Origin of the sequence: Reichenbachiella faecimaris, from assembly GCF_900176375.1 — a bacterium.
Classification (GTDB): domain Bacteria; phylum Bacteroidota; class Bacteroidia; order Cytophagales; family Cyclobacteriaceae; genus Reichenbachiella; species Reichenbachiella faecimaris.
Window position 1 is genome coordinate 57,672 of the sequence record NZ_FWYF01000005.1, and the last position, 57,000, is coordinate 114,671.

Below are 57,000 nucleotides of genomic sequence, written 5' to 3' on the forward strand. Positions count from 1 at the left end.
CCCAGAGTTCAAACTGGATGATGTGGTTACCCTTGAACAAATCAAAAATGATGGACGCTTATCTGAAATGGTGCTAGTGAATAACTCGAGACTTTCTGTTCAACCAGTAAAAAAGGAAGAATTCGATATTGTCTTAGCTTTAGGACAGAAATGAACCAAATAAAGTAAGGGTATTTTGCTCTTGAATCCTTTTTTAGATAAGATTGAAAAAATGAGAAAAACGACTTACATATTAATTCTATTAGTAATTGGCGTTCATAATTTGTCTCTGGGACAAAAAAAGAAAAAGAATGTCGAAATTGATACTGTTGAACAAGAATCTTTCATTGTTCAACCCAATAGGATTGAATTTGAAGTTGGAAATAGAGACGAGGATTTCGTTATTATTTCGGCAAAAGAACGAGGGCTACTTGTCGTAAAACAGACTAGAAATAGAACGGAATCAGGATTTATCTGGGAGTTGTATTTGGTAGATAGCCTCTTGAATATAGTTTGGAATAAAGCACTATCCATAAACTATGGATCCATTTTTTTAGGTTATGACTACAGTGACGAAGGTTTTTTTCTGCTTTATGGCAAGTCAGAATATAAACTTGACGATATGACCGTCTTCCAAATAGATTTGTCTGGTGAAGAGATTTATTCTCACGCTGTCCAACTTGCCTTGCAGCTTGAGTTGAGTCACTTTGAGGTGGTATCAAATACACTCATATTTGGTGGTTTTTCAAATTTGCGTCCTGTAGTAACCACTATTGACCTTGATGATCCCAAACCTAAAGTCATGCCAGGAATTTATAATAACAATAGCAGTATCATTGATGTACGAACAGATAAGAAAACTAACAATTTCACAATCGTTCTCAGCGAACGTACCCCTCAAAAACAAACAACCATATCGCTAAAGACCTTTACTGAGAAAGGTGAATTGGTGCATACTGAAACAATAGAGGCAGAATATGAAAAGAGTTTGTTGGATGGGGTGTCAACCAGTTTCGACAATGGTACACAATACGTGGCCGGAACTTTTTCAAAAAGAAAGTCAGAATACTCCAGAGGGTTGTACTTGGCTAAATTAAATCTAGGTAAGCAAGAGTTTATCAAATACCATGATTATGCCGACTTGGAAAATTTCTTTTCCTATATGAGGGCCAAGCGTGAAGAAAGAGTCAAGGAAAAAATCGAACGTAAAAAAGTAAAAGGTCAGAAGGCTAAGTTCAACTATCGTTTGCTTATTCATGATATCGTAGAAAGAGAAAATGAATACATTCTGATTGGTGAAGCCTATTATCCCAAGTATTCGAATTATGGAGGTGGTAATTTGTATGGTTCCAGCAACTATGGAGGCAATAGTGGCTTTTCCAACCCCAATTTTATAGGATATAAATACACTCATGCCGTGGTGGTCGGTTACAGCAAAAAGGGAGACTTATTATGGGACAACAGCTTTGAGATCAATGACTTATTGAGCTATTCCCTAAAGGATAACGTTCAGATAAGTGTAGAAGACAATCGTATTGTATTATTGTATGTATATGAAAATGTAATTAGATCCAAGATTATTCAAAACGACGAAATATTAGAAGGGAAGAGTTTTGATCCAGTTGAGCTTCATTTTAAATCTGATGAAGTCAAAGATAATGACAAGGAGATGGAAGGGTTGGAAAAATGGTTTGATGGTAGCTTTTACACCTTTGGTATTCAGCATATCAAGAATCTGAAAGACAAAGACGTGAAGTTGAACCGTCGAGTATTTTATATAAACAAGGTTCAATATCAATAATCTGAAATCTTCTCTTCAAAATTCTTTTATATGTGAATGGCTAGTTTCTATATTTGCATAATCAAAGACACATGCAAAAGAGACTCCTTCTTAATAGCCATCACCTCAGCATCACCATCTCTCGTCTTTGTTATCAATTAATTGAAAATCACAATAAGTTTGAAAACACTGTTTTGCTTGGCTTACAGCCCAAAGGTATTTATGTAGCTGAGCGTATTAAGGCTAAACTGGAGGAAGTTGTGAAAAAGACTATTCCGCTCGGTTATCTAGACATCACCTTTCACAGAGATGATTTTAGAAGGCGCGATGAACTGCTCGCCCCAAGCGAAACTAAGGTTCCTTTTATTATAGAAGACAAAAATGTAGTCTTGATCGACGATGTGTTGTACACAGGTAGATCGGTAAAGTCTGCCATGGATGCCATGGGTGCTTTTGGTCGTCCCGCTAAAGTGGAATTTTTGACTTTGATTGATCGGGCATATAGCAGAGATATACCTGTGGAGGCCAATTACATTGGCAAACAGGTCAATACTGTGCTGTCACAAAAAGTTCTTGTGGAGCTTACCGAGCAAGGCAAGAAAGAAGATAAAATTTGGTTGATAGATAATTCTAAAAAATGAGTCAGTTGAGTAGCAAACATTTATTGGGTATCAAGGATTTAACACCAGATGATATTCAGTTGATTTTTGAAACTGCTGATAATTTTAAAGATGTCATCAATAGGCCAATTAAAAAGGTTCCTTCACTTCGAGATATCACCATTGCCAATGTTTTTTTTGAAAACTCAACCAGAACTAAACTCTCTTTTGAGTTAGCCGAAAAGCGACTTTCTGCTGACGTAATAAATTTCTCTTCATCAGGAAGTTCTGTGAAGAAAGGGGAGACGTTATTGGATACAGTTAATAATATTTTGGCCATGAAAGTGGACATGATTGTTATGAGACATTCATCTCCTGGAGCTCCACATTTTCTTTCCAAACACATAGATGCCAATATTGTGAATGCAGGTGATGGCACACACGAGCATCCCACGCAAGCCCTGTTAGATGCTTTTTCTATGAGGGAGAAACTTGGCGATTTAGTGGGTAAAAAGATTGCCATTATTGGGGATATTATTCATTCGAGAGTGGCATTGTCCAATGTGTTTGCTTTGCAAAAAATGGGAGCAGAGGTAATGATTTGCGGGCCAGCCACCTTGGTACCAAAGTACATTACTTCATTAGGAGTTAAAGTGGTGACAGATGTATTTGAGGCATTGCAATGGTGTGATGTTGCCAATATACTGCGGATTCAGCTAGAAAGGCAGCATATCAAATACTTCCCCTCACTTCGTGAATACGCTTTGTATTTTGGTGTAAATAAAGCGTTGCTTGACCGACTAGATAAGGAAATAGTGATTATGCATCCAGGGCCTATCAACAGGGGAGTGGAAATCACGAGTGATGTAGCAGACTCTCAGCATTCAATCATTTTGAATCAGGTAGAAAATGGCGTGGCGATTCGAATGGCAGTTTTATATCTCCTCGCTGGCGCCAGGTCATAAAAAAAGTTCCGATATAATCAGAACTTTTTAGGTTTTGCAAAGCTCAATTTTTATTATTCTTCTAGTTTACTCAGTCCGTTTCTAATCAGGAATTCTCCGTAAAGCATTTTGAAATCTTCAACATCTGGAGCTTGCTCCATAATAGCCTCATACTGAGTTAGTGCATCCAGTATGAGGTTGTTATCTTCAAAATATGAAGCCAAAACCAATTTTCCTAGTGGGGTCTCTCCTGAAATTTCCGCTTTCAGCTGTGCGAGTGAAGTGTTGATTTCAGTTGCTTTCTCTTCTGATAATCGCTCAATACCATAATCAGGAGAGAAGAGGTCTGGGTTATCCTTAACCTTAATATTGAGTATGATAAGTTCTTCAGAAGCCAAATTTTCATCATCCAGATTGATTTGCATGTAAGGCTTTGTCGTTTCAGCTGAAATTAATTCTTCATCAAATATATTCCTTACAGTAATAACATAGTACGCATTTTCTCCAACAGTATTCCATCTAATGACAGCTGCTGGATTAAGAATATTCACAGATGATGGAAGCATGGCAGATATAGCCGTCCCACTTGCTCTTTCTACGGCTCCAGTTGCTTTCATATTCCTTCTGTAATTCGAATTGTCCCCGTCATCATTAATTTTTGAAAGCACGTAATTCGCATATTTGCTGGCCACAGAAGATTTTGAATTTGCAAGCTGAGTTTCAATGTCACTTATTTTTGTTACTCCAGGAGCCCTCAGTTCTATGGTTTTCCCCGTTCTATGCATCAATCCAATATATGCACCTTTCGAAGCTATGATTTGGTCACCTTGCATTAAAGTGATGCCTGGTCTTAGGTGTACTTTTTTTCCATCAGCTTTTTCTACCTGATTTGCACCTTTGCTGGCTAAAACGCGAAACACGAAATTTCTGCTATTTTGTGCATAGCCAAAAAGGCATGTAGTGAAGAGTAGAACGGTGATAATAAATCTCATATAATTCTTAATTAACTCCATAGTAAGTTAAAGTTAGTGTTATTGCATTTTGCAATGCACTTATTTATAAAGTAATTCTGCGGTTAAATAAAAAAGGTCATGCCTTATTAGCATGACCCTTCTATCTTAAGAACTTTGGACGTTTATTTTAATCCGTTTTTCGCTAAGAAATCGTTATAAATTGTTTTGAAATCTTCTACATCTGGAGAAGCAATCAAAGCTTTTTCGTATTGAGTCATAGCATCCAAGATAAGATCGTTTTCCTCATAAAAAGAGGCGAAAATTAAATTGTTCAATGGGCTATCCTCAGCGATTTCTGATTTCAAAGCCAGAAGATTTTCATTAATAGACGCTGCGTCGTCGGCAGACATTCTTTTGATGCCATAATCGCCTGACTTCAATTCGTCGTTGTCTTTGACCTGCACATTAAGAATGACCAATCTTTCGTTAGCCAGATTATCATCTTCAAAGTTGATGTTTAAGCTAGTGTCAGTAGTTTCCGCACTATATATTTCTTCATCAAAAATATTTTTAATACTGACAACATAAGACGCGTCTTCGACCTCTGAAGCACCTTCCCATCTGATGATGGCCTCAGGATTTAGAATATCAACAGAACTTGGTAGCAAGACCTTTAGCGAAGCGCTAGCTGTTGCTCGTTCTACAGCTCCAGTTGCTTTCATATTGCGTCGGTAGTTTGAACTTTCTCCTTCGCCCTGCATTTTGTTCATTACGAACTGAGCATATTTGTTAGCTACACTTGATTGGCTTTTTGCCAATTTGGTTTCTAAGTCAGTTATTTTTGTAACACCAGGATTTCTTACCTCAATCGTTCTTCCCGATTTGTGCATTAATCCAATGTACGCACCAGATGCAGCGATCAATTCGTCGCCTGACATCAAAGTGGCTCCCGTTTTTAAGGGAATAGTTTCGCCTGATTGCCCTTTTTTTACCTGATTGGCTCCTTTGCTTGCCAATACTCTAAAAACAAAACTTTGTCCGTAGCTGGTATTGACTAGAAAGAATATCAGAAGAGTAGAAGTTATGAATAATTTAGTTCTCATGATATATATAGATTTATAGATTACAAATTTACAATTTCTTTAATTCACGGAGTTCCTTTCTACCCTCTTTTGTAAAGAGATTGACAAAAACTCCAAAGAAGACCTCTAATGCGTCCCCTACAATAAGTACTGCAACAATAGCTAACGTTACATCAACTTTCACATTGAATTTGATAAATACTATGAGGCTTAAAGTAAATAGTGCTGCAGCCTCAATTAGCTGTGTAAGTTTCGTTAGCCCATCGTACCACTTAGGGACTACTTTGTAGACCACCGTAAACAGTACAATGTTGAGATAGAGCAAAATAAGTGCCAAACCGTATGAAAAGGTATCCCCCAGAGAGTTTATATAGTCTTCTGCCATGATCATAGAAAAAGCATTGGCATGAACCACACCTCCAAACATGTCTGCATGGGTCTTGCCTACATAATTTTTATTCAGTGGAGTGAAATACTTATCGTCCAAGGCTTTTCGATCACCTAATTCACTTCCCAGATAACAAAAAATGACCGCTTTGTCCTTTATTAATTCAGGAGCAAATTCCATATTCAATACTTGATACCAGTCCAGTGCAAAATAGCTGATCGGGTATTCAGTATCACCATAGTCAAAAATATTTCCGCGATAGTTGATGTCTTCTACTTCATTGCCTCTGGCTAAGAATTTTTCTACTTTTTCAGGATCCATATATTGAGCCATCTTAACAGAAAAAGCTAACTCTTCTTCTCCGTTGACATATTCTCTGACCGCAAATTGCCTACACATTTTAAGGTCATCCTGATCTGCGGCCCCTGAAATAAAGTTCGTGAATGCAGTTTCTCCATAATTGAAGTACGGGGGATAAGAAACTTCCAAAGTGTCAAACTCACCATCATCATCCCTATCCACGAGTTTGCTATACATCACAAGGTTTTCTACTCTGGAGAATGCCTCTGAGAGCTTTAAGTCTCCGAGTGTATCTTCTTTCGGGTATCTGAATCTCATGTCCATACCAATTACTCTTGGTTCTGAAGAATTGATAATATTGACTAAGTCAGCTATGCCAGCTCGTGGTAAATTTCCGACATTCACAAGAATCAAATTCTCTTCTGCTATTGGGTCAGCTCTCAGCCGTGAAAATACAATGTCAGTACTTTCCATGTCTTCAAAGACTGCACCAACTGGGTCAAAGACATCAAATATATTGAAGGCAGTTACTCGGGTGACAAGGAAGGCTAATACTAGGATAAAAAACAATCCGTAAATGGTCTCTAACCAGAATTTATTAAACATGTCAGTTTGTTAAGATTAGTAAATGTTCACTTTATTAATAACCTGGAACAATTGTTAACCTTTCTCTCAATTCGAAATTAAAGCTAACTCTATCTTGGATTAATTCAATTATTAATCGACCAATCACTCCAAATTATCTATAAACATAGGAAATCCAACCATAAGAAGTATTCCGAATCTTAATTTTTTGATATTTCTAAAACTCATGTCAATTCATTGCTATCTTTAAATTTTTACTCTGTACTATAGAATGAAAAGATTTGACCTTGATTATTATATAACTGGCCTAAAGAGCCAAAATAATGTTGTCTTAGCCCAAGCCATCACACTTGTAGAGAGTAAACGCAAAACAGATCAGGAAATAGCTGATCAATTGCTCAATGAAATAGTTAAGGGAAGTCAACCATCCATTCGAATTGGAATTACTGGAACACCAGGTGTGGGAAAGTCGAGCTTCATTGAAGGTTTTGGTTCCTACTTGATTGATCAGGGAAAAAAAGTAGCAGTGCTCGCTATTGATCCCAGCAGCCAAAAAACTGGAGGGAGTATTTTGGGAGACAAAACCAGAATGGAAACTTTGAGTAGAAACCCTCAAGCTTATATTCGACCATCTGCATCAGGCAACACCCTTGGAGGTGTTAACAATCGGACTAGAGAAGCAGTGCTGCTATGCGAAGCTGCTGGCTATGATGCTATCATCGTGGAAACAGTGGGTGTTGGGCAATCAGAAACGTTGGTAAACAACATGGTGGATTTTTTCCTACTGATGATTCAACCTGGCTCAGGAGACGATTTGCAGGGCATTAAAAAAGGAATCATGGAGATGGCACATGGTATTGTGATCAACAAAGCTGATGGAGATCAAGCCAAATTAGCCAAGCAGTCCAAAAAAGACTTGTTGAGCGCGCTACATTTATTTGCGCCAAGTGAAACAGGATGGTCTACTCAAGTAGAACTTTGTTCAGCCTTGGAAAAGACTGGTTTTGATCTTGTTTGGCAAATGGTACAATCCTTTCAAAGTGCCATGAGATCCAATAGCCTTTTTGAAAAAAATAGGAGTAGCCAAAATGTGTCCTGGTTTGAGGACCGAGCGAATTTTGGAATCTTGCAGGAATTAGTTGATCAACCCAAGTTGAGTGCACTCCAACAAGAACTTGTATTAAAGGTTAGACAAAATGAGATATCAGTTTCAAAAGCCACTGAGGAAATGCTCAGTGCTGTCAAAGAGCTATTGACTTAGTCATCGTCAAATCGGCAAACTCAAAAACTGATTTCACATGCTCTCCAGATTTTAGTTGGTACTCGTAGGTATGAATCATAATTTCATTTACATCAATGGAAAGGGGCTGTTGGAAAATGGGGCCATCAAACGTAAAGGAGTGAAATTCACCATTTTCACCACATGGGTCTACCTCTGAGCTAAAGGTTTCTAACATGGCTTTTGAATATTCTTTCCCACAAATGGATTCAGCAAAGAGTGATTGCTTGGCACAACAGATTAATGTTTTAAACTTTTTATCTAGAAAGAACTGGGCAAGTGTTTTGGTTTTTTGTTTCCAAAGGGGATATACACCCATCAAGCCATTGTTGCTAAGCATCTGATCTCTATACGCTTTGAGGTCTTCCAAAAAGATGTCACCAAACCCGATATGGTTAATCCCTTTTGATTTTAGGTTTGAATAATAGCTATTTAATGCTTTTTCATAATTTGTATTGGTAGCATAAGGTGCAATAGAAATGAAATAGATAGGGAGTCCAATAGATTCTGCCTGTGCTCGAATCAAATCCTGACTAATGCCATGCATAGAAACTCGTTCGGTTTCGCTGGAAATGGCAGTGTGCAGTTCAACTATTTCATATTGATTGTCATTCATTAAATGATGAAGCATCATGCTGGAATCTTTGCCGCCACTCCAGCTGATGGCTAATGGAATTTTTGTCATTTTCTATTGATATAATCTACTGAAAATAGGCCTTCATTTAAACTGATTTTTGTCACGCTGCCGTAATCAATTTTGAGTGTAAAGGTATCTTTTAATGATAGGTTGAGTATATGAGACAGAATAGCTCGAATAGGCCCTGCATGAGTGATAATGCCTGTTGATGGTCTGTTTTGAGAAATGATTCCTTTGAAAATTTCAACCACTCTTGCTTTCAACTGCTCATAAGACTCGCCTTTTGGTGGCGCTTGATTTACATAGTTCTCCATCCATTCATTGAGAGCTGTTTGAGGCAAGTCCTTCCATTTTTTCATTTCCCAATCTCCAAAATTGAGTTCCATGAGTCTGGATTCCGTCTGTACAGTCACTTCGAATAAATCTGCCAAACTCGAGCATCGCTTTAGTGGGCTTGAAAAAATATAGTCCAATGGCTTTTTTATTAGCTGATGTACAGATTGGGCTTCTTGCTCGAAATGAGGAGTTAACTCAATATCACTTTGACCATAACAAATTCCTTGAGCTATTTTGGGAGTGGTGTGTCTGATTAAATAAATTTCCATAATAGTAAAACCATGAGGTATAAGATAATTTCGGAAACTTGTTGAACAGCTCCCAAACAGTCACCTGTGTAGCCACCTATCCATTTTTTGAAATAGCTGGACAAATACAATTTAACCAAAATAAGTACAGGAATGGCTGTCAGGAAATATAGATTTTGGAAATAGACAAGAGGAAGAAATCCAATACTAATGGCCATCATAAAGCTTCCAAAGTTCATTTGTCTGGCTACGGGTTTGGCCTTGGAGTCTTCATTGTCTCTGGCATATTGGTCAGTGAATATCATAAAGACTGAATTGGCTCTACTGATGGAGTGTGCAGCTAACATGATCACAGCCGTGGTAAGCCCATCTTTTGTATTCGAAATTTCCCAAAGCAATATGAATTTGAATAATATCATCATGGTCATGCCCAAAGCGCCATAGGCTCCTATGGCAGAATCTTTCATGATTTTAAGAATTTTTTCTTTGGTCCAGCCACCACCAAACCCGTCACACACATCTGCAAAACCGTCTTCGTGAAATGCGCCTGTCAATAGTATGCTTGCTGTCATAGATAGCACAACAGCAATACTAACAGGTAGCATTTGATAGGCTCCAAAAAACACGGCACCTGCAAATCCACCAACCACCCAGCCGATTAATGGAAAATACTTAGTTGCTTTGTTGAGCATGTCAGCTGAATGATCAACCCATCTGGGGCATGGAATGCGTGTATAAAACATGATGGCAGTGAGAAATATTGACCACTCTTTTCTTATCATCTAATCTTTGTTTGAGACTCCAGCATCATCAAAACTCGCCATTTTATTTATAAAGTCAACACTCGACTGAATCAGGGGATAGGCCAGGGCACATCCTGTCCCTTCACCCAATCTTAAATTCATTTGAACGATGGATTTTACTTGGAGAAATTCGAGCATCTTTTTATGCCCTGATTCGTCAGATTGATGGCAGAACAGGGTATAGTGTTCTATGTTCGAATTTATCGAATGAGCGCACAGATAAGCAGAGGTGCTAATAAAACCATCTACTAAAACAATCATTTGATTGGCTGCTGCCTGAAGCATGGCTCCAGTCATCATGGCTATCTCAAATCCACCAACAGCCAGTAAGAGTTCTGAAATACTCGAAATTGAGGAGTGCTTTTGTTGAACCTTCTCAAGTATCTCGATTTTCTTATACCACCCAGCATCGTCAACCCCTGTGCCACGTCCAACACAATCCTTGATTGGAAGCTTGCAAATATGGCTCATGATCAAACTGGCGGCGGAGGAGTTGCCAATGCCCATTTCACCAAAGCCTATAACGTTTGATCCCTTGGCATGAATGTTATTGACTATTTCACATCCTTTTTGAATTGCTTGTGTTAGCTGATTCTCAGATATGGCCGTCTGTGTGAGTGAATTCTCAGTACCCATTCCAATTTTGGCATTGATTAGATGGGGATGGTTTTCGAAGTCAAAATTCACACCTGCATCTACGATTTTCAGATCAATACCATGTTGCTCACTAAAGATATTGATGGCGGCCTCACCAGACAAAAAGTTGAGTACCATCTGATGGGTGACTTCTTGCGGGAAGGCACTCACACCTTCTTTGGCCAAGCCGTGATCGCCTGCGAATACCACAATAGATGGTTTTTTCAACTCAGGAGCAAGTGTCTGTTGGATTAGACAGATTTGGCGGGCGACGGACTCTAACTGGCCTAGCGCACCAATGGGTTTGGTTTTGAAATCAATCTTATGATTGATTGCTGAGATAAGTTTTGAACTTGGCTTCGGGATATTTATTTCAATCATTATTTAAGTTTTAGGGGTAATCCTGAGACCATAAAGTAAGCTTCATCAGCTGCTTCGGCAATGTGCTGATTGATCCAGCCTTGCAATTCTACAAAGTCTCGTCCTACTTGGGTATCGCCATGCAGACCCATTCCTATTTCATTAGAGATGATAACTAGATGCCCATTATAATTTTTCAACTTGTCAAATTCAGCTTTAGCTAGTTTTAACGACTCATCACGGTTGGCCTTAGTTTTTGAGAAAAAATTGGAAAGCCATAGCGTAATGCAATCAATAACCACTACACGATTTGGTGGTAATACTTTGCTCAATTCAAAGCATTCTTCAATATTCGTCCATCTTTCGTCGCGTTCGGCTTGATGGCGTTTGATACGCTCTTCAAAATGACTGTCATTGGCTTTGGCAGTGGCTAAATAGATGGGCTGATCTGAAAGATTTAATGCCATTTTTTGTGCAAAAGAAGACTTGCCTGACCGTTCGCCGCCTGATATGTAGGTGATCATTTGATTAAACTGGTTTTGATAAAACAATAATTATCTGTTTTCACTTTTTCTCCTTTTTTAATATGAATTGGTTCTTTGAAAAGTGGACAATCAATAACCAACGTGTGATATTCGCCATTTTCCCCACAGACATCCACTCCATGCGCTTCCAATTTCGGAATCAGATCATGAGTGATCTCTACACCTAGAAAATCCAACCCTAGCGTGTGATTACAAGAAACTATAATGGCCCTAATGCCAGCATCAATCATGGATTCAACTAGTTCGCGACGATTGCCTTGCCAAAGTGGGAGGTAGGCTTGAATGTTAGCGATTGCAGATACTTTTTCTTCCCAGTCCCTGTGTTTTTGGATGTCAATGTCTCCATAGACCATACCTTGTATTCTGTGGTCAGCTTTTATTTGTTGGAGATTACTTATGAAATTTTTTTCATAAGTAGACCAAGATGCTGAAGCCAATTGAATAGAAACATCCAAAACCTTGGCTTGTGCTTTTAATACTTCTTGCGTGAGTCCATGGGATTTGGAGTATTCTTGATTTTCATCCATCACATTCATGATGACTTTTAGCTGATCACCCTTAGCCAATTGTTGCATCAAAGCAAAACAGCTGTCTTTACCACCACTCCAAGAACATCCTATATTCATTTGCAATTTTTTGTTTGAAACAACGGCTGTCAGGTTGAGGCAATCAAAACCCAACAGCCATCAGTTTATTTAAAATTTAAAATTCAACCCTATGGTTGCGTTTCTACCTCTGGTAGTGAATCCGTAGATACCAATGAAATCAGTGTCAAAAACATTATTGATTCCGCCATAAACTGATAAGCTATTGTTCATGAACTTATAGCTAGTAAAAAGATCAACAACGCTAAAAGATTTCAGATCAGTTTCTTCTGAGGTGAAGGTTGTAGCATTCCAATAGGCAATAGTTCGATCGCCTGTTAAATTGTATTTCATCGAAATATCAATATTTTCTTTAGGTGATACTACCAAGCCTGCTCCAAACTTGTATGCCGGAACTCTATAAAAATTGGCTTCCTGATCTGTAGTCACATAGGCGTAATTAGTGTTGATACTGATTAGCTCTGAAATTGACCAGTTGGCATCAAATTCAAAACCCTTTACCACCTGTTCATCTGTTCCATTGTCATAAAAGCTTACCCAACCCCCACTATTGTCAGGCGCACCACTGAAAATAATTGGGTCTGTTTCATCACGTCTGAAATATGTGGTATTTAAGGTCAATTTATCACCTAGATAAAAAGAGATACCTCCCTCATAGTTGGTAGATCGTTCTGGCGACAAATCTTCATTTCCATAAAATGAGTACAGTTGATATAGACTAGGCGTCACGTAGGAGGTGGATACAGAGGCCAACAATTTGATGGATAGATCACCTGCTAACGGAAGCAAAAACGATGGATTCAAGTTGTAAATGAACTCAGAGTTGTACACGCTATGCGTATTTAGCCGCACACCCGCATGTACATTCAATCCAGAACTATGATCAAAAAATACAGAAGCGAATGGATCAACAAGTGTAAAGTCATCATATTCAGCCTCAGGATCAGCCAATGTTTCTTTGGCCGACAGTTTTTGTACATTTAGACCAACCAAGGTTTTGAAATTGTCATTCCACTGGTGCTCGTGGGTCAACTCAGTTTGAAGGTTTTTCGATTTGTACTCTGATGGATAGCTGGAGATAAACTCTCTTGTTCCTGTATTTAACAAGACGTTCAATTTTATGTTGCCAGCTCCATAGTTGTAGATTGGAGTGAAACCAATTCTAAATTGTTTGCCATTGTTTTGATTATCAGCATCCAAGTAAGCCCCATCATCATAGTCTGCAGAAAATTCATCATAACCAACATTGAAGTCCAATTTCAACTCATCAGTTGCTTGAAGTCCTAATTTTACATTAGCGTTCTTTTGAGACATGCCGTCCTTATTATAAGCTGTGCTTGAGTTCTCATCTGAAGCTGCTGAGAATCCTTCTGATTCCATTAGACTGCCACTAATCATATAGTTAAGCCTGTCCTGTTTACCATTCAAGTTGGCTGATATTTGATGTGTTTCATAAGACCCGTAGCTATAATCAGCTTGCCCGTGAACACCCTCATCAGTTGCTTCTTTGAGTTTGATGTTGATGACTGCCGCAGCTGCACCAGTACCATATAAAGTACTTAATCCTCCTTTCAGTACTTCGATTGACTCAATTTGACTGACAGGTAAAAAGCGAAGGTCGAACGATGCATCAATTCCAGAGGGGTCATTCAATGGCACACCATCTATAAGGATTAATGTGTTTTTATTTCTACCACCTCTTACAAAATAGCTAATATTCGTTCCGGGTGCACCAAAATTGCCATCCATCTGGATGCCTGGAACTTCGTTGAGTAAGTCTGGAACTGATTTGCCTGCATTTTGCTCTATATCCTTAGCCGTTAGCTTAAAAATACTCTTGCCGGATTTTTCTACAGGTAATTCGAATTTGGTGCCGGTCACCACCACCTCATCCATTGAATAGGTGGTAAGGTCTTCTTGCTTTTGGGCTAGAGCCCAAAAGGCCGATTGCAAGATTAGCCCAAAGGCTAAAGTGTGTTTGAGATTAATTTTTAAGATTCTCATAGTAATTTTTAAAAAGGTTAAAAAACTATGAGCCTTTGTTTGAAAAAGGGAATAGAGGCATTTGCCATGCCGCAGTTCACTTCACTTTTCTCCCGAAAGCTCAGATAAATAATAACTACTGGCAGGTCTCCTGGCTCTTCGAAATCTTTTGATCGGCCTTCCCATCCCGATTCATTAGGACAGTGGCAATGGTAGATCAAAAATGATATCACAAGGATATCTTCGAATTACAGTTGCGGGAACAGCTTCGGAATGAGCGCTAAGCACTTCACCGAATTCCCTTTTAATTTCTCAGGATACGTTTCCTTCGAAAACCAATAATTGCCGCAAATCTAGAGAAATAATTGAGGATGGGAAATAATATCTTTTAAATGAAATTCAATCTGGCATTGGACGCACTAAAGGTTATTTGTTTGCAATAACCTGCTATTGGTAGGTTATTCTGTGTGAGGGATTCACTAATTCCGTACTTTTGTTTGGTGATTCATTGCAACAGAAAGAAACTATTTCGTAATATTTTTGTCTTTTGTGCAACTAAATGAGCGTAACGATCATCTAATAAATGTGAAACCGAAAGAAGCGTTTCACGTCTTAAAAGAGAAATCATCAAAAAACCAAAGATCAAAACTCGACTATCATGGGATTATTAGGGCTGTTTAAAAAAGAAAAAAAAGGGAAGAAAGCTACACAATGTAGTGTGTGCAAGTCGCACATGGAACGAAATGAGGGATATGCTTTAACTACCTCTCAGGTGATATCAAGCAAAACCTATTGGGATCATAAAATGGTAGAGCCAGAAACCATGTCCTATACGACACAGCATTTCAAAGATAAAGATGAAAACGCAACGAAAATGAGAGGAATCATTTTCGAAAAGACAGCCGAAAAAGATCAAACTTGGATGACTTGCGACACATGTATCAAGCATTTTGATGTGGATCATGCAGCAACCAAAGAATTGGCTTCTGAATGGTGGAATGCTGAAAATGGTCACAAAATCCCTAATACAGGTAAAGCTATTGACCATTTGCCAAATGAGGCTTATGAGACTATTAGAGATTATGCAACTATGGAAGCAGGTGCTTCTTTGATCAGATTGTAAGCGAAGAATTTTATTTTTATAAAAGGATAGGTGTTTATTTGTGCGATGAATAAATGCCTATCTTTTTTTTTGTGCCTTATTTTGATTGCAGCTTGTACAAGTGAAAAACGAGACCTGTCTGCTGATGGCCATCTGCCCGAGTCAAATATTAAATATGCCGAAAGGTTTGATATTCAACATCAAAACGGAGTCAGGTTAATAACCATTGATAAACCCTGGCAGGGTAGTAAGGAGCCGATCAGATACCTGCTTTATCAAGATTCTGTTCCAGCATTGTATGCAAATGACGATTCCTATGTCAAAATAAAAACACCAGTACAAACTATAGTTTCTAACCTCACCACACAACTCGCTCTGATGGATGATTTAGGTATCACTGAACGATTGATAGGTTTTGCACAAACTCAGTTTATTTATTCACCAAAGATTTTGTCCAGAGTGAGTGATGGAAAAGTAAAGGAAGTTGGTCCAGATGGAAGTTTAGATGTTGAGAGTATTTTAAATCTCAATCCTGATGTCATTTTAGCATTCAGTTCAGGAACAGAAAATCGCCAACTTGAAAAACTCAAAGAGTTAGGGATGAATGTGGTGATGAACGCTGGCTATATGGAAACTTCCGTTTTAGGTCGTTTTGAGTGGATTAAATTCCTAGGTCACCTTGCAGGAACAGAAGAGCGAGCCCAGGAGGTTTTTGATGAGAAGGTGATCATTTACGATTCTTTGATGCAATTGGTGGAGGGGCTGGAACAGCCCTCGGTCATTACAGGTACGCTATATGGAGGTACGTGGTTTATGCCAGCAGGAGAAAATTATGGTGCTAATATCATCACTGCTGCAGGGGGAAATTATCTTTGGAAGGAAGATCAAAGTACAGGGTGGTTAAGTATGGATTTTGAATCCGTGTTTGAGCATGGGTATGATGCGGACTACTGGATTGGTGTGGCAAGCTATTCGTCGCTTGCTCAGTTGCGGCAAGCAGATGATCGCTACGCGGAATTTGAGGCGTTCAAAAATGGTAATGTCTATTCGTATATGGCTAGAGTAAACGAAGAAGGTGCCAATGACTATTTCGAATCTGGAAATGTAAACCCTGAAAAACTCCTGGCAGATCATATTAAAATATTACACCCTGAGTTGCTTCCAGATTATGAACTCTATTATTATATGAAATTGGAATAGGCTGTGCTTTTCCATTAATTTCGTCACAAACCTTTAGAGCTACTTTGAACAAACCCCTCGCTATACTCATTCTCGTCTTTATTGCAGCATTATTGCTGGATGTAATGTTTGGGTCTGTGTTGATTCCACTCGAAGCGCTTTGGGACATCTTTATTGGGGAACCAGTACCTCATCCTGCATGGGAACGAATCGTGCTCAACTACAGACTGCCAAGAGCAGTCACTGGTGTATTGGCTGGTAGTGGGTTAGGATTGAGTGGTTTGTACATGCAGACCTTTTTTAGAAACCCATTAGCAGGTCCTTATGTGCTGGGGATCAGTGCAGGTGCAAGTTTGGGCGTGGCATTGGTTGTGTTTGGAGAGTCGTTATGGCTCCTGTTTGGGATTCAGTTTATGTCGGGCTTTTCCATGGCCATAGGTGCCATCGTCGGGTCTTTTTTAGTGTTTGCTGTTGTGCTTTTTTTCTCAACTAAAGTGCGAGACAATACATCACTACTTATCATTGGATTAATGTTCAGTAGTGCGACAAGTGCCATTGTGAGTATTCTACAGTTTTTTAGCAACCCAGAGGATGTACAATCCTATTTGATTTGGACTTTTGGCGATTTGGGGAGTGTCACGGTCAGTGAGCTGCAAATTCTATTTCCTCTGATTGCGTTGGGATGGATTGGATCTGTCTTTCTGATTAAGCCACTAAACATTTTCCTGTTGGGCAATCAATACGCCAAAAATGCAGGGTTGAATATGACCTTGGCGAAATATGGGGTTATTAGTATTACAGCTCTTTTGTCAGGTACCATTACTGCCTATTGTGGACCCATCGCTTTTATTGGTTTGGCTACTCCTCACATTGCGCGCATGATTTTGGATACTAGTGATCATAGATTATTGATTCCTTTTGTAGGTTTTTTGGGCGCCATTATTTTGATGCTTTGTGATGTGATTTCGCGGATGCCAGGTTTGTCGCATTCGCTTCCGCTTAATGCAATTACTTCTATCCTTGGGGGACCTTTAGTGATATGGTTGATTGTGAAACGAGGAAATATATCTAATAGCTTCTGATGACATCCTTACACATCAAAGGACTGAGCGTAGGGTACGCGACTAAAGAAATTGCCACGAATATCAATTTGAGTCTTAGTGGTGGTCAGTTGGTTTGTTTGCTAGGGCAAAATGGAGTTGGTAAATCTACTTTATTGCGCACACTATCAAATCTGCAAGAACCACTGGCTGGTCATATTGAAATTGACCATCAGGATATCCGAGCCTTGGATAGGCGAAAGCTGGCAACCAAGCTGGGTATTATCACTACTGAAAAAATTGGTATGTCTAACATGACCGTACGCGAGCTGGTGGCACTTGGACGTTATCCCTATACCAATTGGGTCGGACAAGAATCCAAAGAAGACACCCAAAAAATCGAAGAAGCTATTTCCAGATGTAGGATCAACTACATAGAGAAATCCAAATTATCAGCCATCAGTGACGGGCAGTTTCAGAAAGCCATGGTGGGCAGAGTATTGGCTCAGGATACAGACATTATTCTGATGGACGAACCCACGGCTCATTTAGATGTAGTCAATCGAGTTGAAATGTTTCAATTATTGCAATCTATTGTGCAGGAAACAGATAAATCTATATTGATATCTACGCACGAACTGGATCTCTCCATGCAGTTTGCTGATGAGCTTTGGCTGATGAATTTTAATGCACCCATAGTGATTGGCACACCTGAAGATCTGGGACTGACTGGCGAAATAGAGAAAATCTTCTTTCATGAGGAGTTTCATTTGGATAGCCGTACGGGTCAAGTCAAACTAAGACAAGAAGTAAAGGAATCCTTTAATTTGGTAGGAGAGGACAAAGCCTTTCATTGGGTGCAAAAGGCATTGGAAAGGAAGGGCTATGGCATTAGCCCTGAAGGAGTACGAATTGCTGTTGAGTTTGTAGATAATCAATTGGTCTGGAGTTTTGATAATCATAAAGGTCAAAATATCCGTGAACTACTAGAAATAATAGACAAGAAATGAGTCAGATAAGAAAAATACGAGAAGAGGAAATAACACTTGCTAAACATCTTTTGACATTGGCAAAAAAGAATCCTGAAGCGTATACTTTTCCGTCAGATGTTGATGAATATGAAGGTGGCGTGATGGGGAGTATTAATTTCACCTTAGGTGATTCAGGTGATTATGCTGGCGACATTATTCAAGTGGAGTACACAGATGAAGATGGGGTGAGAGTATTGATCACTCTGACTCAAAATAGTAAAGGAGAGTTGTTGGATATGGATTTCTGGAAAGAGAATTTCACTAAACTCTTGAGATATCCCACGCCAGATAGAGTGACGATCAACACACGAGGAATCTAGATCAGTAGGAGTTTAAAACCAATAGGAGTCCCTTCCGTTTCTGAGTATAATTTCTATATTTGAGAAAGAGTCAAAAACAACTTCAAAATAAAATCTAATGATCAAACTTAAAGACATAGACAAGTACGTCGATTCTAAATTTCAGCGCTTGTTTATCCTCAAAGGGATAGACCTGGAAGTGAAGCAAGGCGAATTTGTGAGTATCATGGGGCCATCAGGTTCTGGAAAATCAACCTTGCTCAATATTATTGGGATGCTGGATAAGCCCTCAGCAGGAGAATATTACTTTCTGGATGAGCCTGTACACAAATTTAGCGAAAGAAAGACCTCCAAACTTCATAAAGAATACATTGGTTTCGTATTTCAGGCTTATCACTTGATTGACGAACTCAATGTATATGAGAACATTGAAACACCACTTTTGTATCGTGGAGTGAAAGGTAAAGAAAGAGCCAGTATGGTAGCTGAGATGCTCGATAGATTTCAGATGGTGGCCAAGAGAGATTTGTTTCCCGAACAGCTGTCTGGTGGCCAGCAGCAGTTGGTAGGTGTGGCGAGAGCACTTATTGGTGGGCCTAATCTATTATTGGCTGATGAACCAACTGGGAACCTGCATTCGGAACAAGGTGAAGAAATCATGAAACTCTTCAAAAAGCTGAATGAAGAGGGGATGACGATTATTCAGGTGACCCACTCAGAGAAATGTGCCGAATATGGTTCTCGCATCATTAGACTGGAAGACGGTGCCATCGTAAGTGACGGCAAATAACAAGTCGTATCCTAAAAAATATTTAAAAACCGAAGTCACTCGCTTCGGTTTTTTTGAGTCCCCTTAGTTCAGGAATCTATCCTTGCCTATATTTGGTTTTTGTATTTTTAATTGAAAAAATTAAAATTATCCCATGGCTATGGATAACCACCTTCAAAGAATTCTAACCTGTCTTATTTTTATTTTTGTTTCATTTTGTCAAGTTGCGAAAGGGCAGATGCCAGTAGAGGATCAGCAGAAATTTGATAAGTCTATAGAATGGCTTCAAACTAATTTGGCCTACTTCTATCAGAATCCATCTACGGGTCAGTGGTGGCATAACAATTTTCTCTATAGTTCAGATAAAAAAGAGATCAATATCAAAAACTCAAGTTCTGATACACCAAATAAGACAGACAAAGATGTTTATTTTGATCGCATAGTGAACCTAAGGGATCTGGATCTAGCTTCAGTCAGAATTGAAGAGATAAGGTCGAACAAGGGGAGAATTGTAAAAGGAAAAGTGGTACATATAGACGCCATTGGCAAAACACAACGTATCCAAAAACTCTATAATGGAGCGCCATCTTTTATGGAATTTTTTCTGCAGTTTCCTTTTCCAAAATCCGACGACAAAATGTACCTAAAAGCAGAAGATTGCAAGAGGCATTTTGAGACTGTGATAGATTTGGCTTCAAAGGTGTACCCAGCCGTAGATTCTTTAGACAATACCAATTACATTTTTGATCTGATCCCTGGCACCTATGATGGTTCTGATCAGAGCAGGTGCGAAATAATAGAGTTATTTCCCCATTCATTAGAATTGAAATTTTATAGAGGAGCGAAGCTTTATAAAAAAAGTGTGATCAGCTATGATGAGTCCAATCATCATTTTATTTATTGGATGGTGAATGCAGCTGGAAGTAGTCATTTTGAGCTTAATCTACATTTTCAGGATGAAATCAATCTAGAGGCTAATGCCAAGGACTACCTGCTTAAATTCCCGAACAGCAATCAATTTTCAATTTTTGACAGGGGATCTACAGTCAATTATAACCGAACTGGATTTAACGAGTAAAAATTGAAAAAATCAGCCATATTCATTGGGTTGAGTGTAGGACTACTACTCACACTGCTGAATGCGCTGGATTATTTCCACCTCATCCGAGTAATGTCTTTTGAGTTGTATGCAGCAGGAGTGGGCCTGCTATTCATGGTATTAGGTATATGGGCAGGTGTCAGACTGAGTGGCTCACGGAAGCAACAACCTTTACCCAAAGTGTCACTTGAAAACGGCAAGAAAATCAATTTAAGTGACCGCGAATTAGACGTACTGATTGAGTTGAATAATGGGCTTTCAAATCAGGAGATTGCTGACAAACTTTTTGTTTCGCTCAACACGGTCAAAACCCATATCAGTAATCTTTATCTGAAACTCCATGCCAAGCGAAGGACGCAAGCTCTGGCCAAGGCCAAAGAACTCAGAATAGTAGAATAGAAGCTATTTCATACTTTCGGGTGACTCCATTATTACCATCTTCCTATACTTTTGGCTGATCATCAATTATGTAAAAAATGAAAAATATAGCAATTAAATATGGGCTGGTTGGGTCTGTAGTTATGATGTTGGGTGTCATGCTTCCATTTTGGATTTATGGTGAAGACATGGAATTAGGGGCAGGAGAGGTATACGGCTATGCGTCCATGATCCTTTCTCTTACAGCCATCTATTTTGGAATCAAACAGTACAAAACAGAGCTCGAAGGGGTGTTGTCTTTCAAGCAGGCATTCATATTTGGCACATTTGTGAATTTCATTGCCGCACTGGCCTTTGGTATATTTTCCTATGTACTGTACGCCTGGCTGATGCCTGATTTTTTACAAACCTACCTGGATCATTCCATTGCCATGGTAAAAACCAACAACTCCTTGTCAGCCGAGGAAATGGAAGCAGAACTGGCTTATATTAATAATGGAAAAGACTTATGGCTGAGTCCTGCTTTTGGAGGCTTACTTATGTTTGGTACAGTATTTCCTATTGGGTTAGTCATGACACTAATCTCCTCATTTGCATTAAAAACTAAATAACCAGAAACTTAAACTTATAGATATGAAACTTGGAGCATTTTCAGTTAGTCTTAGTGTGAAAGATTTGACTAAGTCTAAATTATTTTATGAAAACCTTGGATTCACTGTATTTGCAGGAAGCATGGAACAGAATTATCTGATCATGAAAAATGAACAAACCTTGATTGGCTTATTTCAGGGCATGTTTGAGGGGAATCTGCTTACTTTCAACCCAGGTTGGGATCAGGACGCGAATGCTTTGTCAGCTTATGACGACGTGCGAGATATTCAGAAAAAAATGAAATCGTTAGATGCGAACTTACTTCAGGAGGCGGATGAATCTACTTCTGGCCCAGCAAGTATGACGATAGCTGACCCTGATGGCAATATGATTTTGATTGACCAGCATGTGTGAAAAAATTAGGTCAGAGTTTAAACCCTGACCTAAGCATAAATTTTTGACTAGCTATCCGTCTTTGGTAAAATATTCGTGATGATTTTAACCCGTTCGGGATTATTGGTGGCATTGCTCATGATGGTAATGACTTTATTCTGATGACCAATTTTCCCTGTGCTGTTGAAGCTTACTTCGATTTTGCTTGAGGTACCTGGAAGTACTGGTTCGCGTGGCCAGCTAGAAGCTGTACAGCCACAGGTAGTCATGACGTTGGAAATGACAACTGGGGCATTTCCAGTATTGGTGAATTCAAAGGTGTATTCAACAGATTCACCCTGCTCTATGTCGCCAAAGTCGTGAGACGTTTCAGTGAATTTGATAAATGGCCCTGGAGGGGTAGGTGCTAAAAGTTCAGCATCCTGAGCTGATGCACCAAATGAAAGACAGGCAAGTACAGCTATGGCTAATATATATTTCATTGCTAGTTTTTTAGTTGTTTGCTACTTAACGTAATTCTAAAAGAATTTGGTGTCAAAGTTAACCAGAAAAAGTTCATTTTTTGCTCGGGTGATGGCTGTATAAGTCCAGCGAATAAAGTCATTGTCGATTTCAGCCTCTCCCAAATACCCCTGATCCACAAATACGGCATCCCATTGCCCACCCTGACTTTTGTGGCATGTCAGTGCATAAGCGTACTTCACTTGAAGGGCATTAAGATATTTGTCTTCTTTCATGGCTTCCTTTTGTTGTTTTTTAGGCAAGTCCATGTAGTCAATCAATACACTTTTGTAGAGTGCCTGATTTTGCTCTTGTGTGAGGGCTGGGGTATAGCTATGCAACCCATCCAAAATAATCTTGGCTTCAAATGGTGCTGCATCAGGATAATCCGTCAACCTGATTTCCACATCTGCAAACCTTAATCCGTGCAATTCTTCAGTCTTTTTGATTTTCAATATCTCCATAAAATCCCCATTGGCCAAAAAACCAGAGGGCACCTGATCTGTTGCGAAATTGTAGTTGTTTCGAGAAATCATGAGCAAGTCACCTGCATCCAATTCATCTTCCTTATAGAAGAGAGTATTTCGAATGTAGTGGTTGTACATCACAGCATTCTTGTTGGATCTGCAGATGATTAGCGTGTTTTCCAGACCATATTTGTCATGGGCGTATCTCAGTCCATCCTCCAGTCGCTCACCAGTCATCCTATAGATGTCTTTGTGAGACTTGGTATCAAAATGAACTTGTTTCTCTTTTTGAAAGAGACTGTTTCTTAAACTGGTGGCATTGAGTAAAATTCCACTGTTTTCTGCTTGTCGGGTGATTTCTGTTAGCACACTTTCAATGGTATCCAATTGGTATATGTCAGACAAGTGTTCCCGATCCAGAGCCATGCTCTTTTCCTGATGTACAGGAGGAAGTTGGGCTGTATCTCCTACCAGGAGCAGCTTGTTGCCGTCTTTTTCAAAAACATATTGAATCAAATCGTTCAACAAGCTTTTATTCTTGTAGTCAGCTTCTGAGCTTATCATTGATGCCTCATCTACAATGAAAATCGTATTGGATTGATAATTTTTAGTTTGACTAAATACAGGCCCAGTAGATTCTTGGCTTGATTTGGCTTTATAGATCCGTTTGTGAATGGTAAATGCTGTTCGTTTGGCGTACTGACTAATTACTTTGGCTGCACGTCCTGTAGGGGCCAGTAGCACAAATTTGTAATTGAAAAGTGGAAGCACCTTAACCAAGGTGGCTACTATAGAAGTTTTACCAGTACCCGCGTAGCCTTTGAGGATCATGGTAGGCTTAGCTGTTTTGGCTGCGACAAACTGGTCGATTGCTAAGAAGGCCTTGGCTTGGCTTTCCGTAGGCTGATGCTCAAATTTGTTTCTTAATATTTCGGAAGGTAGTGGCAATTGTATTTGATTAATTTAGCACAAGTATAGCCACCTCATAGAATGGGATCAGAAGAAATCAAAAGTATTTTTGGAAATAAAGTCCGAGTACGCGTGATGGGTGTTTTAGTACAGGATCAGTGTGTCTTGTTATTGAATCATTCGGGGTTAAATGATGAAGACGAACTTTGGCTGCCACCTGGAGGAGGAGTGGAGTTTGGGGAACATTCTAAAGAAGCCTTAATCAGAGAATTTAAGGAAGAGGTAAATATTCCTGTAAAAATTTGTGACTTTTTAGGAGTCAATGAATTTATAAGTGACGAATTGCATGCTGTAGAACTATTCTTTGTGGTGGAGCAAATCGGTGGTAAATTACGACTAGGTGATGATCCTGAAATGAGTGGTAATTCTATTTTGAAAGAGGCTCGTTGGATGAATATTCAAAGCTTGAAACAAATGAACAAAAACTGCCTGCATGGGCTGTTTCACGGCATTGAATCTTTAGACGATCTATTTGATAAACAGGGATTTTTTAATATTGGAAATAATCCTTAAAATAGCATTTGCTTAAAGCAGAATTACTCTAAAAAATATTTATACTTGCAAAAAATCGAAATTCAAGCATGGAGAAGACAAGAATAATCTCAATCAGTTTTTTAGTCCTATCGCTTTTGTTGGCGGGCTTTTTAGGTAATAGCATTTTTAAGTCAATTGACGATGCCGATAAAATCGCTAGAATGGAAGATCAAATCAAAAACAAATTGATGATGATCAGAGAAGCTCAGATTGGATATCAGGCTGTCAATGGACAATATACAAGTGACTGGGACAAATTGAAAAGTTTCATTGATTCAGGTCAGTTTTATTTAACTTCTAGAATTGAAACGATCCATCAGTTGTCTTATGGTGCTGATAGTGTGGTTGTAGAAATAGACACATTAGGAACTGTGGCAGTGAGGGATTCACTATTCTCAGCAGCAAAATATCCTAACTTTGATTTGGCCACATTGGACATTGTTCCTGGTACTACAGATAAGAAATTTGCTATGTGGGCAGACAAAATCGAAAAGAGTAATGTGAGAGTGGATGTAGTAGAGGTTTGGAATACTGCCCCTTATGATCCAAGGAGAAAAGAAGACAATGAAGCTAGAACCAAAAAACCTTTGAGGTTTGGATCTAGAACAAGTATCACTACAGCTGGAAACTGGGAATAACAAAAGATTTGGAAGCTATACATAGCGCAACATACAAACTGGTAAAAAGAATCAAAGACAGTAATTTTGATGTGGATCAACTGCATCATTACTGTCTTTCGATGCAAATAGGGATTCGTGATTTTCAAATGAGCGTCACAGATACCCGCAATGACACTTGTCTGATGGTGGAGGATTATATCCTTCAGGATGTGAAGACAATCAATGCAAGATTGCAGGTTCTGGCCAAATTATTTGAGAATCATCACCTGCTTATGGCAGGATTTTGGGATTCGATCAAACTATCACTTAAGAGTCACAAATTTTCTTTGGTTCCTGCCTCTCACTTCGTGGAGGACTCAGTCAGAGATTACTTATTACTCAACTGCACGATCAATGACGCCGTAGAAGGGGAATATACATACAAGCACTCTTCGTCCAATGTTGTAAATGCTTTTGCTGGCGATAAGCGATTGGTGAATTGGATCAACTCATTGTATCCTAACAAAGAAATTGAAGTTATTCATCAAGGGAGTGCCTTGATTGAAGGTATTTTGAAACACAATACTCAGAGCGACGAAAAAATAGTGTACTGTATTCTTGACAGAGGTATCATGCACATATTCGTATCTGAAAATCACAAGCTTCATTATTACAACCAATTTTCCATCAAGGAGGCTAAGGACTATGTGAAGTACCTGATGATGGTGTTCAAAGAGTTTAATTTGAACCAAAGAACACAAAAGGTAATTTTGTGGGGAAATATTTCACAGGGATCAGATCATCATAAGTTATTCTCTAAGTACATTGGAGGCATTGCTTTTGGTAAGCGCCCTTCAAATTTGAAATTCAATTATCACTTCGACGAACTCTCTGATCATCAGTATTTTGATTTGTTGAGTATCTACCTTTGTGACTAAATCTAAAGCCATGCCGGACAAAAAAATTGCTCTTTTCCCGGGTTCATTCGACCCGTTTACTAAAGGGCATCAGGATATTGTACGTCGTGCGCTCAAACTATTCGATGAGGTAGTAGTTGCCATTGGTTACAACAGTGCCAAGTCTCGATACTTCGAAGTAGAGTACATGGTAGAAAGAATAAAATCTGCATTTTCTCCAGAAGAAAGTGTGTCTGTAATCGTTTATAATGAGCTGACAGCAGATTTGGCCAAAAAGACTGATGCATTATTCCTAATTAGAGGATTGAGAAATACCACGGATTTCGAATACGAGAACAGTATCTCTCAGGTGAATAGATATCTGAATGACAAACTAGAGACTGTATTTTTGATTACATCTCCAGATTATGCACACATCAGCTCTACGATCATTCGAGAGGTGCATAAATATGACGGAGATATAAGTCCGTTTATTCCTTACGAGCTTTAGGCTTCCTGCAAAAGCTTACGATACTTTTCTACTACTCGTCCAATGGTTTTGAATGAATGTAGCATGGCCACATCCACTTCATTATCAGTCATCCATACGGTCTTCTGGATGTTTTCTTCCTTCTGAGGTTTCATTTGGCTGTCGTCCAGACAAGTCATTCTATACCAAGTGGTTTTCTTTAGTACGTATTTTTTGTTTCGAATGTAAGTGTGCCAGGTCGAACAAATTTTTTCTTCTAGTTGTACTCTGACGCCCGTTTCTTCTTCTACTTCCCTAACTGCGCCTTCGTGCTTTTTTTCCTTCTTTTCTAGTTTTCCTTTTGGGATATCCCAAAGATCATTTCTTAGGATCATTAAGATCTTACCCTCTTTCTCAACCACTCCACCTGCGGCCTGCACAATGTCAAATTTAGATTTTAGGTATTGCTGAGCTTTTACTTTGTTTTTAACCCTGATTTCAATCTGCTTAATCTTGTTGTATTTTTTGTCCGTCATGATGTGGAGCAGACGGTTAATGGCCTCATTAGATTTTTCCTTGATCAGGACTTTGCCTTTAAGTTTAATGGCTTGGATGTCATCTATGTCACTGTCCAAAACCACATCGAACTTTTTGTTAGACTCGCGTTCTCTGTCACGAATCCTTACAGGAATATCGTTAATATATATTTTCATTTATATAAAAGTACTTGGCGAACATGGATAAAAAATCCTGAGATTCACAATTTCGATGATTAATTTTTCTTCAATTTTTAGAATTCATTCTTTCAACGAAATCTTGATTTAAAATATTACTAATTTCGCCACATGACGAACAATGAATCAAATCTTCCGCTAAGTGCACAAATTGCTACCGAATTATTAGAAATCAAGGCTATCAAACTGCAACCTAAGGATCCATTTACCTGGGCTTCAGGATGGAAGTCTCCGATTTATTGCGACAATCGCATGACCCTTTCATACCCGTCATTGCGGACTTTGATCAAAAATGCGTACGTAAAGGAAATCAAGTCCAGATACCCTGAAACGGAGATTATAGCTGGAGTTGCCACGGCAGGAATCCCTCAAGGTGCTTTGATTGCAGAAGAAATGGGATTGCCATTCATCTATGTTAGAGACAAAGCCAAATCACATGGTCGCACGAATCAAATAGAAGGACAAGTGCAACCAGGTAAAAAAGTGTTCGTAGTAGAGGATCTGATTTCAACAGGAGGAAGTTCGATTAAGGCGATTGAGGCATTAAGAGAAGCTGGGATGAAAGTGCTTGGTTTGGGCGCTATTTTTACTTATGGCTTTCCACATGCAGATAGAAACCTGATGCAAGCCAAAGTACCTTACTTTACCTTGTCGGATTATCATTCCTTACTCGATATTGCAGTCTCTTCCAATTTGATAAAAAGTGAGGAACTAGATTCGCTCAACTCATGGAGAATGGAACCAGAGAACTGGAGAGGATAAGCTAAGTTCGAAGTCTAAGTGATAAGTTTATAAAATAGTAACTTTAAGTTTTCTACTTTCAACTCCTAATACTTCTCCATTACACCTAGTCCGAATAATGCAAAATCATATTTGACTGGATCGTGAGGGTCTAATCTCCTCAAGTTATTACTGAGTTCAAGAGCTGCTCGCCAGTCTGTCTGCTTTCTTTGAAGTACCCCAAGTCTTTTGGCTACTCGTTCTACATGAACATCTAATGGGCAGATCAACTGGGATGGTTTTATTGTATTCCAGATGCCAAAATCTACTCCTTTATTGTCTTTTCTCACCATCCATCTCAGGTACATATTTAGTCGCTTGCAAGCTGACTTACGAGCTGGTGTAGCTACATGCTTCTTTGTCCGGTCAGGCGCATTGGGATGGGTAAATAATGCACGATGAAAATTGATCAGATAGGCCTCCATGTTACTGGTTTGCCCAGAGGTAAATGCGATTTCCAATGAATCGTGTTTTTGATAATGGGATTTTAAAAAGTCAATAAAAAAGAGTGTGTCTGTGGGATTGAAGGTTCTGTGTTTGAATGCGAGAAATTTTCTGAGATCATTTTCTTCGTGATTGATTATAAAGTCATGAGGTGCATGCTCCATCATCTGCATCAGTTCATTGCCTTTGTTGATGATCGTTTTGCGCTGCCCCCAAGCGAGTGTAGCTGCAAATAGCCCGGCGATTTCTATGTCCTGCTTTTTTGTGAATTGATGAGGGATGGATATGGGATCTTCAGAAATGAAAGAAGGCTGATTGTAAAGCGCTACTTTCTCATCCAAAAAAACTTTCAGATCATTCCTCATCTTGAGAATAGCTGACCGTAATAGGTGTTTTCAAATCTATGGCGCCCATAGCTTTGTAGGCAGCAGAAGAGAGTCTTAGAAGTAAAGTGCGATTCATGGCACTTTCAGGTAATTTACCCACTACTCTGGCCTCTATCATTTGGTTGGTCATTTGGTTTTTTACCTGAATGGAAGAACCAAGTGGCGCAGAACGGTGCAGGGCCAGATACTTTTGCGTGTAGTCTGTGTCTTCTATCTTCATGGCAAAGCCTTCTTCTACAGTCTGTTTTTTGCCTTCTACTTCCTTTGTTTTAGTCTTGAATTGGCTGTTGTCAGTTTTGACATAAAGCGTGTCTAATGCCAGCTCTTGAGGCTTCACGTAGGAAGAGTCCACTTCTTTTTTAGCAATTGGTGTGAGAGAGACTGTGTCCTTTGTTTCAGTATTTGGCAGGCTGGATACCATAAGTTTTTGTCCAATAGACAAGGTATAGTCGGGCAAATTATTCCACTGTTGGATATCTTCAATTTCAACCTGATAGAGTCGTGAAATACCAAACAGCGTCTCAGAAGGTTGAACGATATGATAATTTCTTTCTGGATCGAGAGTAGGTGCGGGTTTTGGCTTGGAGAGTGGTTGGGTGTAGAGTGTATCCCCTACACTCAAATTAGCATTTTCCAATTGATTGATGACGGCTAAGGAGTCGACTGACAAGTTGTACATTCTGGATATGGCGAATAAGGTTTCGCCCGCCTCAACAATATGAAAATCGTTTGATTCACTGGTTTGGATTTCAATTTCTAGATTCTGCCTTTTATTCTTTTTCAATAAAGGCACTTGAATGGTATCATACATTTTCAGTCCACTGGCTTTCAGTGATGGATTGAGTTCATACAAATCCTCCAGTGTTACGCCATATCTTTTCGTAATAGAATAAAGCGTTTCTTTGGGCTCTGCACGATGGATGATGTATTTCTTGCCCTTAATTTTTTCTACACGTAGACTATCCATAGGGTTATTGGTATACCCAAATTGAGCCATGCCCATGAAGGCGAAGAAAAAGAGCAGTCTATAAATCATAAATATTCAATGTATTTTTTTGTGTGACAAAGATGGCTTTATTTCTGTAGACGAAAAAGGTGTCTTTTCCAATTCCACTGAGCTCATCAACCAAAAGTATACTTTCCAAAATTTCACCTTCATTGTCCAAAATAACTAGTGTATTGACCAAGCCGTTTTCACGTTCCTCATAGTATGAAATCAGAACAGCATCATTTGCCTTTAGGTATTCAATTTGCCTACAAGGAATAATGTTGTACTTGGCAAAATATTGTACGAACCATTGAAAATACTCTGATTCTACTGTGTATGACGTAGCGTATGAAACATTGTCGAAAATGGCTAGGCCTGAAACAGGAGCAGTCCGAAGTTCGGTTCCTGATTTAAGGTCAACATAAATTTCTTTATTTGCGAAATGCGGATGTGGGACTTTGATCCATTCAGATCCGGATTGAATGATTCTGGTATTTTGAAGGCTGAAGGTGGGGTCACCTCCGTTCCAGCTGAAGGTGTAAATATTTGTCAGGTCAGGATTGTTTTGGTCAGAATATTGGATAAAGAGGAGTTGAGCTGCGTCATAAGATTTTGCTACCAATCCTGAGTATTCTTCTCCAAATGAAATGGCCTGAATAATTTCTAATGGCTGGAATGAAAGGAGAAGAAAGGTTTGTGATTTGGCTTCAGCATCATAAGTTTCGATCAAAAGGAGATTTTCATCTGATCCAGGGATAATAGACTTGATTGGAAAATCAAAAGTAATCTGATGATGTACATTTTTAACCGCCAAAATTCAATATTCGTTTAATGGATGTGATAAATAATAAATATCTTTCGGGCAAATCTAAATGTAATCCTTGATGTACAAACGTCTCCATCTTTTAATCTTTATTGTCTTTGGCATATATACGGGTATAACTGCTCAGGACAGCACCCATGTCAAACCTCTGGTTTTCTTGATGAAGCTAGACGCAGACATAGACGCGCGAACAAATCGTTATACGGAATTGGCCCTTGAGGAGGCCAGAGTGCAAGAGGCTGATTATGTAATCATAGAGATGGATACTTATGGTGGCGCACTCAATGATGCTGATGATATCAGGACTCGTGTGTTAGAATTTGAAAAACCTATTTATGTATATATAAACAAGGATGCAGCATCAGCTGGGGCTTTGATTTCTATTGCCTGTGATAGCATCTATATGGCGAAAGGTGCCAGTATTGGCGCTGCCACTGTGGTGACTCAAGATGGTGCGGCAGCCCCCGACAAATACCAGTCTTATATGAGATCCATCATGCGCTCTACTGCTGAAGCCAATGGTCGTGATCCGAAAATTGCAGAAGCCATGGTCGATCAGGATGTGGAAGTAGACAGCATCTCTACAGAAGGTAAGGTGATTACGTTTTCAACTTCCGAAGCGATCAAACATGGATTTTGTGAAGCCCAGGTAGATGGGATAGAGGATATCATGTTTAGGTCTGGTATTGAGGACTATGATACGTATGACTATGAATTATCAGCTTCTGATAAAATTATTGATATTTTTATTAATCCATTTGTCAGTGGTATTTTAATACTTATTATTCTTGGTGGAATATATTTTGAGCTGCAAACACCTGGAGTAGGTTTTCCTATTTTGGCTTCTTTGATTGCTATTGTTCTGTACTTCACCCCTTATTATCTTAATGGACTGGCTGAGAATTGGGAGATTATTATCTTCTTTTTAGGCGTCGTTTTATTGGCATTGGAGATATTTGTAATACCAGGATTTGGTGTAGCCGGAGTATCTGGAATTACGATGATGGTCACATCCTTGATATTGGTGATGCTCAATAATGATTACTTCGATTTTTCATTCGTGCCTACTGGCAATTTGACTACAGCCGTATTGGTCACTTTTTTGGGTCTGATTGGCTCTTTCATTGTGATGTTCATTGGGGGAGTGAGATTGACGGAATCGGGCTTATTTAAAAGAATTGCCTTAGAAACTACCCTGGACAAATCAGCTGGATATACTTCCAATTTCAAAAAAGATTCCCTCATGGGCAAAACGGGAGTGGCCTATACCATCTTACGGCCCAGTGGAAAGGTGGAAATAGAAAATGAAATATATGACGCCTATACTCGTGGGAGCTATATAGAGCAGGGTGCTAAAATAGAGGTAATAGGTGAGGAGGGCACTTCTCTCAAAGTAAAAGAACTATCCTGATCATGTCAAAAGAAAAGTTGTTGAAAATTCTCTATTGGGTATTATTCATAGGAGCGGTCATTTTTCTGTATTTCAGTCTCAGGACACAATATTATCAATTAGAATATTCGCTTGTAGCACTTGGGCTTTGGGGTGGAGCATTCCTGTTGAATAGATTTGTAAAAAAGGAAGACACATCTGAATAAATGAGAGCCCTGCGTAAAACCAAAAATTGCCTCAATTGTCAAACGCCACTTGCTGAAGTACACAATTTCTGTCCTATGTGTGGACAGCAGAATGATGATAAAAACGTGTCTTTTAAAGAGCTGAGTAGAGATTTGTTCGAAAATTTCTTTTCATTCGATTCTAGATTGGCTCATACCTTCTTCCCTTTCTTTTTTAAACCTGGAGAGCTCACTAAGAAATACAATGAGGGCAAACGTTTTACCTACGCCAATCCAATCAGATTATACATCATTGTAAGTTTCTTTTACTTTTTTGTACTCAATATCGTAATGGGTGACTTGACTCGTGAATTGGGTCAGGCTTTGGATTCACCTGAAGTAGATTCTGTTCAAAATGTCTTTCAGAAAGAAATGGAGTTTAATATAGACTCAATAAAAAATGCACCTCCCGTGATGGTAACTTTTGATGAAGATTCATTAGAAAGTTCAGAAGATGTTTCCTGGCCGTTAGAAGAATGGCAATGGAAGATGTTCAACCAATACATGGACGACAGCAGTGTGTCAGAGGAGGCTTTATTCGATTCTTTAAAATTGGAAAACAGACATGCATTAACCCGATTGACGGTCAAACAAATCATTCGGATTTACAAGAGGGATAAGGAATTATTAGTTTCTCAGATTGTAAAGAACCTATCAGTCATGATGTTTGTGCTGATACCAGTATTTGCCATGCTTTTGAAACTGATGTATATCAGACGAAAGACGCTCTATATCAATCATTTGATCCATACGATCCATTTACACACTTTTGCCTTTTTTGTCTATGGAATAATCATGGCTTTGATGCATTGGTTAGTTCATTCTGATAATGCGCAAGAATGGATGATTACAGGATCTTTGTTTACTGTTTTTATATATACATTCTTTTCGTTCAAACGAGTGTATGGGCAAAATTGGAAAAAGACTATTCTTAAATTTTGGATTACCTCATGGCTCTATTTTTACATTCTTGTGTTTGCCATTATTGCAGAATTGTTGATATCACTTTTAATATTTTAATGAGCATTTTAAACTCAACAATGAGAGAACTTCAAGTGGCAATTGCCCATATCAGTGTATGGTAAGATCACCACTGGTTGAAATTCATTGAGCTGTAGGGAATTGTTTTGTTTACTCTTTATACTTCCAATAATTATAGAATGTATCATTGTATTCATTAACACAAGGTTATGCTGACTCTTATTCAATACAACAAATCTACCCACCAAAAGGAAGAGAAAATAACTCCCCAGGCTGCCTTCGATACCATAGAAGGAACTCGAAGAATCTCGTGGCTGGATATAGAAAGTCATGACCGAAACATCCTGCAAGAAGTAATCAGTCTCAATAGATTTCATCCGCTTACATTGGAAGATATTTTGATTGTAGAGTCGTTGCCAAAGTTCGAAGTCTTTGATGATTATATCTTCTTTTCGGCCAATATGCTTACTGTCGACACAAATGATTTGATTGCAGAGGAAAAGATCAGTATTGTGTTGAAAAAGAATGTGCTCATTACTTTTCAAGAAGGCTTGCCTGGTGACGTATTCGACGAGCTGCGTAATAAGATAAAAAGATCACTAGGAATCATTCGGGCCAATCCAGTAGACTATCTTTTTTATCAGGTGCTTAATGCTATCGTAAGCAGCTATTCTCACATAGCTGAAAAATTAAGATTTGAAATTGAAGAGCTCGAAGATCAAATTTTAACAGACGACAACTATGAGGTAATGAAAGAAGTCATTGCAATCAAAAGAAAAGTAAACTTAATCAGACGGCACACCATACCCTTGCTAGACGCTGTCACTAGCATGAAAACAGAAGGCGCTCAATTCCTCAGAAAAGCCAACCAAGCTTATTTGCATGACCTTCAAGATCAGGTGAAGAACATTTTGGCTTTTTGTAATACATCTCGTGAGATGCTTCGAGACATTATGGATTTGCACCATACTAATCAAAACAATGAGATGAATCGAGTCATGAAGACACTGACCATTGTGTCTGCGATCTTCATACCAATGACCTTCATTGCCGGGATTTATGGTATGAATTTCCATACCATGCCAGAGTTGGATTGGAAATATGGTTATTTTGGTGTTCTTGGAGCTATGGGAGTGATTGGTGCCATTATTTTTTATATACTCAAAAGAAAACAATGGTTGTGATGTATCAGTCAATTTTAGTCATAAGGTAATAACTACATAAAGACCCATCTGCTTTCATTTGTCTAATTCTTTTCTAGTTTTGCCGCCTAATCCTAAGAGAATGCTAGAAGCAGTAATATTTGATATGGACGGGGTGATCATGGACAGTGAGCCCATCCACTACGAAACAGAGTTTGAAATTCTAAAACGTTTTGGAGTCAAGGACTATCCTTTTGAGGAGCATGCGCAGTATGTAGGCATGCGTACGTGGGACCTTTGGGCTGGAAATATTGCCAAATATAGCCTGGATGCTACAGCAGAAGCTTTGACCATAGAGGGAGATGAGGCTTATATAAATGCACTTCGTGAAAAAGATTTTGACCCTATCACGGGATTGGCCGATCTGTTGGATAGGATAAAAGCTAGTGGCACAAAAATGATCGTAGCTTCTTCGGCTTCAAGAGAGAATATTAAGTTGGTTTTAGATAAATTTGCCATTACCCAATACTTCGAGGGCTATGTGAGTAGTCAAGATGTGAAGAAGACCAAACCCAATCCTGATATTTTTTTACTGGCTGCCAAAACTTTGGGTGTAAATCCTGAGAATTGTGTAGTGATAGAAGATGCCAAACATGGTGTGCAAGCAGCTATTTCTGCAGGAATGAAATGCATTGGTTATGGTAATCTAAATTCTGGAAATCAGGATTTGAGTAAAGCCCATGTGATCATAGATTCACATAACAACATTGATCTGGAATTGTTAGAAAAATTGACAATTGAAAAAACACTAATTTAATATGTTTCCAAAAGTAAATCCTGCTGAGACCAAGTCCTGGGATGCCCTAGAAAACCATTACGAAGACATTTCGAAAGATCCTATTATAGAAATGTTTGAAAAAGACCCTGACAGATTCAATAAATTTTCCATTCAGTGGAAAGACTTTTTATTGGATTACTCCAAAAATATCTTTTCGGACAAGACGAAGTCTTTGTTGATAAAATTGGCAGATGAGTGCCAGTTGAAAGATGCAATAGAAGCGATGTTTTCAGGAGAGAAGATCAATGAAACGGAAGATCGTGCAGTTTTGCATACAGCACTGAGAAGCAACAGCAAAGAGCCACTCAAAGTAGATGGAGAAGATGTGCGTCCATTGATCGCCAAAGAGTTGGAGAAAATGAAGGCCTTTACTGAAAAACTTCATTCAGGCGAGTTGAAAGGTTTTGATGGCAAAGTGATCAAAAACATTGTCAATATTGGCATTGGTGGATCTGACTTAGGGCCATACATGGTTTGCGAAGCATTAAAACCTTATCAGAAAGAAAACATCAACTCCTATTTTGTGTCCAATGTAGATGGCTCCCACCTTCATCAAGTATTGCAGAAAGTAGATGCAGCTGAGACTTTATTTATTATTGCTTCTAAGACATTTACGACTCAGGAAACCATGACCAACGCCAATTCGGCCAAGGATTGGTTTTTGAATCTTGCTAAAGATGAAACAGCAATAGCCAAGCATTTTATCGCGCTATCTACTAATAAGAAATCTGTAGAAGCCTTTGGAATCGACTCAGCCAATATGTTTGAGTTTTGGGATTGGGTAGGTGGTAGGTACTCTCTCTGGTCATCTATTGGAATGTCTATTGCTTGCGCGATTGGATATGACAATTTCAGAGACCTGTTGGATGGTGCAGAGGCTATGGATATTCACTTCCGCGAAACGGAATTTGAAAAAAACCTGCCTGTGATTCTTGCCATGCTTGGTGTTTGGTACAACAACTTCTTTGGTGCTGAGTCTCATGCTATTTTGCCTTATGATCAATATTTGCATCGTTTTGCCAGTTATCTCCAGCAAGGTGACATGGAGAGCAATGGTAAATTCATTGATAGAAATGGTGAGCCAATTGCCATCCAAACGGGGCCAATCATTTGGGGCGAACCAGGCACCAATGGACAGCATGCCTTTTATCAGTTGATCCACCAAGGAACTAAATTGATTCCATCAGATTTTATTGCTTCCGCGCAAAGTCAGAACCCAATGAGTGATCATCATGAAAAGCTCTTGGCTAATTTCTTTGCTCAGACTGAAGCTCTGATGAAAGGCAAGATGGAAGAAACAGTCATAGACGAATTGTTGAAAACTGGGATGGAAGAAGAGGATATTGATTTCTTGCTCCCATTCAAAATATTTGAAGGCAATCAACCAACAAATTCGATATTGGTCAAGAAAATAACGCCTTTCAATCTAGGTGCATTGATCGCCATGTACGAGCATAAGATTTTTGTGCAGGGTGTCATTTGGAATGTATTCAGTTTTGATCAGTGGGGTGTAGAACTTGGAAAACAATTGGCTGGGCAAATATTGCCCGAGTTGCAAGGCGACGATAAAGTAACTTCTCACGATGGATCAACCAATAGCCTGATCAATCAGTGGAAGGAGTGGAGAAAATAAAGTAAAAATTTGGTGGTTAACTTTTCTAAAGTTTTATATTGTACTATGCCTACGGTTCTAATTATTGGCGCTTTTAGATTCTTCTTTTATAGCAATGAGCATCTCCCTGAACATGTACATGTCGAAAGTGGGGAAGGTGTAGCGAAGTATTCATTGAGACCTGTGGAGTTAGTTAAATCCTCAGGTCTCAATGCATCAGAGTTGAGTAAAATCCGTAAATTAGTGTTGGAGAATCAAGTCACTTTACTTTCAAAATGGGATGAGTATTTTAACAACTAATTCACCAAAAGCAAAAGAAATCTGGTTCAAAGAAGATAAGATTTATTTCCTCTTGGCAGATGGACGAGAGCTCGGAGTGCCGATCGAGTGGTTTCCGAAATTAAGAGATGCCAACCCAGATCAATTAAAAAATTGGCGACTGATCGGTAGCGGAGATGGTGTGCATTGGGAGGAGTTAGACGAAGACATATCCATAGAAGGCCTCTTAGTAACTATTTAATTCTTTCTTTATTTAAATATTCAAAATGAGACTAGCAGTAATTGCCCATGATGGCAAAAAGGCCGAAATGGTAGGCTTTTTACTTCAAAATAAGGAACGCATAGCCAAAGCAGACATTGTGGCGACTGGAACCACAGGATCACATGCTGAGAAGGCTGGATTGAAAGTGAAAAAGTTGCTTTCTGGCCCTATGGGTGGTGATGCCCAGATTGCTACGCTGGTGGCGGAAGGTAAGATGGATTTGATCTTCTTCTTTCGAGATCCACAAGGTAAGCATCCCCATGAGCCAGATATTCAGATGTTGATGAGACTTTGTGATGTGCATAACATTCCATTTGCTACCAATCCAGCTGGAGCACAGTTGCTTTTGAATGGCTGGCCAATAGAATAATAAGGAGTTGATGGTTTTGCGCTTTTAGTTTATCTTAGGATAAATAAATCAAAACCAACCTATCATGAGCAAGCTCCTTCAAGTGGCCTTTAAGGAATTGGGTCAAGCCGAAATCCCAGGAAGTCAGCACAATCCGCGAATTGTAGCCTACGCCGAACAATCCAATTTTCCAGGTATAAAAGATGACGAAACACCCTGGTGTAGCATCTTTGTTAATTTTTGTTGTGACGAGTTAAACTATCAGCGAAGTGGTAAAGCCAATGCTCGCAGTTGGTTGCAGGTGGGAAGCGAACAGCATGCGCCTAGACCTGGTGATGTAGTTGTTTTTTGGCGAGAAAGCATTCATTCCTGGAAAGGCCATGTCGCCATTTATCTAGGACATTCAGATGATCGTAAAGAGGTTTTTTGTATAGGTGGAAATCAGGGAAATGCAGTTTCAGTGGCTGCTTATGATGCGGGTAAGGTACTGGGGTATCGTCGTGTGGGTGTTGAAGTGCAATTAGATATTCCTGAACCAGTTCTGCAAAAAGGGGACAAAGGTGAAGAAGTCATTAGCCTTCAAAGACTGCTGAATAAATTGGGCTATAACTGTGGTGATGCTGATGGAGACTTTGGCAATAAAACCATCAAAGCCCTCAAGCTGCTCCAAGCCAATAATCAACTCACAGTTGATGGAGTTTATGGCAATCAGTCGAAATCTATCCTTGAATCTTTATTACAATCTTAATATTTCATTAAACCTAAACTATCATGACAGGAAGTGTCGCATTAGATGTAGTTATCGGACTGGTATTCATCTATCTGCTATATAGCTTATTTGCCACATTAGTTGCTGAGATCATCTCAACGAACCTAATGCTCAGGGCAAGAAATCTCAAAGAGGCAATTAATCGAATGATTAATGATGAGGAAGGTGAAGGGAATAGTTATCCAAGAATTATCGAATTGTTTAATATCCTTCCTGATAATTATGTAAATAACCTGATCAATAATTTTTACGATCACCAAGAAGTCAAATACTTGGGTAGAAAGGCGAACCTCAATCCTTCTGCTATCAAAGCAGTAAACTTTGCAAAAGTTATTTTAGATAAAATAAAAGCTGTTGGTTCTGGCACTACTGAAATCCAAAAAATAAAGTCAGGTCTGGAGCGGTTGTGCTTACCAGAAGGTAGTGAGGATTATATTGAAGGGACTCGTCGCATATTGGGCAGGAAAACAGCCGAGTACATCCAAAGCATATTAGAGGATTGCCAAGGTGATCTGGAAGCTTTCAAGAAGGAATTGGAAAATTGGTTTGATAGAACCATGGAGCAGACTACTGAGTGGTACAAGCAACGGATGCAGAAAATCTTACTCATTATAGGCTTTATGCTGGCTTGGGTCTTCAATGTGGATACTTTTTCAATTGTCAAAAAACTGTCTGTAGACCAAGATGCACGAGATCAGATGGTACAACTAGCTAGTGCCTATGTTCAGAACAATCAATATGATAAATATGCCCTGTTGGTTACTGATAGTCTGGCTCTGAAGGCAGATACATTGAAATTGGATTCAGCATCAAAGGCATTAATTACTGATTACAATGCTCGTTTGGAAGCTTTATTGGATACAAAAAAGGTGTTGGAGCAGGATTTGGCTTCGGCCAATACTGTATTGGGATTGGGCTCATGGTTGCCTGATTCACTGATGTTGGATGAGAAGAAAAGGATTATTTATCCAGATTGGGTAAATGCTGGAGTTGCATCTAAAATTATAGGGAAATGTGACAGTGCAAAATCTGCTGTGACAATCACATGCTTTCAGAAATGGCATTATCTATTTTGTTTGTTATTCGGCTGGCCGAGAATACTGGGTTATTTCATAACGGCACTGGCCATTTCTTTGGGAGCACCTTTTTGGTTTGATATTTTAAATAAACTGATGAAATTGAGAGGAGCAATTTCGGAGAAAAAATGACTATTCCTTTTTAGAATAATTCCTAGCCCCAAAAATAGTACTGCCAATTCGTACCATGGTGCTGCCTTCTTCTACGGCTATTTGATAGTCGCCACTCATGCCCATAGAGATTTCTGTGAGATTTAGGAGTGGGTGGTTGTATTCTTTTTTTAGCGATTCGAAAAAGGATTTCAATCCAGCAAATTCAGCTCTTACTTTAGCTTTATCGTCTGTGTTTGTTGCCATACCCATCAGACCCACAATGGACACGTTTGTCATTTCATCCAGTGGAGGAGATGATATCAATGCTTTGATTTCGTTCTGACTGAAACCAAATTTAGTCTCCTCATCAGCAATATGGACTTGCAAAAGACAGGGAATAACACGATCATTTTTTCTACCTTCTTTGTTGATTTCTTTAAGTAGTTTGATTGTGTCGACTCCGTGGATCAAGTGCACAAAAGGTGCAATATATTTTACCTTGTTGCGCTGAAGGTGGCCAATCATGTGCCACTCGATATCTTTTGGGAGAGAGGCTTCTTTTTCTACCAATTCCTGCACTTTGTTTTCACCAAAGGCTCTTTGACCTGCTGCATAGGCTTCTAATAGAAGTTCAATGGGCTTGGTTTTACTTACCGCTATCAGTTCGGCATTAGTAGTGGTGGATAGTTCTTTTTGAATGGTTTGTATTTGATCTGCGACAGACATATGGATTGCTTAATTTCTTAATCGTGAATTAACGAAATAACAATTAACTTAGAATGGTTCTGACGATTATTTCTTCTAATTTAATGAATCAATTATTTCAATCAGTTGTTCAGTTCACATGGCTATTTTAGGAACATTGCTCAAACGCGGTATTCGTCTTAGAGAGAGTTTAGAGCAGGATTATACTTCTTCATTTGATTTGCAAAAATCAGAATTGCGTAAGCTCTTAATTGCCGCAAAGGATACATACTTTGGTCGATACTATTATTTTAAGACCATCTTGAATGGTTTTAAAGATCAAGACCCGAATCTGTTCTATAAATATTACACAAGCAACGTCCCTATTCATGATTACAATGCTATCAATGAGGAATGGTGGTCTAAGTCTAGAGAGGGGATAAGAGGAGTCACTTGGCCAGGCAAGGTCAAATACTATGCTTTGAGTTCGGGAACTTCTGGCGCTCCTTCCAAATACATCCCCATCACTAAGGATATACTCAAGTCCATGCAAAAAACTGGAGTTCGACAGTTGTTGGCCTTGTCAAAACTGGAAATAGATTCCAGATACTATGAGACTGATATTCTGATGGTTGGTGGAAGCACAGACTTGAAGTTTAATGGCACATATTTCGAAGGTGATCTGAGTGGAATCACTACCAGTCAGATACCTATCTGGCTTCAGCGGTTTGCCAAACCTGGTAGAAAGATCGCAAAGGCAGCTAACTGGGATACAAAGCTGGATGAAATGGTGCATAAGGCCAAAGACTGGAATGTTGGCGTGATTGTAGGTGTGCCAGCGTGGATACAATTATTGATGGAGAAGATAATTGCCGAGTATCAGGTTCAGACGATACATGATATTTGGCCGAATCTCAAGGTTTTTGTACATGGTGGTGTATCATTTAAGCCATACAAAAGAGGCTTTGAGAAACTGCTGGCTGAGCCTATTCACTACATGGAGACTTACCTGGCCTCTGAGGGATTCATTGCTTTTCAGGATAAACCAGATCATTCGTCCATGAAGCTGGTTTTGAACAATGGCATTTTTTATGAGTTTATACCATTCACCAACAACAATTTTGATATGAACGGACAGCTTGTAGATAATCCCACAATTTTCAAAATTGATGAAGTTGAAATAGGACAGGAGTATGCGCTTTTGATTAGCACAAATGCAGGAGCATGGCGATATTTGATTGGTGATGTAATAGAATTTACTAATAAGAAGGATGCAGAAATAGTCATCAAAGGTCGAACCAAGCACTTTCTCAGTTTGTGTGGAGAACATTTGTCTTTAGATAATATGAATGAGGCGCTAGAACTTACAGCCAGCCAGTTGAATGTCACGGTCAAAGAGTTTACAGTTTGCGGGGAATTTTACGGATCACTATTTGCGCATCACTGGTATATAGGCACAGATGATCCTGTGAACCAAGGGAGGTTTAAGAAATTGTTGGATGAGAATTTAAAAATTCTAAATGACGATTACCGAGTAGAACGAACGGCCGCTCTTCAAGAAATGCATGCAGATTTTCTACCCACATCTGTATTTTATTCTTGGATGAAAAGCCAGGGTAAAGCAGGTGGCCAACATAAGTTTCCGCGAGTGTTGAATGAAGAACGACAAAAGGAATGGAACCTTTTCATTCAATCCAAGAGTAGCCCATCTTATTAGAATGACAACGTTCGAACAAGTAATTTTAAAATTCTACAAATAGTTATATTATTTCTTGGGATAGTTCGTTTTGATACATATTTGAGATAATATTGTACTAGGCAATTTGTCATTAATTTAACTATAAATCACCTATTATGCCTCTAACCGCTTTGGCTGGTACGTTGGGAAGAAAGCGTGCAGCACATTTGCTCAGAAGGGTGACCTTCGGCGCGACTAAAGCACAAATAGATCAAGTAGCCGCACTCACGACCAGTGAAGCCATGGATTTGTTGTTTATCATGGAAGATTTGCCTGATCCAGAATTGCCGCTAGATCCAGCCACAGGTCAGGAATGGCTCAGCACTCCAACCACGGATGCCAATTCTTCAGACAGAGATTTGAATACGTATTTGAAATCGTGGCATTTTGGCCAATTGCTGGCTCTGGATGTGGCTGAGGAGTATGCCTTGTCTTATGCAACTCGCGAAAAGATCACCTTTCTTCTGCATACGATTTTTACCACAATAGAGTCCAAAGTGGCTAACAGCAAATTCATCTATTATCAAAATGCACTTTTTAGACAGTATAGCTTTGATGATAATGAAGACCCTGATTTCAATTTTAAGACATTATCAAAAAAAGTGTGTGTTGAAAATGCCATGTTAAGATATCTGGATGGCAATACCAATGTACTGGGAAGTCCCAACGAAAATTTTGGTCGGGAATTCTTAGAATTGTTCTCTATAGGTAGGGGGCTGGAGGGTACAGTTTCAACCCTGCCCGCACCAGGAGATTATTTCAATTATACAGAGCAGGATGTTCAAGCGGCTGCGTTGGTGTTTTCAGGTTTTAATATTGACGAGACATTTTCCAATATTGATGAAGATACTGAACTGCCAAAAGGTGTAATTAGAGGTGGAACTATTGCTTCTTCACATGACAACACAACCAAGCAGTTTAGCTATAGATTCAATGACGCTACGATATCGCCTGATCCAGATTTGTTGCAAGGGGGGGCGGCCACAGAAGAAAGTGCCTTGGGCGAAATAGATCAATTGGTGGAAATGATCTATGGTGTGTCAGATGAAGCGGCTAAAAACATCTGTCGAAAAATTTATAGGTTCTATGTCTATTACAATATAGACGAGGATCTGGATAATGATATTATTGATAACCTTACCCAGACCTTTATAAATAGTGGATATAAGTTGCAGCCCGTATTAGTTGATCTTTTTCAAAGTGAGCACTTTTATGAGGCTGGCGCTGGTACTGGCAACGACAATTTTGGAAGTATCATCAAATCTCCCATGGATCTGGCGCTTGGGACACTGAAGGGTTTAGAAGTGAAAATCCCGGATTATACGACCGATCTAGAAAACTACTATACTTTCATGGGCAGTATACAGCAGTCTATGAATAGCCAGGGTATGATTTACTACGAGCCGTCAGAAGTGGCTGGTTATCCGGCTTACCATCAATTCCCCATTTACAATAGAAGTTGGATATCTACCAATTACCTGGCTGAACGCTATCAGTTTATTCAGCGATTGATTGACAATATGGACGCTGATGAACCGGGAAGTGTAGGAGTAGATGTTGTGGAGTTTGTTCGAGATAATTTTTCTGCTGTAGCTGCAGATGCGAACGATCTAATCATAGAATTGTGCCGATACTTTTTGCCGATGAATGATAATCTTACATTTGATGCAGCAGGAGATGATTCATCAGAGATTACTGCCGAAAGACTGAATTACTTCCTGATGGCATTTTTGTATAGTCCACAAATTGACCCAGATCCAGAAGGATCCTGGAACTTTAGGTGGACCAATCTAGAAGATAGTGAAGTGGTAGAGAGTCAACTAAAGAATTTGTTTAACGCACTAATGCAGTCACCTGAGTTTCAACTCTCATAAGCCTAACCAGATGAAAAGAAGAAATTTTCTAAAAAAAATACCACTGGCTGCCAGTCTTCCTTTTGCGATTAGTGGGGTGCCTATCAATTTGATTGCGCGAAACAACTATTTTCGTCAAATGGCTGCAAGCAGTACCAATGATCGGGTGCTGGTGATTTTGCAGTTGTTGGGAGGCAACGACGGGGTGAATACAGTTATTCCTGTTGAGCAATACGACCAGTATTATAGTCGCAGAGCCAACATTGCTATACCTGCAAAAAATGGAGCTAGAAAATATATACCAGTAGATAGCACTTTGGCCTCACCTGATCAAATCGGATTGCATCCAGATATGCAAGGCGTAAAGGATCTGTATGACAGAGGAAGGATGGCGATTGTGCAGGGGGTGTCTTATAAGAACAACAATGGTTCGCACTTTCGAGGCAGAGATATCTGGAATATGGGTGGTGGCGTAGATGACTTTTACTCCTCAGGTTGGGTAGGTCGCTATTTACAAAGTGAATATGCACCTCAAGTTTATCCAGATGATTTTCCAAATAATGATATGCCTGATCCATTGGCCATTGAGCTAGGGAGTGATGTATCTCTGGTCTTTCATCAAAATGGAAACATCCCTTCTTCTATTTCATTAGGAGGGAATCCTCAAGGATTTGCTGATCTGATTGAAAATTTGGATGGTTTTGTAGACCAGGGCACTGATCCCCGTGGCCGCCCACCAGAGTATTTGCTGAATTCTGCTTATTGGAATGAAATGAACTGGATATTGGGGCTGGAGGATAAATCTGAGGATTATGCCGGAAGATTGCTCGAAATATACAATGCTGCTTCTGCGTCTTCTGTGGCATACCCAGAAGTATATCCTTTCAATGCACCAGATGGTGCTAAGCGCAATCGACTGACTCCACAATTGCAATTGGTCTCAAGGCTTTTGGATGGAGGGGGGCCTGGCTTAGGCGCTAAAACCAAGGTGTTTTTAGTAAAAGTAGGCGGATTTGATACGCATGCAGATCAAGTAGAATCTTATGATCCTACCATGGGCAATCATGCTTCTTTGCTCTATCACATTTCGTCTGCTATGAAGGCCTTTCAGGATGATTTGAGAGCCAGAGGAATTGAAGATCGTGTACTCACAGTAACCATGTCTGAATTTGGCAGAAGGATAGCCTCGAATGGCAGTTATGGAACTGATCACGGTACTGGAGGGCCTATGTTTATCTTTGGCAAAGGAGCGAATCCTGGTGTGTTTGGTACCAATCCAGACATGGCTGAAAACAATGTGGGCATGCAGTACGATTACCGACAGATTTATGCCAGTATTTTGGAAGATTGGCTTCAAGTGGACAAGAGCGTAATTACCAGTGATATTTTCTTTAATAATTACATTGATGGTACGGGTGATGATGGGGAAGCATTGGAGAAAGTTGAGGTTTCTAAGTCTGTAATTACTGGTATAGAAGAGTTTATGACTCAACGCTTTCATTTGAAAGAATGCTATCCTAACCCTGCCCATAAAGAAACTAAAATCGGTTTTTATTTGAATGCACCAGCTCAAGTCGAGCTTAGCCTTTATGACAACAATGGTAAGATGGTTAGGCATATTTTGCAGGAAGAAAAACTCATTGGTGAGCATGAGGTGAATTTGGATGTGTCAGATCTCAAACCAGGAACCTACATCTACAGAATAAATGCTGGACTACTCAAGGACTCAAAAAAACTAATCGTTAAGCACTAAACTTATGGATCGCAAATTTCAATTCTTGTTGCTTTTTTGTTTGCTGATTGGCTTTCAAAGCATGGCGCAGCGTAAAGGGCAACCTAAAAAACCGCCCAATCCACTCAAGCAATTTATGCAAACACAATTCTGGATCGGACTAAAAGGAGGCCCTAATTTGACCAAAGCTAACCCTACACAATTTTATTCAACCTTTGAAGGTGTTGACTTTGTGGATACTGAGCTCCAAAAGGACTATGATAATTTTAAAACGTTAGGTTCTCAAGTAGGATTGGAATTTGTCTTCTATCACAGAGGGTTTTCGTTAGCCTTCTTTCCAAATTATTCTAGGTTCAATTTTACCTATCACAACTCCTATACTTACGAGTCGGTAAGTAATCTAGAGGACATGGTCATTCTCAATTATGATCAAAAAAATCACCTGGAATACATTGACTTGCCTTTGATGTTTAAGTATGACATTCTTCAGGAAAAAATCAGACCATTTGTGCAAATAGGTGCCTATTACAGTCGTTTGCTCAATGCCAATAAAGAAATTCAAATTGAAAATAACGATATAGCCTCTGGTGCTGTCAGACCCTATCAGCCTGATGCAATTATAGTTGGAGCCAAAGATATCTTCATTGGCTCATCCTTGGGAGTTATGGCTGGTGTAGGCGTACACTATGATCCTGGTAACATTCGCCTTTCTCTTGATATCAATTATCGCTATGGGCTAAACAATATCGCCAGTGCCTCTAATAGATATTCTGACAATCGACTGGCTGCATCAGGAGACGCTATGGACGACCTCACGATCGACAACATTACCATGAATGTAGGTGTTTTTTTCCCCATGCGATTTATTAGCAAAAGTTTCAACTCTGATTTTTAGTCTCTCATGAAAATTCAATTTAAAGACCTCGTTTGGGTAATAGCTACGTTATGGGTTATTTCATCTTGTGACATAGCGGACAATAAGGATGTAGATCCTGCTGATTCATTTTTGAGAATTTATGATAGTCATCAGTTCGATCATGAGATCAGACCCGTGGATATTGTACAAACAGCTGAGGGTGGCTATTTATTTCTTGGTAATTATAGACGCGAGGATGTGGACTTTCTGGGTACATACGTCTCTAGTGCAGATGAAGAAGGCCAGTTTGTTAGAAATACCTATTTAACAGACGACAACGTGCACCCTGTGGGGAAGTTTTTGGAATTGGGTGGAGAACACTATTTTATCAGTATGGATGCTGTGAGCCTACAAGCCTACCTTAATCAAGTCAATGATTCCGCTCGCATTGTGAGTACTACTGGCCTGGGCGTGACTTATCCTATGTATGCTGAGAATGATGGTGAAGATCAATTTGTATTGCTTAGTTATAACTCTTTGGATAGAACCACTATGTTGTCTTTGGTTAATGCAGACGGATCTATTGCCGCTCAGAGTGCTTTTGGAATAGGGGCGGGACAAGAGGTGGAAGAACCAATCATTGATCACTTTACACGGACTGGTAGGGAATTGCCATTTTTTGCAGGCCGTTCTGTGAATGGAACTTATTATGCCAATGGGTTTTATAATTACACTTTGTCATTATTATTTACTGATTTGAGTGATGATACACCTTCTGGTGTTATTCAAGGCCAACAAGATCAGGGAGGTATCAGTAGCTTGATTTCTTTGAGTGGAGATAATTATGGCCTGGCCAGATTCAACTATGGAGATCAGTATGCCAATGCCATTGCGACACTCAATACATTAGGAACCACTTCTTCAAGTGATTTAGCAGGCAGTCCCATGCTAGAGTGGGCGTATGGCGAAAAGGTAAAAATGACTACTATGACATTGGGTAGCTCTGATTATATCATTATGGCCACTACTACCAAGAACCAACAAATCGTCTTGCATTTTTATGACAATGCAGGTGCTTATGTTGCTGTTGATTACCTAGGTTTTTCAAGTCCCTATCAGCTGGGAGCGATCCATGTCACTTCTGATAATGGTTTGGCAATTCTAGGGTCTACTCAAGTAGCAGGTAAATTTCAGCGATTGTGTTTGTTTAAGAAATCAGAGAATGAACTCAAGGACTTGGTTCAATAAGCGAAATATTTCGTTTAATTACGCGAATTATTTCGTACATTTGTGTATGGCATATAAAACGAGCGAGATCCTTAATTTGATCCATGATCCTGCAATTAGATACCAAAAGGCTCATGAGGGTATTACCAAATTAGATTTTTTGGCAGTAGTGTCTATGACAGGCATGAATTTGAAGGAATTTTCTAATTTACTGCCAGTAACTAGACGAACCCTAGAAAAAGTAAAGGACAAAGAACTCATTAATGCATCAGTAAGTGATCGAATCTTACAAATTGCGGCTTTGTATCAATATGGAGAGGAGGTGCTAGGAAGTATCCCAGCCTTTCAGTCATGGCTCAAATCTGACCTATTGGCCCTGGCAAATAAAAAACCTTATGACTTTTTAAGTAATAGTACAGGTTTATCTCTGGTAGAGGATTTACTTGGCCGCATAGAACACGGCGTTTATTCATGATTTTTTTTCGGATCACGACCAAACCATATATTCATGATTTGTCTGGGACGGGTGCTATGCGCTATGGCGGAAGGTGGAACCCTAAGGGTCGAAGAATGCTATATACCTCTGAGAGTCTTTCCCTGGCTATGTTAGAAGTAATGGCGAATAGTAGTTCAAATCAAATAGGTAAAGGATTTTATTGTACAGAATTGGAATTGCCCGATCAGTATAATGTCGGAGAACTTACCGTCTTACCCAAAGGTTGGAACAGTTACCCTTTTTCGAATTTGACCATTGATGCAGGGAGGCAATTTTTAGACGGAGGAGGGTTGTGTTTGAAGGTGCCTAGTTCTATTGTTTCCTCAGAATCTAATTTTTTGCTGAACCCTTTGCATGATCACTTTCATCACCTGAAGATAAATGAGGTCAAACCCTTGTTGTTTGATCAAAGACTTTGGAATTAATCAATAAAACGTAAACTTCTTTGAGATAACTTTATTCTTATAATAATGAAGCAACTATTTTGATAGCTTATCTAATTGGCCTTTCAGCAGGCCTTGTTCCAGCACTTTCTACAGGTCCTGTATTTCTTACACTCGTACAGCATGCCATTGATCATGGGTTTAGAAAGGCGGTTTATTTTATCGCAGGTGTAGCCCTGACAGATACGTCTATTATCCTCTTGACTTGGCTTGGACTGAGTCAAATCTCGGGAGGCAGTGAACCTCCTGCCCAGTTATCTATAGGCGGAGGGATTCTCCTTATCCTATTTGGGCTAATTTTTATATTCAAAAAGGAATCTGAACAGCAACCAGTCGAGACCTCGTCAACTCATTTACAAAAGTTTGGTTTGTTTACTCAAGCCATTATGCTCAATGCCATCAACCCCATCATTTGGGGTTTTTGGGCAGCTATCTCCAATTACGCGATTGCTGAATTTAATGATACCACTAGCGAGTTGTTGTTTTTTGCAGGTGTATTGAATATGGTTTGGATCACAGATGTACTGAAGGCTTATTATGCGCAGAATCTGAACAAGTACCTGAATGAAAGGTTCAAAAAATACCTTCGCATAGGTATTGGCTTGGTGCTGGCTGTCCTTGGCGCTAAGTTGCTGGTGGAGTATTATTTGATGTGACGGCTCGTGTATGGTGTCGTAGCGGATTACGTGAGCTTTAACTTTCAGAACAGCACCGAAATACGGGCGAGTGACAAAGCTCAAAACACCACCAAAACCCGCTATGCATTATACATATTGTTGTGCGGTCGTACTTTTTCTTCTGTCAGCTTTGGCAAAGACATACTTATTGACAAGTATTGGATTGTGCGGTTGGCTTTTTCAAGCGACTTGGCAATGTGTATGGCTTTATGCGTTGGCATTTTGTAAAATTGGTTCTATTAATTTGATTAAATTGTCTATTAAGTTATCTAATGATTCTCCTGTTCTTACTATAGGTTGTGGAATTGTTCCACGATAATCTCCACTTAGAGATATTTCATTTTCAATGTCTTTAACAGAAAGGACACCATCTAAAATTGGTTTAAGTCTACTCCCAATATCATTTAAAACTTGAATCCGATTAATTATTTCTTGAATATTTGAAACACTGTATCTTTCCTTTTCTCCTATTTTATAATTACACATATCCACGCAACATAAAGAGTAATTGTCTTTATTCTGAACTGCATTTTTCATTTGAAGAGGACTCATTGTAATTGAATTTCTACTATCCCAACGTGATTTAACTTCAATATAATAAAGTATTGAGTTGTTGTGTTTTACTACAATGTCTTGTCCGCCTTGTTCATCACGAACTTTAATTTGAAAATCTTCTAACTCGATGCCAATTTTATCCCTTATTAACTTTTCTATATGTGTACCAATTGTGTGCTTGAATTGAAAATCTGCTTTTTCTCGATTTTCTTCTTCTAAGGCTATTTTACCTAAATTAATAATACGTTCTAAATCCGCGTCTCTTGATAATTCACCTAATAATGCAATATGCTTAGATTCTAATCCAATAATAGAAAAAAGGTCATTTTTTGTTTCAGTATTTGAAATTCGAGCCATCATTATCGTGGCTTTTTTTTCTTCAATAAATGGAAAATACTTTGACCATTTGTTATCATCGGATATTTTTTTAATTATCCAAAGAATGTCCTTTTTATAAGGATGTTTATTAATCTCGGTATATGACATTGCATCTTGAAAAACTTTATCAATGCTGTCACCAAGATTTTTAGAATATTTGGTGTCGTTATCCTTTAAATATTTAGAGAAACCTGAAAGAATTAATGTACTTCTGACTTTTTTTTGAGGTTGAGTAATCCTATCAAACAAATCCTTTAATTCATCAGAAATATCTCCATCTTTTTTCAATTCACTTGGTTCGCACAATTTAAAAAGTTGATTAGGGAATATTGGATGTGTTTTAACAATATCACCATATTCATAATAGCTGTGAATTATTGATAATACGTTACTTAAAAAAGTTGAATTTGATTCTACCCAAGACTCATCTTTAGTATTTAGTTCCCAAATAAAATTTCTAAGAAGGCATTTTATAGGCGTTAGCCATTCAATTTCTTGATTTGCAACTGTTGGTAAACTTATAAATGAAGAATCAACACTATAGTACTCGCAAATCTGTTTTATTAGAACTCCTCTTGTACCTGTATTATCAGTTGCAGGAAAGATCCGACAATATAAAATTAAAGCCTGTAAAGTGTCTTGCTCCAAAACCGAACCTTCCTTAATCGTCTTATTGAGTTCCGAAATTTGTGAATTAATATCTTTTGAAAAATGTTTTCTGTCGTATGGTTCAAAACCAAGGTTTAGTTCAAATCCTGATTTAATATATCGCTTTGGAATTTCTGGAACTATTGTGTCAGCAACTTCAATAAGTATTTCATCAATGTTATTAGTTGAGTTTAGCTGAGATAAAAGCCTAAATTCATTTTTAATATTAGGCAATATTTTATGTTGATTAAAAACTTTACTAAAAGAGTATTTGATAAGATACTCATAGAATTTTTGTAATTGAATAGTGTCTTGATAGAAATCTAATGTTAAAGTCTTTTCAATTTCATTAACAATATCTTCTACTGTTATATATGAGATGTTTTCGTCTTCCCAAAAAGAAATGTTTTTTGTCCAACTACGAGCTATTTGCTTTTTTGGAATATTTTTCCAGAAAAGATTTGTAATAAAATAAACAGAATCGTAATAGTCTTCATCTAACAGTAATTCACTTGACAAGAAATTAACTTCATTTGCGTTTAACCTTTCTTCATCAGTTTCAACAATAGGGAATCCTTTGAATTTTTCAACCCATTTTTTTTTTAATCCAATAAAATATTCAGATAAATGAGTATTTGAAGTTCCTGTGTTGAAATTTATATATCCTAATAATTTAGGGTTTTCAATTTCTAATGCATATTTCTCGACAAATTCAAAAATTAGCGCAGAAGCTTTCTCAATTATACTCCTGTTATTTTTCTCTTTTTCCTGAACTTGTTCATTTTTACTCCTTAAATGAATTCCATCTCTTGGTTCTGTTGGTGCAAATTGTTTTGAATGAATCAAATAGTTAAAACCAAAATTTTCAGTACCTATTAAGGGGTAGTAAAGAAATAATTTTGAAAGATACTTATCTAACTTTACTGCTTTGTTTTTCTCTGATAATGGAAGTACTACAACCAAGTCTTCTACTTCGGAAACTAAAGAAAATATTTTTTTAATGTTTTGATTAATATGAATTATTGAAGTTGTAATATTATCACCATTACTGGTTTCTCCTTTGCGATAAATAGTTTCTGTCCCGTTTATGTCATATACTTTTACCTTATTAAGTTTTTTGTTAATCCTCATTACATAAGGAAGAATGACTATTAAGCTATCAATTGCTTTAATTATATTTTGCTGCTCAAGAGGACTTGCTGCTTTATAATAAAATGATGTATATGTATTACATTCAGTCTTTAATTCTCCATACTCAATTAGGTCAAAAACTTTTTGCTGTTGAGCAATGATTTTATCGATTAAATCATCTGGTTTTTGAATTATTCTGTCTATCTCAAAATTCTGGATAGGTATAAAATAATCACCTTCTTTTAATGAGCCTGAAACCAATATCTTTTTTCCAAAAGAATGTGTTGTTATAAATCCTGTTCCATATTGACCAACTTCGTCATTGTTATTTTCCGAACTCTTTGAACTAACTTGCTTTATTAAGCATCTTAATGTTTTAGATGTAAAAGGAAGTCCATTGTGCTTAAATATAATCCCATCATCTCTCTGCTCTATAATTATCTCACAATTTTCTGATAAATCAATCGCATTTTGAAAAAGTTCCCATACAGCTCTTCTCGAATGACTTTCCTCCAGTTTTTCAAAACCTTGAATTAATTTATCAGCGTGCTGTTTCATATCCTCACGCTTTGATTCGTTTTCGTCTCTTTTTCGTACTAATTTTCGATTTATAATATTCTCGCTATTTGTCATTTCAATTTATATGTTTTGTTTGAGCGTTGGTAAAAACAGCTCTTTTGGTTTTTTATGCGTTGGTTTCTGGGGTCGGCAAAAACCAAATGTGCTGTTTGTGCGTGGGCTTTAGTATACCGCACAACGTAGTGATATGTAGACAAAGGTGACTATATATCTATTATGTATGTATTTAAACGTTTAATAATACGTTTCTCTCAGAAGTGCTGCGAAGTAATGTTAGGATTTTTCAGGGAAAGATCAAAACACCGTGCATTTGTCTCTCTGGCATGAAAGAAGTAGAAAGTATAAAAGATAAGTTACTTTTCAGCGCTGAGCTTTTCCAAAGCCAACATCTCATCTCTCAATCTGGCCGCTTCCATGAAGTCCAAATCCTTGGCAGCTTTTTCCATGGATTTTTTGGTCTTTTCGATCATCTTCTCGATACCTGCTTTGTCCATGTAGGCTACTACAGGATCTGCAGCAATGTTCGTTTCTTCACTTTCTATGTACGGCTTTGGAGTCGTTTGTTTCTTGGAGTCGGCCACGGAGGTTTGGCCCATGATGGATTCTTTAGACTTTTTCACTGTGGTTGGGGTAATGCCATGTTTGGTATTGTATTCCATCTGGATGGCACGCCTTCTGTTGGTTTCATCTATCGCCATTTGCATGGAGCCAGTGACTTTGTCCGCATACATGATCACCATGCCTTTTTCATTTCTTGCGGCACGACCTATGGTTTGCACCAGAGATCTTTCGTTTCTCAAGAATCCTTCCTTATCTGCATCAATGATCGCCACTAAAGATACCTCTGGTAAATCCAATCCTTCTCTCAGTAGATTTACACCGACCAATACATCAAAGACTCCCAAACGTAATTCTCTAAGAATTTCCACGCGATCGAGCGTATCCACTTCAGAGTGAATGTATCTGGTCTTTACTCCCGCATTGATGAGATATTTGGAGAGTTCTTCTGCCATCCTTTTGGTTAGTGTAGTCACCAAAACTCTTTCATCTAATTGGACTCTTTCTTCGATTTCATCCATCAGATCATCTATCTGATTGAGACTTGGCCGAACCTCAATAATTGGATCAAGAAGTCCGGTTGGTCGAATGACCTGTTCTACCACCACACCTTCAGACTTTCTGAGTTCGTAGTCACCGGGCGTTGCGCTCACATAAACGCTTTGGCCTACCATGCCTTCAAACTCATCAAAGGTGAGTGGACGATTGTCCATCGCGGAGGGTAGCCTGAATCCGTGATCTACCAGATTTACTTTTCGAGCTCTGTCACCTCCCCACATGGCACGTACCTGTGGAAGGGTCACGTGACTTTCGTCAATGATCATCAGAAAGTCGTCTGGGAAATAGTCTAATAAACAGAAGGGGCGTGCCCCTTTTTCTCTTCTGTCGAAATAGCGAGAGTAGTTTTCTACGCCAGAACAATAGCCTAATTCTCTCATCATCTCTATGTCGAATTCAGTACGTTCTTTTAGCCTCTTTGCTTCCAAAAATCTTCGTTCTTCTTCAAAATATTGCACTTGAAGCACCATGTCATCCTGAATCTGATTGATGGCCTGGTGAAGTAAGTCCTTGCCTGTCACGAACAGATTGGCAGGGAAGATAGTTACGATCTTTTCGTCTGATAACTTTTTACCTGTATAGGGATCAATGCGCTGAATGGTTTCTATTTCATCTCCCCAGAAGATGATTCTATAAGCAAAGTCACCATAGGCAATGAAGATGTCTACAGTATCTCCTTTGACTCGGAAGTTGCCTCGTTTGAAATCAGCTTCTGTTCTGCTATAGAGGATATCCACAAACTTGAAGAGCAACTGGTTTCTGGTGATTTGCTGACCCACTTCCAACGTGACGATATTCTTACCAAACTCTTCTGGATTACCAATACCGTAAATGCAAGAAACGGATGCGACTACTATAACGTCCCTTCGGCCAGTCAGTAGGGAGGAAGTTGCTGCCAAACGCAGTTTTTCGATTTCTTCATTGATACTTAAGTCTTTCTCAATGTACAGTCCTGTAGTCGGCAAGAAGGCTTCTGGCTGGTAGTAATCATAGTAACTAATAAAGTACTCCACTGCATTCTCAGGGAAGAACTGCTTCAGCTCACCATATAGTTGAGCGGCCAAAGTTTTGTTGTGACAGAGTACCAAAGCAGGCCTATTGGTATCGGCAATCACGTTGGCCATGGTGAAGGTTTTCCCTGACCCCGTGACACCAAGTAGGACTTGAGATGGCTCTCCATTATTCAGTCCTTCAGTGAGTTCGGCAATGGCTTGAGGTTGGTCTCCAGTAGGGACGTATTCTGAAGTGAGTTTGAAATCCATAGGCGTAAATATCGACTAGTCTATACGGATGAACAAATCAAAAGTGGCACTATTCAATAATTAAGAATAGATGAATATGTGTTTTAGTTATTTTGACTTGAGAATGGCAACCAGAGGGATTAATAATAGTGGAATCGTCGTGAGCAACATAGTCTCCCATCCCAGTGCATGCACAACAAACCCTGCAGACAAGGCGGCTGTAGCTTGTGTACCAAAGATCATGAATTCGTTCAATGCCTGCACTTTGAAACGTTCATGGTCTGTGTAAGCTTGCGGCAGCAGGGTGGTGCCTCCTATGAATAGAAAATTCCAGCCAATGCCCAGAAGTACGAGCGAACCCCAATAGTGTCCTACGTGATGTCCAGAATAGGCGATGCCTAAGCAGATGGCAAATGCCAGAATGCCTATGAGCATCATAGATTTAATTCCAATTTTTTTGATAATCCATGCCGTGATCAAACTTGGTAAAAACATGGCTACAATATGACTTTGAATGACCCATTTGGTATCCTCAAGCGAATGCCCATCCATGACATGCATGCTCACTGGGGTGGCCGTCATAATGAAACTCATCACAGCATATCCCATCATAGCGCAAAGCACAGCTGTCCAAAAAATGGGCTGTTTGATGATAACTGAAAGAGGGCGTCCTTGAACAGCTTGTTTCTGAGTAGTAGGTTTTACATTTTGAAAAAAGGAAATGATCGCAAAGCCCAAAACAAATAGAACAGCTAGTAGAACGAACGACCCAGTAAAGGGGTATTCGAACAAGTTTCTGCCCTTGACGGCAATCTCAGGGCCTACAAATGCCGCAACAATACCCCCTAAAAGCACAGTGGAAGCAGCATCTGGAATCTGCTCAGGGTTTACACTTTCCATGGCGGCAAATCGAAATTGATTCAGCGAAGCAGTTGAAACACCAAAAAGAGCCAGGCTGGTACAGAACAAATAGAAGGATTGGATATGAATGCTGTAAGCTGCTAGCAGGGAAATAAAAACAGAGTATGCTATGATGGACAAAAAGGTCTTTTTTCTCCCTAATTTTCTCATGAGCAGTGCTACAGGTATCGTAGCGAATGCCGTACCCACAATAATGGCAGCAACTGGCAAAGTGGCCAGATTGGGGGAAGGAGCAAGGGTATTGCCCACCAATCCACCAACAAAAACTACAAGCGAACTGGCAGACATCATGAGCGCCAAACCCAGAGCCAGTACCCAGACATTTTTTGGAAGTGATAGCATGAAAAATAATTAAGTCAAGGTAGGAGATACGTGTGCCAGAGGAGAAAGATGGCTAATCATTCCAGATTTTCCAAGAGGCTTCTGCTTGCCCTATAAGCATGGTATGTCCATTCTTAATTTTAGCTCCAGCATCTAGTCCCTCTTGGAGAAATGCTGTGATTGCTGGATTGTAAACCAGATCAAATAGTAGATGCTGGTCAGATAATAGGTTGTAGGGGAGTAATGGCTTGGTGTCGACCTCTGGATAAGTACCCAGTGGAGTTGTGTTTATGATCAATTGATGCTTTTGAACCCAATCACCAGTATTTACTTCGTCGTAACTAATGCTAGCTTCTGAAGCCTTTCTGGATACGGACTGGAACGGGATGGCTAAATCTTTCAATGCTTTTTTAATGGCTTCTGATGCTCCTCCAGTACCTAGTACCAGCGCTTTTTTGTTTGACAAGTCCCAGCCCTCTTGCAACGAATTGATAAAACCCAAGTAATCTGTATTGTATCCTTTGAGCCTACCGTCTTCCAAAACTTTGATGGTATTTACTGCGCCAATTTCAGCCGCATTATCATCCAATTCATCCAAGAAATCCATCACCTCCTTTTTGTATGGAATGGTCACGTTGAGCCCAGCCAGTGTATCTGAATAATGATCTACCAGATTCTGAAATTCAGCTATGGCATCCAATTCAAACAACTCATATTCACTATTTTGTATACCTTCTTTATTAAATTTTTCTGAAAAGTAATTTTTAGAAAAAGAGTGTTTCAGAGTCTTGCCGATAAGTCCAAATTGTCTCATGAGTCACTTTTTTGCCTGGCTTTTTTTATAGCGAAAGCGATTTTTTCCATAATGACAACCAT

62 protein-coding genes and 1 riboswitch (2 of these 63 running past the window's edge) are annotated in these 57,000 nt (G+C 39.0%); of the genes, 39 read left to right on the forward strand and 23 right to left on the reverse strand.

The features are described 5' to 3' along the window. From B9A58_RS19050 to B9A58_RS19065, 4 genes are all read left to right on the forward strand, one after another. Positions 1–154: the 3' portion of an EVE domain-containing protein gene (locus tag B9A58_RS19050; protein WP_084374480.1), read on the forward strand. It extends 254 nt beyond the left edge of the window; only the last 154 of its 408 coding nucleotides appear in the window; its start codon lies beyond the left edge, outside the window; it ends in the stop codon at positions 152–154. A gap of 57 nt (positions 155–211) precedes the next feature. Next, on the forward strand, positions 212–1,780 hold the full coding sequence (locus B9A58_RS19055; RefSeq protein WP_084374481.1) for a hypothetical protein: 1,569 nt from the start codon (positions 212–214) through the stop codon (positions 1,778–1,780). 71 nt (positions 1,781–1,851) lie between these two features. After that, entirely contained in the window at positions 1,852–2,400 is a 549-nt protein-coding gene (gene pyrR, locus B9A58_RS19060; RefSeq protein WP_084374482.1) for a bifunctional pyr operon transcriptional regulator/uracil phosphoribosyltransferase PyrR, read from the forward strand. After that, positions 2,397–3,323: an aspartate carbamoyltransferase catalytic subunit gene (locus B9A58_RS19065; RefSeq protein ID WP_084374483.1), complete on the forward strand. Its 927-nt coding sequence runs from the start codon at positions 2,397–2,399 to the stop codon at positions 3,321–3,323. Before pyrR ends, B9A58_RS19065 begins: the two co-directional genes overlap by 4 nt. 53 nt (positions 3,324–3,376) lie before the next feature. Here B9A58_RS19065 and B9A58_RS19070 read toward each other — a convergent pair whose 3' ends face one another. From B9A58_RS19070 to B9A58_RS19080, 3 genes are all read right to left on the reverse strand, one after another. After that, positions 3,377–4,294 carry a FecR family protein gene (locus B9A58_RS19070; RefSeq protein WP_139793985.1) on the reverse strand — a complete coding sequence of 306 codons (918 nt, stop codon included), beginning with the start codon at positions 4,292–4,294 and terminating at the stop codon, positions 3,377–3,379. Between the two features lie 143 nt (positions 4,295–4,437). Then, positions 4,438–5,358, reverse strand: coding sequence for a hypothetical protein (locus tag B9A58_RS19075; RefSeq protein ID WP_084374485.1), 921 nt, complete (start codon positions 5,356–5,358; stop codon positions 4,438–4,440). A 28-nt stretch (positions 5,359–5,386) separates the two neighbouring features. Beyond that, positions 5,387–6,631 carry a CHASE2 domain-containing protein gene (locus B9A58_RS19080; RefSeq protein ID WP_084374486.1) on the reverse strand — a complete coding sequence of 415 codons (1,245 nt, stop codon included), beginning with the start codon at positions 6,629–6,631 and terminating at the stop codon, positions 5,387–5,389. A 250-nt stretch (positions 6,632–6,881) separates the two neighbouring features. Between B9A58_RS19080 and meaB the strand changes: the two genes are divergently transcribed. Beyond that, entirely contained in the window at positions 6,882–7,871 is a 990-nt protein-coding gene (meaB, locus tag B9A58_RS19085; protein WP_084374487.1) for a methylmalonyl Co-A mutase-associated GTPase MeaB, read from the forward strand. On the opposite strand, the gene B9A58_RS19090 is transcribed toward meaB, so the two are convergent. The 7 genes from B9A58_RS19090 to B9A58_RS19120 all read right to left on the reverse strand — a co-directional run bounded on the left by B9A58_RS19090 (position 7,852) and on the right by B9A58_RS19120 (position 14,063). Then, positions 7,852–8,574, reverse strand: a complete 723-nt coding sequence (locus B9A58_RS19090) for a Dph6-related ATP pyrophosphatase (protein ID WP_084374488.1) — start codon at positions 8,572–8,574, stop codon at positions 7,852–7,854. The genes meaB and B9A58_RS19090 overlap by 20 nt on opposite strands. Next, a complete protein-coding gene (gene cobC / locus B9A58_RS19095; RefSeq protein WP_084374489.1) occupies positions 8,571–9,131 on the reverse strand; it encodes an alpha-ribazole phosphatase in 561 nt (186 codons plus the stop codon). The genes B9A58_RS19090 and cobC overlap by 4 nt, the downstream gene beginning before the upstream one ends. Further along, entirely contained in the window at positions 9,116–9,892 is a 777-nt protein-coding gene (locus tag B9A58_RS19100; RefSeq protein ID WP_139793986.1) for an adenosylcobinamide-GDP ribazoletransferase, read from the reverse strand. Before B9A58_RS19100 ends, cobC begins: the two co-directional genes overlap by 16 nt. Further along, positions 9,893–10,930 (reverse strand): nicotinate-nucleotide--dimethylbenzimidazole phosphoribosyltransferase, encoded by a 1,038-nt coding sequence (gene cobT, locus B9A58_RS19105; protein WP_084374490.1) that lies wholly within the window; start codon positions 10,928–10,930, stop codon positions 9,893–9,895. After that, positions 10,930–11,433 carry a bifunctional adenosylcobinamide kinase/adenosylcobinamide-phosphate guanylyltransferase gene (locus tag B9A58_RS19110; RefSeq protein ID WP_084374491.1) on the reverse strand — a complete coding sequence of 168 codons (504 nt, stop codon included), beginning with the start codon at positions 11,431–11,433 and terminating at the stop codon, positions 10,930–10,932. Before B9A58_RS19110 ends, cobT begins: the two co-directional genes overlap by 1 nt. Further along, positions 11,430–12,080 carry a Dph6-related ATP pyrophosphatase gene (locus B9A58_RS19115; protein ID WP_084374809.1) on the reverse strand — a complete coding sequence of 217 codons (651 nt, stop codon included), beginning with the start codon at positions 12,078–12,080 and terminating at the stop codon, positions 11,430–11,432. The genes B9A58_RS19110 and B9A58_RS19115 overlap by 4 nt, the downstream gene beginning before the upstream one ends. A 69-nt stretch (positions 12,081–12,149) precedes the next feature. Further along, positions 12,150–14,063, reverse strand: coding sequence for a TonB-dependent receptor plug domain-containing protein (locus B9A58_RS19120; protein WP_084374492.1), 1,914 nt, complete (start codon positions 14,061–14,063; stop codon positions 12,150–12,152). 103 nt (positions 14,064–14,166) lie between these two features. Further along, a riboswitch (cobalamin riboswitch) is annotated at positions 14,167–14,397 on the reverse strand. Between the two features lie 303 nt (positions 14,398–14,700). Here B9A58_RS19120 and B9A58_RS19125 point away from each other — a divergent pair. The 10 genes from B9A58_RS19125 to B9A58_RS19170 all read left to right on the forward strand — a co-directional run bounded on the left by B9A58_RS19125 (position 14,701) and on the right by B9A58_RS19170 (position 21,944). Further along, a complete protein-coding gene (locus B9A58_RS19125; RefSeq protein WP_084374493.1) occupies positions 14,701–15,165 on the forward strand; it encodes a hypothetical protein in 465 nt (154 codons plus the stop codon). Between the two features lie 45 nt (positions 15,166–15,210). Continuing rightward, positions 15,211–16,344: an ABC transporter substrate-binding protein gene (locus B9A58_RS19130; protein WP_084374494.1), complete on the forward strand. Its 1,134-nt coding sequence runs from the start codon at positions 15,211–15,213 to the stop codon at positions 16,342–16,344. A 44-nt stretch (positions 16,345–16,388) separates the two neighbouring features. After that, the gene (locus tag B9A58_RS19135; protein ID WP_221407885.1) at positions 16,389–17,405 is read left to right on the forward strand and encodes an iron ABC transporter permease; all 1,017 of its coding nucleotides are present in this window, start codon (positions 16,389–16,391) and stop codon (positions 17,403–17,405) included. Then, positions 17,405–18,373 (forward strand): ABC transporter ATP-binding protein, encoded by a 969-nt coding sequence (locus B9A58_RS19140; RefSeq protein ID WP_084374496.1) that lies wholly within the window; start codon positions 17,405–17,407, stop codon positions 18,371–18,373. The genes B9A58_RS19135 and B9A58_RS19140 overlap by 1 nt, the downstream gene beginning before the upstream one ends. After that, complete coding sequence (locus B9A58_RS19145) at positions 18,370–18,714, forward strand: DUF6984 family protein (protein WP_084374497.1); 345 nt, start codon at positions 18,370–18,372, stop codon at positions 18,712–18,714. The genes B9A58_RS19140 and B9A58_RS19145 overlap by 4 nt, the downstream gene beginning before the upstream one ends. A gap of 97 nt (positions 18,715–18,811) precedes the next feature. Then, on the forward strand, positions 18,812–19,483 hold the full coding sequence (locus B9A58_RS19150; protein ID WP_084374498.1) for an ABC transporter ATP-binding protein: 672 nt from the start codon (positions 18,812–18,814) through the stop codon (positions 19,481–19,483). Positions 19,484–19,622: 139 nt separating this feature from the next. Further along, a complete protein-coding gene (locus B9A58_RS19155; RefSeq protein WP_139793987.1) occupies positions 19,623–20,540 on the forward strand; it encodes a hypothetical protein in 918 nt (305 codons plus the stop codon). A 3-nt stretch (positions 20,541–20,543) separates the two neighbouring features. Beyond that, on the forward strand, positions 20,544–20,960 hold the full coding sequence (locus B9A58_RS20760) for a response regulator transcription factor (RefSeq protein ID WP_084374500.1): 417 nt from the start codon (positions 20,544–20,546) through the stop codon (positions 20,958–20,960). A gap of 77 nt (positions 20,961–21,037) precedes the next feature. After that, positions 21,038–21,550 (forward strand): DUF4199 domain-containing protein, encoded by a 513-nt coding sequence (locus tag B9A58_RS19165; protein WP_084374501.1) that lies wholly within the window; start codon positions 21,038–21,040, stop codon positions 21,548–21,550. A 22-nt stretch (positions 21,551–21,572) separates the two neighbouring features. Further along, entirely contained in the window at positions 21,573–21,944 is a 372-nt protein-coding gene (locus tag B9A58_RS19170) for a VOC family protein (RefSeq protein WP_084374502.1), read from the forward strand. A 47-nt stretch (positions 21,945–21,991) separates the two neighbouring features. Here B9A58_RS19170 and B9A58_RS19175 read toward each other — a convergent pair whose 3' ends face one another. Both B9A58_RS19175 and B9A58_RS19180 read right to left on the reverse strand, forming a co-directional pair. Then, entirely contained in the window at positions 21,992–22,405 is a 414-nt protein-coding gene (locus B9A58_RS19175; RefSeq protein ID WP_084374503.1) for a DUF1573 domain-containing protein, read from the reverse strand. 36 nt (positions 22,406–22,441) lie between these two features. Further along, the gene (locus B9A58_RS19180; RefSeq protein WP_084374504.1) at positions 22,442–23,839 is read right to left on the reverse strand and encodes an ATP-dependent DNA helicase; all 1,398 of its coding nucleotides are present in this window, start codon (positions 23,837–23,839) and stop codon (positions 22,442–22,444) included. A 42-nt stretch (positions 23,840–23,881) separates the two neighbouring features. Between B9A58_RS19180 and B9A58_RS19185 the strand changes: the two genes are divergently transcribed. The 4 genes from B9A58_RS19185 (at position 23,882) to coaD (ending at position 26,400) form a co-directional block, all read left to right on the forward strand. Continuing rightward, on the forward strand, positions 23,882–24,373 hold the full coding sequence (locus B9A58_RS19185) for an NUDIX domain-containing protein (protein WP_084374505.1): 492 nt from the start codon (positions 23,882–23,884) through the stop codon (positions 24,371–24,373). A gap of 68 nt (positions 24,374–24,441) precedes the next feature. After that, a complete protein-coding gene (locus B9A58_RS19190; protein ID WP_084374506.1) occupies positions 24,442–25,032 on the forward strand; it encodes a hypothetical protein in 591 nt (196 codons plus the stop codon). 8 nt (positions 25,033–25,040) lie between these two features. Next, positions 25,041–25,931 (forward strand): DUF3822 family protein, encoded by an 891-nt coding sequence (locus B9A58_RS19195; RefSeq protein ID WP_139793988.1) that lies wholly within the window; start codon positions 25,041–25,043, stop codon positions 25,929–25,931. Positions 25,932–25,941: 10 nt separating this feature from the next. Next, positions 25,942–26,400, forward strand: a complete 459-nt coding sequence (coaD, locus tag B9A58_RS19200) for a pantetheine-phosphate adenylyltransferase (RefSeq protein ID WP_084374811.1) — start codon at positions 25,942–25,944, stop codon at positions 26,398–26,400. Here the strand turns inward: coaD and B9A58_RS19205 are convergent. Then, the gene (locus B9A58_RS19205) at positions 26,397–27,071 is read right to left on the reverse strand and encodes an NUDIX hydrolase (protein WP_084374508.1); all 675 of its coding nucleotides are present in this window, start codon (positions 27,069–27,071) and stop codon (positions 26,397–26,399) included. The genes coaD and B9A58_RS19205 overlap by 4 nt on opposite strands. Before the next feature lie 132 nt (positions 27,072–27,203). Between B9A58_RS19205 and pyrE the strand changes: the two genes are divergently transcribed. Next, positions 27,204–27,854, forward strand: coding sequence for an orotate phosphoribosyltransferase (gene pyrE / locus B9A58_RS19210; RefSeq protein ID WP_084374509.1), 651 nt, complete (start codon positions 27,204–27,206; stop codon positions 27,852–27,854). A 65-nt stretch (positions 27,855–27,919) separates the two neighbouring features. On the opposite strand, the gene B9A58_RS19215 is transcribed toward pyrE, so the two are convergent. From B9A58_RS19215 to B9A58_RS19225, 3 genes are read right to left on the reverse strand one after another with little or no spacing between them, the layout of a single operon-like run. Continuing rightward, on the reverse strand, positions 27,920–28,681 hold the full coding sequence (locus tag B9A58_RS19215; protein WP_084374510.1) for a TIGR02757 family protein: 762 nt from the start codon (positions 28,679–28,681) through the stop codon (positions 27,920–27,922). Beyond that, positions 28,671–29,738 (reverse strand): LysM peptidoglycan-binding domain-containing protein, encoded by a 1,068-nt coding sequence (locus B9A58_RS19220; protein WP_084374511.1) that lies wholly within the window; start codon positions 29,736–29,738, stop codon positions 28,671–28,673. Before B9A58_RS19220 ends, B9A58_RS19215 begins: the two co-directional genes overlap by 11 nt. Then, entirely contained in the window at positions 29,728–30,504 is a 777-nt protein-coding gene (locus B9A58_RS19225; RefSeq protein ID WP_084374512.1) for a hypothetical protein, read from the reverse strand. The genes B9A58_RS19220 and B9A58_RS19225 overlap by 11 nt, the downstream gene beginning before the upstream one ends. 70 nt (positions 30,505–30,574) lie before the next feature. Between B9A58_RS19225 and B9A58_RS19230 the strand changes: the two genes are divergently transcribed. The 11 genes from B9A58_RS19230 to B9A58_RS19280 all read left to right on the forward strand — a co-directional run bounded on the left by B9A58_RS19230 (position 30,575) and on the right by B9A58_RS19280 (position 39,567). Then, a complete protein-coding gene (locus B9A58_RS19230) occupies positions 30,575–31,924 on the forward strand; it encodes an NfeD family protein (protein ID WP_084374513.1) in 1,350 nt (449 codons plus the stop codon). A 2-nt stretch (positions 31,925–31,926) separates the two neighbouring features. Then, positions 31,927–32,109 carry a hypothetical protein gene (locus B9A58_RS19235; RefSeq protein WP_084374514.1) on the forward strand — a complete coding sequence of 61 codons (183 nt, stop codon included), beginning with the start codon at positions 31,927–31,929 and terminating at the stop codon, positions 32,107–32,109. Between the two features lie 75 nt (positions 32,110–32,184). Next, on the forward strand, positions 32,185–33,147 hold the full coding sequence (locus B9A58_RS19240; protein ID WP_176214849.1) for a DUF3667 domain-containing protein: 963 nt from the start codon (positions 32,185–32,187) through the stop codon (positions 33,145–33,147). A gap of 170 nt (positions 33,148–33,317) precedes the next feature. Continuing rightward, positions 33,318–34,292, forward strand: a complete 975-nt coding sequence (corA, locus tag B9A58_RS19245) for a magnesium/cobalt transporter CorA (protein ID WP_084374516.1) — start codon at positions 33,318–33,320, stop codon at positions 34,290–34,292. 100 nt (positions 34,293–34,392) lie between these two features. After that, a complete protein-coding gene (locus tag B9A58_RS19250; protein ID WP_084374517.1) occupies positions 34,393–35,067 on the forward strand; it encodes an HAD family hydrolase in 675 nt (224 codons plus the stop codon). 1 nt (position 35,068) lies between these two features. Then, positions 35,069–36,721: a glucose-6-phosphate isomerase gene (gene pgi, locus B9A58_RS19255; RefSeq protein ID WP_084374518.1), complete on the forward strand. Its 1,653-nt coding sequence runs from the start codon at positions 35,069–35,071 to the stop codon at positions 36,719–36,721. 45 nt (positions 36,722–36,766) lie between these two features. Beyond that, on the forward strand, positions 36,767–37,000 hold the full coding sequence (locus tag B9A58_RS19260; protein ID WP_084374519.1) for a DUF4160 domain-containing protein: 234 nt from the start codon (positions 36,767–36,769) through the stop codon (positions 36,998–37,000). Beyond that, complete coding sequence (locus B9A58_RS19265) at positions 36,981–37,220, forward strand: DUF2442 domain-containing protein (protein WP_084374520.1); 240 nt, start codon at positions 36,981–36,983, stop codon at positions 37,218–37,220. Before B9A58_RS19260 ends, B9A58_RS19265 begins: the two co-directional genes overlap by 20 nt. 25 nt (positions 37,221–37,245) lie before the next feature. Beyond that, positions 37,246–37,611, forward strand: a complete 366-nt coding sequence (locus tag B9A58_RS19270; RefSeq protein WP_084374521.1) for a methylglyoxal synthase — start codon at positions 37,246–37,248, stop codon at positions 37,609–37,611. A gap of 64 nt (positions 37,612–37,675) precedes the next feature. Then, positions 37,676–38,338, forward strand: a complete 663-nt coding sequence (locus B9A58_RS19275; RefSeq protein WP_084374522.1) for a C40 family peptidase — start codon at positions 37,676–37,678, stop codon at positions 38,336–38,338. Positions 38,339–38,361: 23 nt separating this feature from the next. Continuing rightward, the gene (locus B9A58_RS19280) at positions 38,362–39,567 is read left to right on the forward strand and encodes a hypothetical protein (protein WP_084374523.1); all 1,206 of its coding nucleotides are present in this window, start codon (positions 38,362–38,364) and stop codon (positions 39,565–39,567) included. Here the strand turns inward: B9A58_RS19280 and B9A58_RS19285 are convergent, their stop codons facing one another. Next, complete coding sequence (locus B9A58_RS19285; protein WP_084374524.1) at positions 39,568–40,254, reverse strand: YggS family pyridoxal phosphate-dependent enzyme; 687 nt, start codon at positions 40,252–40,254, stop codon at positions 39,568–39,570. A gap of 118 nt (positions 40,255–40,372) precedes the next feature. Here B9A58_RS19285 and B9A58_RS19290 point away from each other — a divergent pair, with 118 nt between their 5' ends. The 8 genes from B9A58_RS19290 (at position 40,373) to B9A58_RS19325 (ending at position 49,213) form a co-directional block, all read left to right on the forward strand. Then, entirely contained in the window at positions 40,373–41,929 is a 1,557-nt protein-coding gene (locus B9A58_RS19290; protein WP_084374525.1) for a GH3 family acyl-acid amido synthetase, read from the forward strand. A 137-nt stretch (positions 41,930–42,066) separates the two neighbouring features. Then, the gene (locus B9A58_RS19295; protein WP_084374526.1) at positions 42,067–43,824 is read left to right on the forward strand and encodes a DUF1800 domain-containing protein; all 1,758 of its coding nucleotides are present in this window, start codon (positions 42,067–42,069) and stop codon (positions 43,822–43,824) included. 10 nt (positions 43,825–43,834) lie between these two features. Beyond that, complete coding sequence (locus tag B9A58_RS19300; RefSeq protein WP_084374527.1) at positions 43,835–45,556, forward strand: DUF1501 domain-containing protein; 1,722 nt, start codon at positions 43,835–43,837, stop codon at positions 45,554–45,556. 4 nt (positions 45,557–45,560) lie between these two features. Next, complete coding sequence (locus B9A58_RS19305; protein ID WP_084374528.1) at positions 45,561–46,430, forward strand: outer membrane beta-barrel protein; 870 nt, start codon at positions 45,561–45,563, stop codon at positions 46,428–46,430. Between the two features lie 6 nt (positions 46,431–46,436). Further along, positions 46,437–47,639, forward strand: coding sequence for a hypothetical protein (locus tag B9A58_RS19310; protein ID WP_084374529.1), 1,203 nt, complete (start codon positions 46,437–46,439; stop codon positions 47,637–47,639). Positions 47,640–47,685: 46 nt separating this feature from the next. Then, complete coding sequence (parS, locus tag B9A58_RS19315) at positions 47,686–48,093, forward strand: type II RES/Xre toxin-antitoxin system antitoxin (RefSeq protein ID WP_176214850.1); 408 nt, start codon at positions 47,686–47,688, stop codon at positions 48,091–48,093. Beyond that, positions 48,090–48,539 (forward strand): RES family NAD+ phosphorylase, encoded by a 450-nt coding sequence (locus tag B9A58_RS19320; protein WP_084374531.1) that lies wholly within the window; start codon positions 48,090–48,092, stop codon positions 48,537–48,539. The genes parS and B9A58_RS19320 overlap by 4 nt, the downstream gene beginning before the upstream one ends. A gap of 59 nt (positions 48,540–48,598) precedes the next feature. Next, positions 48,599–49,213, forward strand: a complete 615-nt coding sequence (locus B9A58_RS19325; protein WP_176214851.1) for a LysE family translocator — start codon at positions 48,599–48,601, stop codon at positions 49,211–49,213. Between the two features lie 101 nt (positions 49,214–49,314). Here B9A58_RS19325 and B9A58_RS20440 read toward each other — a convergent pair whose 3' ends face one another. From B9A58_RS20440 to B9A58_RS19350, 6 genes are all read right to left on the reverse strand, one after another. Then, positions 49,315–49,455 carry a hypothetical protein gene (locus tag B9A58_RS20440; protein WP_176214852.1) on the reverse strand — a complete coding sequence of 47 codons (141 nt, stop codon included), beginning with the start codon at positions 49,453–49,455 and terminating at the stop codon, positions 49,315–49,317. Continuing rightward, positions 49,442–52,579: a sacsin N-terminal ATP-binding-like domain-containing protein gene (locus tag B9A58_RS19330; RefSeq protein ID WP_084374533.1), complete on the reverse strand. Its 3,138-nt coding sequence runs from the start codon at positions 52,577–52,579 to the stop codon at positions 49,442–49,444. The genes B9A58_RS20440 and B9A58_RS19330 overlap by 14 nt, the downstream gene beginning before the upstream one ends. Before the next feature lie 299 nt (positions 52,580–52,878). Beyond that, positions 52,879–54,903 (reverse strand): excinuclease ABC subunit UvrB, encoded by a 2,025-nt coding sequence (gene uvrB, locus B9A58_RS19335; protein WP_084374534.1) that lies wholly within the window; start codon positions 54,901–54,903, stop codon positions 52,879–52,881. A gap of 87 nt (positions 54,904–54,990) precedes the next feature. Beyond that, positions 54,991–56,145, reverse strand: a complete 1,155-nt coding sequence (locus B9A58_RS19340; RefSeq protein WP_084374535.1) for an MFS transporter — start codon at positions 56,143–56,145, stop codon at positions 54,991–54,993. 52 nt (positions 56,146–56,197) lie between these two features. Further along, a complete protein-coding gene (locus tag B9A58_RS19345) occupies positions 56,198–56,938 on the reverse strand; it encodes a shikimate dehydrogenase family protein (protein WP_084374536.1) in 741 nt (246 codons plus the stop codon). Next, positions 56,935–57,000, reverse strand: the 3' portion of a protein-coding gene (locus B9A58_RS19350; RefSeq protein ID WP_084374537.1) for a polyprenyl-phosphate transporter. Its footprint extends 888 nt past the window's final position; only the last 66 of its 954 coding nucleotides appear in the window; its start codon lies off the right edge, out of view; its stop codon occupies positions 56,935–56,937. Before B9A58_RS19350 ends, B9A58_RS19345 begins: the two co-directional genes overlap by 4 nt.

What these genes read in the sequence shown, in the direction of transcription:
- B9A58_RS19185 (WP_084374505.1), top strand. Translation starts at nt 23,882, where the DNA reads ATGGGATCAGAAGAAATCAAAAGTATTTTTGGAAATAAAGTCCGAGTA.
- B9A58_RS19340 (WP_084374535.1), bottom strand. Translation starts at nt 56,145, where the DNA reads ATGCTATCACTTCCAAAAAATGTCTGGGTACTGGCTCTGGGTTTGGCG.
- B9A58_RS19090 (WP_084374488.1), bottom strand. Translation starts at nt 8,574, where the DNA reads ATGACAAAAATTCCATTAGCCATCAGCTGGAGTGGCGGCAAAGATTCC.
- B9A58_RS19290 (WP_084374525.1), top strand. Translation starts at nt 40,373, where the DNA reads ATGGCTATTTTAGGAACATTGCTCAAACGCGGTATTCGTCTTAGAGAG.
- B9A58_RS19300 (WP_084374527.1), top strand. Translation starts at nt 43,835, where the DNA reads ATGAAAAGAAGAAATTTTCTAAAAAAAATACCACTGGCTGCCAGTCTT.
- B9A58_RS19230 (WP_084374513.1), top strand. Translation starts at nt 30,575, where the DNA reads ATGTACAAACGTCTCCATCTTTTAATCTTTATTGTCTTTGGCATATAT.
- parS (WP_176214850.1), top strand. Translation starts at nt 47,686, where the DNA reads ATGGCATATAAAACGAGCGAGATCCTTAATTTGATCCATGATCCTGCA.
- B9A58_RS19110 (WP_084374491.1), bottom strand. Translation starts at nt 11,433, where the DNA reads ATGATCACCTACATATCAGGCGGCGAACGGTCAGGCAAGTCTTCTTTT.
- pyrR (WP_084374482.1), top strand. Translation starts at nt 1,852, where the DNA reads ATGCAAAAGAGACTCCTTCTTAATAGCCATCACCTCAGCATCACCATC.
- B9A58_RS19075 (WP_084374485.1), bottom strand. Translation starts at nt 5,358, where the DNA reads ATGAGAACTAAATTATTCATAACTTCTACTCTTCTGATATTCTTTCTA.
- B9A58_RS20440 (WP_176214852.1), bottom strand. Translation starts at nt 49,455, where the DNA reads ATGCCAACGCATAAAGCCATACACATTGCCAAGTCGCTTGAAAAAGCC.
- B9A58_RS19305 (WP_084374528.1), top strand. Translation starts at nt 45,561, where the DNA reads ATGGATCGCAAATTTCAATTCTTGTTGCTTTTTTGTTTGCTGATTGGC.
- pyrE (WP_084374509.1), top strand. Translation starts at nt 27,204, where the DNA reads ATGACGAACAATGAATCAAATCTTCCGCTAAGTGCACAAATTGCTACC.
- B9A58_RS19120 (WP_084374492.1), bottom strand. Translation starts at nt 14,063, where the DNA reads ATGAGAATCTTAAAAATTAATCTCAAACACACTTTAGCCTTTGGGCTA.
- B9A58_RS19220 (WP_084374511.1), bottom strand. Translation starts at nt 29,738, where the DNA reads ATGATTTATAGACTGCTCTTTTTCTTCGCCTTCATGGGCATGGCTCAA.
- B9A58_RS19080 (WP_084374486.1), bottom strand. Translation starts at nt 6,631, where the DNA reads ATGTTTAATAAATTCTGGTTAGAGACCATTTACGGATTGTTTTTTATC.
- B9A58_RS19270 (WP_084374521.1), top strand. Translation starts at nt 37,246, where the DNA reads ATGAGACTAGCAGTAATTGCCCATGATGGCAAAAAGGCCGAAATGGTA.
- B9A58_RS19100 (WP_139793986.1), bottom strand. Translation starts at nt 9,892, where the DNA reads ATGATAAGAAAAGAGTGGTCAATATTTCTCACTGCCATCATGTTTTAT.
- B9A58_RS19285 (WP_084374524.1), bottom strand. Translation starts at nt 40,254, where the DNA reads ATGTCTGTCGCAGATCAAATACAAACCATTCAAAAAGAACTATCCACC.
- cobT (WP_084374490.1), bottom strand. Translation starts at nt 10,930, where the DNA reads ATGATTGAAATAAATATCCCGAAGCCAAGTTCAAAACTTATCTCAGCA.
- corA (WP_084374516.1), top strand. Translation starts at nt 33,318, where the DNA reads ATGCTGACTCTTATTCAATACAACAAATCTACCCACCAAAAGGAAGAG.
- pgi (WP_084374518.1), top strand. Translation starts at nt 35,069, where the DNA reads ATGTTTCCAAAAGTAAATCCTGCTGAGACCAAGTCCTGGGATGCCCTA.
- meaB (WP_084374487.1), top strand. Translation starts at nt 6,882, where the DNA reads ATGAAAAGATTTGACCTTGATTATTATATAACTGGCCTAAAGAGCCAA.
- B9A58_RS19070 (WP_139793985.1), bottom strand. Translation starts at nt 4,294, where the DNA reads ATGAGATTTATTATCACCGTTCTACTCTTCACTACATGCCTTTTTGGC.
- B9A58_RS19130 (WP_084374494.1), top strand. Translation starts at nt 15,211, where the DNA reads ATGAATAAATGCCTATCTTTTTTTTTGTGCCTTATTTTGATTGCAGCT.
- B9A58_RS19145 (WP_084374497.1), top strand. Translation starts at nt 18,370, where the DNA reads ATGAGTCAGATAAGAAAAATACGAGAAGAGGAAATAACACTTGCTAAA.
- B9A58_RS19295 (WP_084374526.1), top strand. Translation starts at nt 42,067, where the DNA reads ATGCCTCTAACCGCTTTGGCTGGTACGTTGGGAAGAAAGCGTGCAGCA.
- B9A58_RS19205 (WP_084374508.1), bottom strand. Translation starts at nt 27,071, where the DNA reads ATGAAAATATATATTAACGATATTCCTGTAAGGATTCGTGACAGAGAA.
- B9A58_RS19125 (WP_084374493.1), top strand. Translation starts at nt 14,701, where the DNA reads ATGGGATTATTAGGGCTGTTTAAAAAAGAAAAAAAAGGGAAGAAAGCT.
- B9A58_RS19275 (WP_084374522.1), top strand. Translation starts at nt 37,676, where the DNA reads ATGAGCAAGCTCCTTCAAGTGGCCTTTAAGGAATTGGGTCAAGCCGAA.
- B9A58_RS19310 (WP_084374529.1), top strand. Translation starts at nt 46,437, where the DNA reads ATGAAAATTCAATTTAAAGACCTCGTTTGGGTAATAGCTACGTTATGG.
- B9A58_RS19265 (WP_084374520.1), top strand. Translation starts at nt 36,981, where the DNA reads ATGAGTATTTTAACAACTAATTCACCAAAAGCAAAAGAAATCTGGTTC.
- B9A58_RS19175 (WP_084374503.1), bottom strand. Translation starts at nt 22,405, where the DNA reads ATGAAATATATATTAGCCATAGCTGTACTTGCCTGTCTTTCATTTGGT.
- uvrB (WP_084374534.1), bottom strand. Translation starts at nt 54,903, where the DNA reads ATGGATTTCAAACTCACTTCAGAATACGTCCCTACTGGAGACCAACCT.
- B9A58_RS19240 (WP_176214849.1), top strand. Translation starts at nt 32,185, where the DNA reads ATGTGTGGACAGCAGAATGATGATAAAAACGTGTCTTTTAAAGAGCTG.
- B9A58_RS19115 (WP_084374809.1), bottom strand. Translation starts at nt 12,080, where the DNA reads ATGAATATAGGATGTTCTTGGAGTGGTGGTAAAGACAGCTGTTTTGCT.
- B9A58_RS19260 (WP_084374519.1), top strand. Translation starts at nt 36,767, where the DNA reads ATGCCTACGGTTCTAATTATTGGCGCTTTTAGATTCTTCTTTTATAGC.
- cobC (WP_084374489.1), bottom strand. Translation starts at nt 9,131, where the DNA reads ATGGAAATTTATTTAATCAGACACACCACTCCCAAAATAGCTCAAGGA.
- B9A58_RS19345 (WP_084374536.1), bottom strand. Translation starts at nt 56,938, where the DNA reads ATGAGACAATTTGGACTTATCGGCAAGACTCTGAAACACTCTTTTTCT.
- B9A58_RS19320 (WP_084374531.1), top strand. Translation starts at nt 48,090, where the DNA reads ATGATTTTTTTTCGGATCACGACCAAACCATATATTCATGATTTGTCT.
- B9A58_RS19140 (WP_084374496.1), top strand. Translation starts at nt 17,405, where the DNA reads ATGACATCCTTACACATCAAAGGACTGAGCGTAGGGTACGCGACTAAA.
- B9A58_RS19055 (WP_084374481.1), top strand. Translation starts at nt 212, where the DNA reads ATGAGAAAAACGACTTACATATTAATTCTATTAGTAATTGGCGTTCAT.
- B9A58_RS19165 (WP_084374501.1), top strand. Translation starts at nt 21,038, where the DNA reads ATGAAAAATATAGCAATTAAATATGGGCTGGTTGGGTCTGTAGTTATG.
- B9A58_RS19250 (WP_084374517.1), top strand. Translation starts at nt 34,393, where the DNA reads ATGCTAGAAGCAGTAATATTTGATATGGACGGGGTGATCATGGACAGT.
- B9A58_RS19235 (WP_084374514.1), top strand. Translation starts at nt 31,927, where the DNA reads ATGTCAAAAGAAAAGTTGTTGAAAATTCTCTATTGGGTATTATTCATA.
- B9A58_RS19330 (WP_084374533.1), bottom strand. Translation starts at nt 52,579, where the DNA reads ATGACAAATAGCGAGAATATTATAAATCGAAAATTAGTACGAAAAAGA.
- B9A58_RS19065 (WP_084374483.1), top strand. Translation starts at nt 2,397, where the DNA reads ATGAGTCAGTTGAGTAGCAAACATTTATTGGGTATCAAGGATTTAACA.
- B9A58_RS19155 (WP_139793987.1), top strand. Translation starts at nt 19,623, where the DNA reads ATGGATAACCACCTTCAAAGAATTCTAACCTGTCTTATTTTTATTTTT.
- B9A58_RS19170 (WP_084374502.1), top strand. Translation starts at nt 21,573, where the DNA reads ATGAAACTTGGAGCATTTTCAGTTAGTCTTAGTGTGAAAGATTTGACT.
- coaD (WP_084374811.1), top strand. Translation starts at nt 25,942, where the DNA reads ATGCCGGACAAAAAAATTGCTCTTTTCCCGGGTTCATTCGACCCGTTT.
- B9A58_RS19190 (WP_084374506.1), top strand. Translation starts at nt 24,442, where the DNA reads ATGGAGAAGACAAGAATAATCTCAATCAGTTTTTTAGTCCTATCGCTT.
- B9A58_RS19215 (WP_084374510.1), bottom strand. Translation starts at nt 28,681, where the DNA reads ATGAGGAATGATCTGAAAGTTTTTTTGGATGAGAAAGTAGCGCTTTAC.
- B9A58_RS19280 (WP_084374523.1), top strand. Translation starts at nt 38,362, where the DNA reads ATGACAGGAAGTGTCGCATTAGATGTAGTTATCGGACTGGTATTCATC.
- B9A58_RS19150 (WP_084374498.1), top strand. Translation starts at nt 18,812, where the DNA reads ATGATCAAACTTAAAGACATAGACAAGTACGTCGATTCTAAATTTCAG.